Origin of the sequence: Paraburkholderia strydomiana (assembly GCF_046030495.1) — a bacterium.
Lineage (GTDB): Bacteria > Pseudomonadota > Gammaproteobacteria > Burkholderiales > Burkholderiaceae > Paraburkholderia > Paraburkholderia strydomiana_A.
The window spans coordinates 226,936-282,367 of the sequence record NZ_JAQQCJ010000003.1; the positions used below are offsets into that span (position 1 = coordinate 226,936).

55 protein-coding genes (1 of these 55 cut by a window edge) are annotated in these 55,432 nt (G+C 64.3%); 26 read left to right on the plus strand and 29 right to left on the minus strand.

Annotation, left to right across the window (positions count from 1 at the left end):
* Positions 1-145, minus strand: partial view of a VTT domain-containing protein gene (locus tag PQQ53_RS06270; RefSeq protein ID WP_408323462.1) — the start only. 884 nt of this gene lie to the left of the window's left edge; 145 of the gene's 1,029 nt are visible here — the first part of the coding sequence; the start codon lies at positions 143-145; its stop codon lies beyond the left edge, outside the window.
* A 248-nt stretch (positions 146-393) separates the two neighbouring features.
* A complete protein-coding gene (locus PQQ53_RS06275) occupies positions 394-810 on the minus strand; it encodes a cupin domain-containing protein (RefSeq protein WP_408323463.1) in 417 nt (138 codons plus the stop codon).
* Positions 811-981: 171 nt separating this feature from the next.
* Between PQQ53_RS06275 and PQQ53_RS06280 the strand changes: the two genes are divergently transcribed.
* The gene (locus tag PQQ53_RS06280; protein ID WP_408323464.1) at positions 982-1,587 is read left to right on the plus strand and encodes a peroxidase-related enzyme; all 606 of its coding nucleotides are present in this window, start codon (positions 982-984) and stop codon (positions 1,585-1,587) included.
* Positions 1,588-1,642: 55 nt separating this feature from the next.
* Here the strand turns inward: PQQ53_RS06280 and PQQ53_RS06285 are convergent, their stop codons facing one another.
* Together PQQ53_RS06285 and PQQ53_RS06290 are read right to left on the minus strand one after the other, a co-directional pair.
* A complete protein-coding gene (locus tag PQQ53_RS06285; RefSeq protein ID WP_408323465.1) occupies positions 1,643-2,893 on the minus strand; it encodes an MFS transporter in 1,251 nt (416 codons plus the stop codon).
* A 114-nt stretch (positions 2,894-3,007) separates the two neighbouring features.
* Positions 3,008-3,946, minus strand: coding sequence for a LysR substrate-binding domain-containing protein (locus PQQ53_RS06290; protein ID WP_408138787.1), 939 nt, complete (start codon positions 3,944-3,946; stop codon positions 3,008-3,010).
* Between the two features lie 267 nt (positions 3,947-4,213).
* Between PQQ53_RS06290 and PQQ53_RS06295 the strand changes: the two genes are divergently transcribed.
* The gene (locus PQQ53_RS06295) at positions 4,214-4,942 is read left to right on the plus strand and encodes a DUF899 family protein (protein ID WP_408323466.1); all 729 of its coding nucleotides are present in this window, start codon (positions 4,214-4,216) and stop codon (positions 4,940-4,942) included.
* Positions 4,943-5,029: 87 nt separating this feature from the next.
* Here the strand turns inward: PQQ53_RS06295 and PQQ53_RS06300 are convergent, their stop codons facing one another.
* Together PQQ53_RS06300 and PQQ53_RS06305 are read right to left on the minus strand one after the other, a co-directional pair.
* Positions 5,030-7,003: a putative bifunctional diguanylate cyclase/phosphodiesterase gene (locus PQQ53_RS06300; RefSeq protein WP_408323467.1), complete on the minus strand. Its 1,974-nt coding sequence runs from the start codon at positions 7,001-7,003 to the stop codon at positions 5,030-5,032.
* A gap of 185 nt (positions 7,004-7,188) precedes the next feature.
* Positions 7,189-7,572: a hypothetical protein gene (locus tag PQQ53_RS06305; RefSeq protein WP_408323468.1), complete on the minus strand. Its 384-nt coding sequence runs from the start codon at positions 7,570-7,572 to the stop codon at positions 7,189-7,191.
* A gap of 349 nt (positions 7,573-7,921) precedes the next feature.
* On the opposite strand from PQQ53_RS06305, the gene PQQ53_RS06310 reads away from it, so the two are divergent.
* Entirely contained in the window at positions 7,922-8,200 is a 279-nt protein-coding gene (locus tag PQQ53_RS06310) for an HU family DNA-binding protein (protein WP_042324988.1), read from the plus strand.
* 184 nt (positions 8,201-8,384) lie between these two features.
* Here PQQ53_RS06310 and PQQ53_RS06315 read toward each other — a convergent pair whose 3' ends face one another.
* The 3 genes from PQQ53_RS06315 to PQQ53_RS06325 form a co-directional block, all read right to left on the minus strand.
* Complete coding sequence (locus PQQ53_RS06315; RefSeq protein ID WP_408323469.1) at positions 8,385-9,506, minus strand: 3-deoxy-7-phosphoheptulonate synthase; 1,122 nt, start codon at positions 9,504-9,506, stop codon at positions 8,385-8,387.
* Positions 9,507-9,678: 172 nt separating this feature from the next.
* Positions 9,679-10,518, minus strand: a complete 840-nt coding sequence (locus PQQ53_RS06320; RefSeq protein WP_408323470.1) for a DUF72 domain-containing protein — start codon at positions 10,516-10,518, stop codon at positions 9,679-9,681.
* A gap of 111 nt (positions 10,519-10,629) precedes the next feature.
* A complete protein-coding gene (locus PQQ53_RS06325) occupies positions 10,630-11,379 on the minus strand; it encodes a TetR/AcrR family transcriptional regulator (RefSeq protein WP_408138774.1) in 750 nt (249 codons plus the stop codon).
* Between the two features lie 309 nt (positions 11,380-11,688).
* Between PQQ53_RS06325 and PQQ53_RS06330 the strand changes: the two genes are divergently transcribed.
* The 4 genes from PQQ53_RS06330 to PQQ53_RS06345 all read left to right on the plus strand — a co-directional run bounded on the left by PQQ53_RS06330 (position 11,689) and on the right by PQQ53_RS06345 (position 17,550).
* Entirely contained in the window at positions 11,689-12,870 is a 1,182-nt protein-coding gene (locus PQQ53_RS06330) for an isovaleryl-CoA dehydrogenase (protein WP_168668902.1), read from the plus strand.
* 128 nt (positions 12,871-12,998) lie between these two features.
* Positions 12,999-14,606, plus strand: a complete 1,608-nt coding sequence (locus PQQ53_RS06335; protein WP_408138770.1) for a carboxyl transferase domain-containing protein — start codon at positions 12,999-13,001, stop codon at positions 14,604-14,606.
* Between the two features lie 31 nt (positions 14,607-14,637).
* Positions 14,638-15,423: an enoyl-CoA hydratase/isomerase family protein gene (locus tag PQQ53_RS06340; RefSeq protein WP_408138768.1), complete on the plus strand. Its 786-nt coding sequence runs from the start codon at positions 14,638-14,640 to the stop codon at positions 15,421-15,423.
* A 90-nt stretch (positions 15,424-15,513) separates the two neighbouring features.
* Positions 15,514-17,550 (plus strand): acetyl/propionyl/methylcrotonyl-CoA carboxylase subunit alpha, encoded by a 2,037-nt coding sequence (locus PQQ53_RS06345; protein WP_408323471.1) that lies wholly within the window; start codon positions 15,514-15,516, stop codon positions 17,548-17,550.
* A gap of 9 nt (positions 17,551-17,559) precedes the next feature.
* Here the strand turns inward: PQQ53_RS06345 and PQQ53_RS06350 are convergent, their stop codons facing one another.
* From PQQ53_RS06350 to PQQ53_RS06380, 7 genes are all read right to left on the minus strand, one after another.
* Complete coding sequence (locus PQQ53_RS06350) at positions 17,560-18,351, minus strand: phosphate/phosphite/phosphonate ABC transporter substrate-binding protein (protein ID WP_408138764.1); 792 nt, start codon at positions 18,349-18,351, stop codon at positions 17,560-17,562.
* 18 nt (positions 18,352-18,369) lie between these two features.
* Positions 18,370-18,648: a DUF1488 family protein gene (locus PQQ53_RS06355; RefSeq protein WP_408138762.1), complete on the minus strand. Its 279-nt coding sequence runs from the start codon at positions 18,646-18,648 to the stop codon at positions 18,370-18,372.
* 522 nt (positions 18,649-19,170) lie between these two features.
* Positions 19,171-20,226, minus strand: a complete 1,056-nt coding sequence (locus PQQ53_RS06360) for a fatty acid desaturase (protein WP_408323472.1) — start codon at positions 20,224-20,226, stop codon at positions 19,171-19,173.
* 136 nt (positions 20,227-20,362) lie between these two features.
* Positions 20,363-21,175 carry a CDP-diacylglycerol diphosphatase gene (locus PQQ53_RS06365; RefSeq protein ID WP_408323473.1) on the minus strand — a complete coding sequence of 271 codons (813 nt, stop codon included), beginning with the start codon at positions 21,173-21,175 and terminating at the stop codon, positions 20,363-20,365.
* A gap of 64 nt (positions 21,176-21,239) precedes the next feature.
* Positions 21,240-22,694: an indoleacetamide hydrolase gene (gene iaaH, locus PQQ53_RS06370; protein ID WP_408323475.1), complete on the minus strand. Its 1,455-nt coding sequence runs from the start codon at positions 22,692-22,694 to the stop codon at positions 21,240-21,242.
* Between the two features lie 420 nt (positions 22,695-23,114).
* Positions 23,115-23,330, minus strand: a complete 216-nt coding sequence (locus PQQ53_RS06375; RefSeq protein WP_175159099.1) for a transcriptional regulator — start codon at positions 23,328-23,330, stop codon at positions 23,115-23,117.
* A gap of 342 nt (positions 23,331-23,672) precedes the next feature.
* Positions 23,673-24,332, minus strand: coding sequence for an NADPH-dependent FMN reductase (locus tag PQQ53_RS06380; RefSeq protein WP_408152098.1), 660 nt, complete (start codon positions 24,330-24,332; stop codon positions 23,673-23,675).
* A gap of 409 nt (positions 24,333-24,741) precedes the next feature.
* Between PQQ53_RS06380 and PQQ53_RS06385 the strand changes: the two genes are divergently transcribed.
* On the plus strand, positions 24,742-25,476 hold the full coding sequence (locus tag PQQ53_RS06385; protein WP_408323476.1) for a J domain-containing protein: 735 nt from the start codon (positions 24,742-24,744) through the stop codon (positions 25,474-25,476).
* Between the two features lie 4 nt (positions 25,477-25,480).
* On the opposite strand, the gene PQQ53_RS06390 is transcribed toward PQQ53_RS06385, so the two are convergent.
* On the minus strand, positions 25,481-26,146 hold the full coding sequence (locus PQQ53_RS06390; protein ID WP_408323477.1) for a gamma-glutamylcyclotransferase: 666 nt from the start codon (positions 26,144-26,146) through the stop codon (positions 25,481-25,483).
* A 372-nt stretch (positions 26,147-26,518) separates the two neighbouring features.
* Between PQQ53_RS06390 and PQQ53_RS06395 the strand changes: the two genes are divergently transcribed.
* The 3 genes from PQQ53_RS06395 to PQQ53_RS06405 all read left to right on the plus strand — a co-directional run bounded on the left by PQQ53_RS06395 (position 26,519) and on the right by PQQ53_RS06405 (position 28,325).
* On the plus strand, positions 26,519-26,917 hold the full coding sequence (locus PQQ53_RS06395; RefSeq protein WP_408152100.1) for a hypothetical protein: 399 nt from the start codon (positions 26,519-26,521) through the stop codon (positions 26,915-26,917).
* Between the two features lie 313 nt (positions 26,918-27,230).
* Complete coding sequence (locus PQQ53_RS06400) at positions 27,231-27,431, plus strand: hypothetical protein (protein WP_408323478.1); 201 nt, start codon at positions 27,231-27,233, stop codon at positions 27,429-27,431.
* Between the two features lie 270 nt (positions 27,432-27,701).
* The gene (locus tag PQQ53_RS06405) at positions 27,702-28,325 is read left to right on the plus strand and encodes an arsenate-mycothiol transferase ArsC (protein WP_408138745.1); all 624 of its coding nucleotides are present in this window, start codon (positions 27,702-27,704) and stop codon (positions 28,323-28,325) included.
* A gap of 62 nt (positions 28,326-28,387) precedes the next feature.
* On the opposite strand, the gene PQQ53_RS06410 is transcribed toward PQQ53_RS06405, so the two are convergent.
* Both PQQ53_RS06410 and PQQ53_RS06415 read right to left on the minus strand, forming a co-directional pair.
* Entirely contained in the window at positions 28,388-28,669 is a 282-nt protein-coding gene (locus tag PQQ53_RS06410; protein ID WP_408138743.1) for a hypothetical protein, read from the minus strand.
* Between the two features lie 287 nt (positions 28,670-28,956).
* The gene (locus tag PQQ53_RS06415) at positions 28,957-29,283 is read right to left on the minus strand and encodes an H-NS family nucleoid-associated regulatory protein (RefSeq protein ID WP_408138741.1); all 327 of its coding nucleotides are present in this window, start codon (positions 29,281-29,283) and stop codon (positions 28,957-28,959) included.
* A 749-nt stretch (positions 29,284-30,032) separates the two neighbouring features.
* Between PQQ53_RS06415 and PQQ53_RS06420 the strand changes: the two genes are divergently transcribed.
* On the plus strand, positions 30,033-30,350 hold the full coding sequence (locus tag PQQ53_RS06420) for a hypothetical protein (RefSeq protein WP_408138739.1): 318 nt from the start codon (positions 30,033-30,035) through the stop codon (positions 30,348-30,350).
* A gap of 58 nt (positions 30,351-30,408) precedes the next feature.
* On the opposite strand, the gene PQQ53_RS06425 is transcribed toward PQQ53_RS06420, so the two are convergent.
* A complete protein-coding gene (locus PQQ53_RS06425) occupies positions 30,409-30,681 on the minus strand; it encodes a hypothetical protein (protein ID WP_408323479.1) in 273 nt (90 codons plus the stop codon).
* A gap of 343 nt (positions 30,682-31,024) precedes the next feature.
* Here PQQ53_RS06425 and PQQ53_RS06430 point away from each other — a divergent pair, with 343 nt between their 5' ends.
* From PQQ53_RS06430 to PQQ53_RS06445, 4 genes are all read left to right on the plus strand, one after another.
* The gene (locus tag PQQ53_RS06430) at positions 31,025-32,272 is read left to right on the plus strand and encodes an MFS transporter (protein ID WP_408152104.1); all 1,248 of its coding nucleotides are present in this window, start codon (positions 31,025-31,027) and stop codon (positions 32,270-32,272) included.
* 123 nt (positions 32,273-32,395) lie between these two features.
* Positions 32,396-32,908: a low affinity iron permease family protein gene (locus tag PQQ53_RS06435; protein WP_408152105.1), complete on the plus strand. Its 513-nt coding sequence runs from the start codon at positions 32,396-32,398 to the stop codon at positions 32,906-32,908.
* A 535-nt stretch (positions 32,909-33,443) separates the two neighbouring features.
* On the plus strand, positions 33,444-34,049 hold the full coding sequence (locus PQQ53_RS06440) for a hypothetical protein (RefSeq protein WP_408138732.1): 606 nt from the start codon (positions 33,444-33,446) through the stop codon (positions 34,047-34,049).
* A 148-nt stretch (positions 34,050-34,197) separates the two neighbouring features.
* Positions 34,198-34,431: a hypothetical protein gene (locus tag PQQ53_RS06445; RefSeq protein ID WP_408323480.1), complete on the plus strand. Its 234-nt coding sequence runs from the start codon at positions 34,198-34,200 to the stop codon at positions 34,429-34,431.
* Between the two features lie 577 nt (positions 34,432-35,008).
* On the opposite strand, the gene PQQ53_RS06450 is transcribed toward PQQ53_RS06445, so the two are convergent.
* Both PQQ53_RS06450 and PQQ53_RS06455 read right to left on the minus strand, forming a co-directional pair.
* Positions 35,009-35,518, minus strand: coding sequence for a hypothetical protein (locus PQQ53_RS06450; RefSeq protein ID WP_408323481.1), 510 nt, complete (start codon positions 35,516-35,518; stop codon positions 35,009-35,011).
* A gap of 368 nt (positions 35,519-35,886) precedes the next feature.
* Entirely contained in the window at positions 35,887-36,804 is a 918-nt protein-coding gene (locus PQQ53_RS06455; RefSeq protein WP_408323482.1) for an AraC family transcriptional regulator, read from the minus strand.
* Between the two features lie 100 nt (positions 36,805-36,904).
* Here PQQ53_RS06455 and PQQ53_RS06460 point away from each other — a divergent pair, with 100 nt between their 5' ends.
* The gene (locus PQQ53_RS06460) at positions 36,905-37,654 is read left to right on the plus strand and encodes an SDR family oxidoreductase (RefSeq protein ID WP_408323483.1); all 750 of its coding nucleotides are present in this window, start codon (positions 36,905-36,907) and stop codon (positions 37,652-37,654) included.
* Between the two features lie 244 nt (positions 37,655-37,898).
* Here the strand turns inward: PQQ53_RS06460 and PQQ53_RS06465 are convergent, their stop codons facing one another.
* From PQQ53_RS06465 to PQQ53_RS06475, 3 genes are read right to left on the minus strand one after another with little or no spacing between them, the layout of a single operon-like run.
* Positions 37,899-38,888, minus strand: a complete 990-nt coding sequence (locus PQQ53_RS06465) for a substrate-binding domain-containing protein (RefSeq protein ID WP_408323484.1) — start codon at positions 38,886-38,888, stop codon at positions 37,899-37,901.
* A 16-nt stretch (positions 38,889-38,904) separates the two neighbouring features.
* Positions 38,905-40,296 (minus strand): MFS transporter, encoded by a 1,392-nt coding sequence (locus PQQ53_RS06470; protein WP_408323485.1) that lies wholly within the window; start codon positions 40,294-40,296, stop codon positions 38,905-38,907.
* Between the two features lie 32 nt (positions 40,297-40,328).
* Positions 40,329-41,177 (minus strand): IclR family transcriptional regulator, encoded by an 849-nt coding sequence (locus PQQ53_RS06475; protein ID WP_408323486.1) that lies wholly within the window; start codon positions 41,175-41,177, stop codon positions 40,329-40,331.
* A gap of 278 nt (positions 41,178-41,455) precedes the next feature.
* Here PQQ53_RS06475 and PQQ53_RS06480 point away from each other — a divergent pair, with 278 nt between their 5' ends.
* The 3 genes from PQQ53_RS06480 to lra1 all read left to right on the plus strand — a co-directional run bounded on the left by PQQ53_RS06480 (position 41,456) and on the right by lra1 (position 44,524).
* Positions 41,456-42,208, plus strand: coding sequence for an SDR family NAD(P)-dependent oxidoreductase (locus tag PQQ53_RS06480; RefSeq protein ID WP_408323488.1), 753 nt, complete (start codon positions 41,456-41,458; stop codon positions 42,206-42,208).
* Positions 42,209-42,462: 254 nt separating this feature from the next.
* Positions 42,463-43,641 (plus strand): L-rhamnonate dehydratase, encoded by a 1,179-nt coding sequence (gene rhmD, locus PQQ53_RS06485; protein ID WP_408323490.1) that lies wholly within the window; start codon positions 42,463-42,465, stop codon positions 43,639-43,641.
* 100 nt (positions 43,642-43,741) lie between these two features.
* Complete coding sequence (gene lra1 / locus PQQ53_RS06490; RefSeq protein ID WP_408138727.1) at positions 43,742-44,524, plus strand: L-rhamnose 1-dehydrogenase Lra1; 783 nt, start codon at positions 43,742-43,744, stop codon at positions 44,522-44,524.
* Positions 44,525-44,561: 37 nt separating this feature from the next.
* Here the strand turns inward: lra1 and PQQ53_RS06495 are convergent, their stop codons facing one another.
* Entirely contained in the window at positions 44,562-45,569 is a 1,008-nt protein-coding gene (locus PQQ53_RS06495) for a LysR family transcriptional regulator (RefSeq protein WP_408138725.1), read from the minus strand.
* 130 nt (positions 45,570-45,699) lie between these two features.
* On the opposite strand from PQQ53_RS06495, the gene rhaM reads away from it, so the two are divergent.
* From rhaM to rhaS, 6 genes are all read left to right on the plus strand, one after another.
* Positions 45,700-46,023 (plus strand): L-rhamnose mutarotase, encoded by a 324-nt coding sequence (gene rhaM / locus PQQ53_RS06500; protein WP_408323491.1) that lies wholly within the window; start codon positions 45,700-45,702, stop codon positions 46,021-46,023.
* Positions 46,024-46,086: 63 nt separating this feature from the next.
* Positions 46,087-46,980 carry an amidohydrolase family protein gene (locus PQQ53_RS06505; protein ID WP_408323492.1) on the plus strand — a complete coding sequence of 298 codons (894 nt, stop codon included), beginning with the start codon at positions 46,087-46,089 and terminating at the stop codon, positions 46,978-46,980.
* A 63-nt stretch (positions 46,981-47,043) separates the two neighbouring features.
* Positions 47,044-48,573 (plus strand): sugar ABC transporter ATP-binding protein, encoded by a 1,530-nt coding sequence (locus tag PQQ53_RS06510; protein WP_408323493.1) that lies wholly within the window; start codon positions 47,044-47,046, stop codon positions 48,571-48,573.
* Positions 48,570-49,628: an ABC transporter permease gene (locus PQQ53_RS06515; RefSeq protein WP_408323494.1), complete on the plus strand. Its 1,059-nt coding sequence runs from the start codon at positions 48,570-48,572 to the stop codon at positions 49,626-49,628. Before PQQ53_RS06510 ends, PQQ53_RS06515 begins: the two co-directional genes overlap by 4 nt.
* The gene (locus PQQ53_RS06520; RefSeq protein WP_408138714.1) at positions 49,621-50,637 is read left to right on the plus strand and encodes an ABC transporter permease; all 1,017 of its coding nucleotides are present in this window, start codon (positions 49,621-49,623) and stop codon (positions 50,635-50,637) included. The genes PQQ53_RS06515 and PQQ53_RS06520 overlap by 8 nt, the downstream gene beginning before the upstream one ends.
* 84 nt (positions 50,638-50,721) lie before the next feature.
* On the plus strand, positions 50,722-51,732 hold the full coding sequence (rhaS, locus tag PQQ53_RS06525) for a rhamnose ABC transporter substrate-binding protein (protein WP_408138712.1): 1,011 nt from the start codon (positions 50,722-50,724) through the stop codon (positions 51,730-51,732).
* Between the two features lie 115 nt (positions 51,733-51,847).
* On the opposite strand, the gene PQQ53_RS06530 is transcribed toward rhaS, so the two are convergent.
* From PQQ53_RS06530 to PQQ53_RS06540, 3 genes are all read right to left on the minus strand, one after another.
* Positions 51,848-53,032, minus strand: a complete 1,185-nt coding sequence (locus PQQ53_RS06530) for a CmpA/NrtA family ABC transporter substrate-binding protein (protein WP_408323495.1) — start codon at positions 53,030-53,032, stop codon at positions 51,848-51,850.
* A gap of 10 nt (positions 53,033-53,042) precedes the next feature.
* Positions 53,043-53,618, minus strand: a complete 576-nt coding sequence (locus PQQ53_RS06535) for an ANTAR domain-containing response regulator (protein WP_408138710.1) — start codon at positions 53,616-53,618, stop codon at positions 53,043-53,045.
* A gap of 190 nt (positions 53,619-53,808) precedes the next feature.
* Complete coding sequence (locus PQQ53_RS06540) at positions 53,809-55,053, minus strand: cyanate transporter (RefSeq protein WP_408323496.1); 1,245 nt, start codon at positions 55,051-55,053, stop codon at positions 53,809-53,811.
* Between the last annotated feature and the right edge of the window lie 379 nt (positions 55,054-55,432).

Genomic DNA, 55,432 nt, shown 5'->3' on the forward strand with positions numbered 1-55,432 from the left:
AGGTTTGCCCCATGGCGGCCATGGTGCCGCCGAAGATCAGCATCGGTGCGGCCGGAATCGGCACACCGAGCTGCGTGACGAGCACGCTCATGAAAACGGCCCATACGCCCAGCGAGGATGGGATAGCAACCGGGAAATGCCACACAACCGCGCTCCTGAGAAGGCAATGAAAGGAAATGAAATGAAGTCGGGCTCTCGTTCGCGCATGGCGAACACGCATCGGCGCGAAGAGCGGATTTAAGCACAGGTGGCGAAAGGGCGCAGGGAGGACGGCCGAACGCCGCGCGGATTCCGGCTGGATCAGTACGCAGGAGGCCACCTGCGAGCCGGCTTGCGCAGCCCGACGGGCCGGCTGCTCAGCGCGAATTGAAAGAGGCGGCGCGTCCGGTCAGATCACGCCTCGGCGCCCGGGTCGTAGGGCACGACACGTTCGTGTTCGTCGGAATGGTTGCGCGCGACGATGGCGCGCGCGGGGCGGGCGTCGTCGAGATTGAAGGGCTGATGCGGCACGCCCGGGGGAATGAACAGGAAGTCGCCCGCTTCGGTAATCACGGACTCGCGCAAACCCGGACCATAGCGGGTCTCGATTCTGCCTTCGAGCTGGAAGATCGCGGTCTCGTAGTCGGCGTGAAAGTGCGGCTCGGCATGACCGCCCGGCGGTACCACGACCATGTACATCGACAAACCCGTGGCGCCCGCGGTGCCTGCGGAGATGCCGACAAAGTAGGGCAGCCGCTGGATCGTCATCATTTCCTGCTCGGGACGCACCTTGACGACCGTGGCCCGCGCGTCGCGCATAGCGTCTGACATGCTCACTCCTGTGCTGGTCGCCGCCGCTGCTCGCGGTTCGGCTCACACTCCCTGAGACTGAAAGTCTAGACGATACGGGCGTCGAAATCGGACCTTGTCGAGCGCGCGGCTGCTGGGCTGACGGTTGCTACAATCGTCGTCGTGCACATAGAGATATAACGGAGACACCGCATGACAAAAGCTCAACCGATTAGCCGCTACCCCGTGCCGCAGCCGGGCGAATGGCCGGACGACATCCGCGCCCGCATCCTCGAAGTGCAGGAGAAAGCCGGCTTCGTGCCGAATGTATTTCTGACGCTCGCCCATCGCCCGGACGAATTCCGCGCGTTCTTCGCCTATCACGACGCGCTGATGCTGAAGGAGGGCGGCCTTACCAAGGGCGAGCGCGAGATGGTCGTGGTCGCCACGAGCGCCGTGAACGAATGCCTCTATTGCGTGGTCGCGCATGGCGCGATTTTGCGCATCTACGAAAAGGCGCCGTTGCTTGCCGATCAGGTCGCCGTCAATCATCGCAAAGCGGATCTCACCGCGCGGCAGAAGGCAATGCTCGACTTCGCGCTGAAGGTGTGCCGCGAATCCGGCACGGTCGGCGACGCCGATTTTAAAGCGCTGCGCGAGCACGGCTTTAGCGATGAAGACATCTGGGATATCGCGGCGATTACCGCGTTTTTCGGTCTGTCGAACCGGATGGCCAACGTCATATCGATGCGCCCGAACGATGAGTTCTATCTGATGGGGCGCGTGCCGAAAGAGGGTTCGCACAAGCCGAAAAAATAACCGCAATGATTTGTTTCGGTGTCCAGATTGAATACAGGCGCTGAACCAGGCCCACTCAGGCACGCACCGGTTCGCGCCGAAGCGCGGGCTTGTTCACCGTGGTGTCGTCGATCGGAAAGTGCAGCATCGCGGCGGCGAGCCCGGCGACGACCGTCGCTTCCCACAGCAGCGAATACGACCCCGTCAGATCGAACACCAGCCCGCCTAGCCACGCACCGAGAAACGAGCCGATCTGATGGCTCAGAAAGCACACGCCGAACAGGCTGCCGAGGTGGCGCGTGCCGAACACTTTCGCAACCAGCCCGCTCGTGAGCGGCACGGTGCCGAGCCAGGTCAACCCCATCACGGCCGCGAAAATCACCACGGACGCGGTGCTTTTCGGCAACACGAAGAACGCACCGATCGTCATGCTGCGAATCAGGTAGAGCCAGCCGAGCACGTGCTGCTGCCGGAACCGGCCGCCGAGCCAGCCGCACGCCCAACTGCCCGCCATGTTGAACAGGCCGATCAACGCGAGCGCGGTGGCGCCGAGCCCGAGCGGCATATGACAGAGCGACAGATACTCGGGCAGATGCGTCGCGATGAACGCAAGCTGGAACCCGCACGTAAAAAAGCCGAGGGTCAGCAGCCGGTAGCCGCGATGCCGGGTCGCCAGCGCGAGCACCTCGCGCAGCGGCGCGGCAGGCGCTTCCTGGACCGGCGTGCCGACTCGCGCGCGGCGGTCGAGCAGGATGCCGAGCGGGGCGATCGACAGCATCAGGAAGGCCAGCACGAACAGCGACGTGGCGACGCCCGAACTCAGCCGGATGCCTTGCACGAGCGGAATCATCAGCACCTGTCCCGCCGAGCCGCCCGCGCTCACCAGCCCCATGGCCATGCTGCGCTTTTCCGGCGTCGCAATGCGGCCGACCGCCGGCAACACGACGCCGAACGTGGTGCAACTCACGCCGATGCCGACCAGCAGTCCCATGCCGACGATCAACAGCGCGCTGTTCGGCGCCACGGCCGCGAGCCCGAGACCGGCCGCGAAGGTCGTGGCGCCGAACGCGACCACCGGCGCCGAGCCGTAGCGGTCGGCGGCGGCGCCCGCGAACGGTTGCGCGAAGCCCCACACGAGATTGTGCAGCGCGATGGCGAACGCGATCTGCGTGACCGGCAAGCCGCGGTCGAACGAAAACGGACCGATGAAAAGCCCGAAGGTTTGGCGGATGCCCATCGCCGCGCTCAGGATCAGCGCGCCGGCGAGGATCACGAGCGTCGTCGGGTTGAAGACGGGGGCGAAGCGTTTGCTGTTGGCGCTCGACATGGTTCTGATCTCCTTGGACACCATGGTCGCAGTGAGCGTCGGAAGCGGCAAAAGAAAAGATTTCTTCGACAGGTGAGCGTGGCTCACCTGTGGGGCGTTACGTGAGATTCGGATTCAACTCGATGCGTTTCCCGAATCCGGACCCTCGGCGTCGGCGGTCGCGCCGAACTGCCCGGCCTCGCCGATGAGCCAGCGCTTGAAGTCGTACAGTTCCGGCCGGCGGTCCGCGTTTTCCGCGCTCACGAGCCAGTACGCGCCGGCCGAATCGATCGTGTCGGAAGAAGCTTCGACGAGCGCGCCGCTCCCGAGATCGCTGTCGACCAGCGGCCTTCTGCCGAGCGCGACACCGAGGCCCATGGCGGCCGCCTCGAACGCGAGCTGGATCGTGTCGACGCGCAGGCCGCCGGTGGGGTCGATGCCGTTGGCACCGGTCGCATCGAACCACGCCTGCCAGTCTTCGCTCGCGGCGTTCACGTGAATCAGCGTCGCGTGTTCGAGCCTGATGTTGCCGCCATCGTCGCGCAGACTCTCCAGATAAACGGGGCTGCACACCGGTACGAAGCGTTCGCCGAACAGGCGCGTCCACGCGGCGCCCGCGACCGGAGACCGGCTCAGGCGAATCGCGAAATCGAAGCCGTCGACCGGAAAGCCGACCTGACGGTGCGATGTGTCGACGCTCACGTTCACCTTCGGCCAGCGCTCGCGAAAACCCGCGAGACGCGGCACCAGCCAGCGCGACGCGAAAGTCGGCGCGCAGCTCAACGCGATCGGGCGATCCGCGCGATGGTTCGGCAGACGCTGCGTGCCGATGGCGATCAGCGAAAACGCTTCGGCAACGTAGGACAGGTAATCGGCGCCGGTCGCCGTCAGCGAAATGCCGCGCGGCTCGCGCACGAACAGCTCGACGCCGAGTGCCTGCTCCAGGCCGACGATGCCGTGACTGACCGCGCTCGGCGTGACGTTCAGTTCCGCGGCGGCGAGCTTGAAACTTTGATGCCTGCCGGCCGCTTCGAAGAAACGAAGCGCGGGCAGAGGTGGCAGACGAAGCGGCATGTTGCATCCCCAAGGACGGCGCGCGGTGACGGTGGCTCTGGCTTGCGCCGCGTTTCACGCGCGCGTGCTGTTTCGCAAAAGCATACCTTGCCGCGTGGTTTCGATTACGGCCACCGTGGCGGGGTGGTCGGATGCCGTGGCCAACGTCGGACGATTTTTTCGCCATGAATGTCGATTTGCGACGACCCCGATCGTCGTGACCATATGGAGGGCGACAGGAGCGACGATAAGCGCCCTCCATCCCTTTTCCGCACAAGGAGATGGCTGATGACTGACGTAGACACATCCGCGCAAACGCTCAAGCCGGCGCGGGAACTGGCGGGGCAGCCGCCGCGTTTTCCCGGCGAGAGCGCCGACTATCGCCGCGCGCGCAACGACCTGCTGGCCGAGGAAATCGAATTGCGCCGCCATATCGAACGGGTGGCGGTGCAGCGCCGCGCGCTGCCGCCTGGCGGCGTCGTGCCCGAGGACTATCGATTCGACGGCGAAGCGGGCCCGGTGACGCTGTCGGAGATGTTCGGCGAGCACGACACGCTCATCACCTACAACTGGATGTACGGCCCGCAGCGTGCGCGGCCCTGTCCGATGTGCACGTCGCTGCTGAGCGCCTACGACGGCGAAATGCCCGACATCCTGCAACGCGTGGCGTTCGCGGTGATCGGCCGCTCGCCGATCGAAAAGCTCGTCGCGTTCAAGAAGGAGCGGGGCTGGCGGTATCTGCGGCTGTACTCGTCGGGCGGCAACACGTTCAACCGCGATTACGCGGCCGAAGATCCCGCCGGCGACGACTATCCGGCGTTGAACGTGTTCACGCGTTCAAACGGCACGGCGCGGCATTTCTGGGCCGAGGAGATGGGGCCGGCGTCGGCGGACCCGGGCCAGGACCCGCGTGGCGCACCGGATCCGATGCCGCTGTGGACCCTGCTCGACATGACGCCTGGCGGGCGCGGCACCGACTGGTATCCCCGGCTCGACTATCCGGGCGTGCCGCGTTAAGCGGGCGGCGGCCGCGTCGTCGCGCCGTGTCTTGCTGCCATTGCGCGCGATATCGCGGGATATCGCGGGGTATGGACGTGGGCCGGACTAGCGCTGCGCGTCCGGCGCGTAAGCCTGCCCCGGCGCCGCTTGCAGATACGCGGCAACGGCGCACGCGCGCATCGGCCGGCTGAACAGATAGCCTTGCACCGCGCGCGCGCCGAGCGCCTGCACGACTTCGGCCTGCGACGCCGTTTCGAGTCCTTCCACCACGCATTCGAGCCCGAGGTTGCGGCACAGGTCGAGCACCGACTTGACGATCTTCTTCGACGCGCTGTTCGAGTCCACGTCGATCACGAAGCTGCGGTCGATCTTGATCGTATCGAACGGCAGCCGATGCACGTAGCTCAGGCTCGAATAGCCGGTGCCGAAGTCGTCGAGCGATACACGGCAGCCGGCCTGTTTGATCATCGTGAGCGAGCTGCGCGCCTGCTCGAAATCGCGCGTCACGGCGGTCTCCGTGATTTCGAACGAGACCCGCTGCGGCGGCACGCCGCTCGCCGCCACGATATCGATCAGACGACGCGCGCGCGCCGACGTCGAGATGTCCACCGCGGACAGGTTGAACGAGAGAAACAGATCGCATGGCCAGCGCGAAGCTTCGTCGAGTGCTTTGTGCAGCAGCACCTCGGTAATGTGCAGAATCAGTTCCGTGCGCTCGGCAATCCGGATGAACTCTTCCGGCCTGACGGCGCCGAGCCGTGCGTTATGCCAGCGCCCGAGCGCTTCCAGACCGATCGGGCGGCGCGTGAGCAGATCGTAGATCGGCTGGAATTCCAGAAACAGCTCCGCTTCGAGATCGGCATGGCGCAGTTCCTGGGTCACGAGGCTCGAACGCCGGATGCGCGTTTCGTGCTCCGTCGAGAAAATCACCGGCTTGCCGCGGCGGCTTTCCTTGCCGAAGTACAACGCGGCGTCGGCGCGTTCGAATACCTGTGCGACGGTCTTGCCGGCTTCGGGAAACGCGGCCCAGCCGATCGTTCCCGACAGCTCGGCGATATTGCCCGCCACGCGATACGGTGTGCTGAGCGCTTCGCAGATGCGCTGGCCCAGCTCGACGAGCGCTTCGTCCGATAGCCTCTGCTGTGCGAGGACGCCGAATTCATCGCCGCCGAGGCGCGCGAAGAAGAGGCCCGGCTCCGCTTGCGCGAGCAGCCGCGAACCGACTTCCTGGAGCACGAGGTCGCCGCTCGCGTGGCCGTAGACGTCGTTGACCTGTTTGAAGCCGTCCAGATCGATCAGTCCGACATTGAAGCCGCTGCCCGTGGCGAGCGACTGTTCCGCCATCGCGCGCAACGACGCGAAGAAGCTGCGCCGGTTGGGCAGGTCGGTCAGACTGTCGATGCTCGCGAGACGGAAGTTATCGTCGCTGAGCCGCTGGGTTTTCTGCTGGCTCGCCTGCAGTTCACGCTGCGCATGCACCACGTCGCTGAAGGTCCTGTAATAGAGCTGGATGATGACCGCGAGCGCGACGCCCACCAGCGTCATGTCGATCGCCATCGCGATGAACACCGGATATCCCGTGAACACGAGGAAGGTGGAAAAGCTTAGGATGACGATGGAAAGCAGCAGTAGGGCGGCCGTGCGCAGATGCATCAGGCAAAACACGCAGCCGACCAGCGTGGTCGCCATGTAGAACGCGACCTGCGCCTGCTCGAACGCGGTGCCATACGGAAACAGCAGAAGCGACCAGGCGCTGAACGCGACGCCGAACAGGGCGGCGAGCCAGGTCAGTTGGCGCAGCTCGGCCTCTGCCGTGTCGCCGGTGAGTACGCGATGCCGGACGTGCCACCAGCGTATGCAACGGACAATGCACAACGTGCACAACACGGCGGGCAAGTAGAGGGACAACCATGCCGGCGCACTGTGCCAATGCGTAACCGCAACGGCCATCGTGTTGACGAGCAGGATGAAATAGAGGAGCGGGATTTGACGGCTGAACGCCTGAAGCTGCGAGCACGCGAGCGCTGGGTCGCTTTCCGTGACCCAGCGCGCTTCCCTCCATCTGGCTAACCGGCCCATTCCCTTCCTTTTTAACGTTTGCGTCGCGTACGCAGCTTTGTATATCGGCAATACAGGGACGAGCTTGATAGGCTATCGGAAGGAAATAAATGGGCCGTCGAGCGAGCGGTAAGTCCGACCTGGCAGGCCTTTGATGGCGAGTCATTTATGCCGCGCCGCGTGCCGCGCCTGGCGTTTTTACCTATTCACAACGTCGGGCACGATAGCACGCGTTGAGGGGGGACGTCCGTGCCGGGTTCGCCGTTCGTGGCCGGCGTGCCTTGCGGCGGGGTCGATACGAGACGCACCGCATTCACGCCCGCATTGGCCAGCACGTATTTTTCCGCGCTTTTTTCGGGTTGCCAGTAGGCGCGGAAGGCCCCGCTGTCGCCGAAGATCAGCAGCTTGCCATGGACCGTTTTCGCGCCGCTGACCAGATCGACGGGTTCGCCGTCGCGCATTTTGAAGCCTTCGGGTGTTGCCGAACCGGTTGCGCCGACGAGCGTGGCGCAGCCGTTATCGTCGGCGGCCGAGGCGGCGCACGACAGCATGGCAATCAGCACGCCTGTTGCAATATGGCGAAACATCATTTTTATTTCCTCCCGAATTTTTAAATTGCTCGGGGCATCGCGCGCCCCGCGCCGAATCTCGGCGATCCACCCTAACACGGTAAGAATGCGTGCTGGTGGCCGTTTTGGGGCCGCTAAAGTACTGAAATTGCAACGGATTGTGATGCGCCGCCGAAGCGCGCAAAGCGCTGGAAGCGCGTAAGCGCGCGATTCTTATGGCACTTTGCAACGAAAAATCGTCAAATTGGCTCTGGGCGGGTGATACAAGCCTTACACGAAGGTTTGCGCGAATGCGCGCCTATGCGTTAGTGTGTCGGTCCCGGCGCAACAGATGTGGCGCCGGTTCCATGATTACCATACGGGAAGTGCTATGAACAAACAGGAACTGATTGATGCAGTCGCCGCAGCGACGGGCGAAAGCAAAGCGGCCACCGGCCAAACCATCGACGCAATCGTCGAAGCGGTGACCAAAGCGGTTGTCAGCGGCGATACGGTGCAACTGGTCGGTTTCGGTTCTTTCTCGACCGGCGCGCGCGCAGCACGCGTGGGCCGCAATCCGTCGACGGGTGCCGAGATCCAGATCGCGGCAGCCAAGACGGTGAAGTTCACCGCCGGCAAGGCGTTCAAGGAAGCCGTCAACGCGTCGTAATGCAACGCGCTTCACGCCGGAGCATCCGCGTGCGCGCTGCCATGCATGGACGCGTGCGGCGAGCCATGTATCGGGCGTGAAGAATCACGCGCTGCCCAACGCCCGTCAAGCTGGACTGATCGGCGGCTGGTGCGGCGCGTGTGCCTGAGTCGCGGTAAATAGCGACTCGCGTTCGACTCGCGGCTTAACCCGCCGCACGACGCTTGCGGGTGGCGTCGGCGAGGGTGTCGAGCACCGGCTCGGTTTGCGCCCAGCTCACGCAGGCATCCGTAATCGATACGCCGTAACGCAGCGGCACACCGGCCTTCAGATCCTGACGGCCTTCTTCCAGATGACTCTCCAGCATGACGCCGATAATGCGGCGCTCACGCTGCGTGAGTTGCTGCGCCAGATCCTGCACCACTTCCAGTTGGCGCAAATGCGATTTGCCCGAGTTCGCGTGCGAGCAATCGATCATCACCTGCTCGCGCAAACCCGCTGACTTGAGCGCCGCGCAGGTCGCCTCCACCGACGCGCTGTCGTAGTTCGGGCCTTTCTTGCCGCCGCGCAGGATCACGTGTGCGTCGTCGTTGCCGCGCGTTTCGAAGATCGCGGCCATGCCCATTTTCGTCATGCCCATGAACGCGTGGCTCGCGCGCGCCGCGACGATCGCGTCCGCGGCGATCTGCACGCCGCCGTCGGTGCCGTTCTTGAAGCCGATCGGGCAGCTCAACCCCGACGCCAGTTGCCGATGACTCTGGCTCTCCGTCGTGCGCGCGCCGATGGCGCCCCATGCGATCAGATCGGCGATGTATTGCGGACTGAGCAGGTCGAGAAACTCGGTCGCGGTGGCGAGGCCCAGACCATTGATGTCGAGCAGCAGTTGCCGCGCGAGACGCAGGCCTTCGTTGATGCGGAAGCTGCCGTCCAGACGCGGGTCATTGATATAGCCTTTCCAGCCGACCGTGGTGCGTGGCTTCTCGAAGTACACGCGCATCACGATCAGCAGATCGTCCTTGTAGGTGTCGGCTGCGGCCTTGAGCTTGCGGGCGTATTCGATTGCCTGATCGTGGTCGTGAATCGAGCATGGGCCGACGATGAGCACGAGCCGGTCGTCGCGGCCATGCAGAATGTCGGCGATTTCCACGCGCGTTTTTTCGACGAGCGTCTGCACGGCGGGCGGCACCGGCAGTTCGTCCTGCAACAGCGCAGGGGAAATCAACGGACGTACCGCGCCGATCCGAACGTCGTCGATGCGCGTGGTGTCCTGGGTGGCGTCGGCCGAGCCGACTTCCTGATCGTGCAAAGGATTGTCGATGGCGCTCAAAATATTCTCCCGGGGCCTGGATGATGAGGCGGCGTAGCCGCCTGAATGTGCGCGTGCCTGCACGCCGGTTTCGCGTGGACTCTGCGCTGAGGTTAGGTTGTTTGTATTGCGTTTGCGTTGATCCGCTGGCGCGATTATGACACCCGCCTGCCGCAGCCGGGACTGCGGCGGATCAGAGCTTGCCGATCAGCGCCATCGCGGCGGCCGGATTGCGCTCCTTGAAGCCGCTGATCACGTACAGGTAGACATCGCGCTCGGCCGCTTTGGCCGGCGGCTCGGCGCAGGTCTCCAGGTCCGCCGGTGTGGTGCCGGCGGCAAGCTGGCGCGCGCGGTCGGCCCATGCGTCGAGCGCTTTCGCCGAATAGCCTTTGGCCTGCCTGTCGGTCGTGCCCATGATGCGGGCGTACACGAACGGCGCGGTGAGGTCGGCGATTTGCGGGTAATCGCTGTCGCCGGCGAGCACGACCGCGACCTTGTACTTCCTCGCGAGCGCGATGAATTCCGGCGATTTGAACGTGTCGTTGCGCACTTCGATCGCGTGCCTGAGTTTCTGGCCTTCGATACTGGCGGGCAATAGTTTCAGAAACGCTTCGAAGTCTTCGTGATCGAATTTCTTGGTCGGCGCGAATTGCCAGTTGATCGGACCGAGTTTCTGTTTGAGCAGCAGCACGCCGCTCGCGAAGAAGCGTTCGATCGTTTCGCCCGCGTCCGCCAGCACTTTTCTGTTGGTCGCGTAGCGCGGGGCCTTCAGCGAAAAGACGAAATCGTCCGGCGTTTCCTGATACCACTTCTCATAGCTCGCCGGCTTCTGAAGACCGTAAAACGTGCCGTTGATTTCAATCGACGTGAGATTGCGGCTCGCGTATTCGAGTTCGCGGGCTTGCGTGAGGCCGTCCGGGTAGAACGGCCCGCGCCACGGCGCATAGGTCCAGCCGCCGATGCCGATGCGAATGTTCGCGGGCTTCGTGGGTTTCGCGCGCTTTGTGCTCGCTACGCTTTTTGCTTCAGCCACCTGGATTCTCCTTCTGGGCACGGCCGGGGAAGCAGTAGATTAAGCTTCTTTTTGCCCGGCGCACAGACGTGGAGAATCCCCTTCGCGGAGAAACGGCGCATTGACCGTGCGCTATGCGTCACGCGGTGTAGTCGGCGAACGTCGTGCAAGCGCCGCTTCTTCGAAGCGCCGGTTCGCCTCCGCCACTTCCATCCTGAACTGCTGCAATGCGCTGACCGCCAGGTCCGGCGGCGTGAGCGCGCTCCACAACACGTCGATCAGTTGATCCGCGGTCGCGTCGATATCGATCTGCCGATTCGTCAGCGTGGCGTCCCACAGCACGTGCTCCATCGGCCCGAATACCATCGAGCGTAATAGACGCAGCGGCATGTCGGCGCGAATCTGCCCGCTCTCCTGGCCCTGCGCCAGCACGCGCATCAACGGCGCGGTGTAGCGGCGCTGCAGTTCGGTCAGCGCCTCGCTCAATTCGTGATGACGCGCGCGGCCCTCGGAGAGCACCAGCGCGCACAGATCGGTGCCGTTCACCAGCATCAGCCGCAAATGCGTGCGCACGATGAAAGCGAATTGCTGGCGCACGTTGCCGTCGCGCGGCAAGCCGGACTCGATCGCCTCGATGATCTCGTCGTACCAGTCGCCGATCACGCGCGCGCACAGCTCGCGCTTGCCGCGGAAATAGCTGAACACGGTCGCCTCTGAAATGCCGAGACGCTGCGCGATCTCCGCGGTCGTCGCACGTTCGTAGCCCTTTTCGGAGAACACGTCGCGCCCCGCCTGAAGAATCTCCTTCACGCGTTGTTGCGATTTGCGTCCAGCCGGCTGGCGGCGCGACACGGGTAGTTCGGCCTTCACGGCAACCGTCATATGAGTCGAGTTCAGATTTACGGCTCCGATCGAGCCGGTGGATAGGCGTTTGACGCCTGATGACGGCGATCCTATCACGGAAGATGGCGTGCGGAGCCTCCTGGAGCATTTTCTGAGTAACACTCAAAAATACCTATTGACGCTTACGTCAATCTGGCGTGAAATGCGCGTTGAAGCTAGCGCGCCTCGCGCAGCATGGCAGCGGCCCGGCAGGCCGCGAACCTCCGCCACGCTGCGCCCGACCCGCGCCCGGACCTGCCGGCGCCCCATGAGGGCGACCGGTCGCCAACGAACTCTGGAGACACAGCAATGCACAACCTGCCCGGTTTGCAATTCCCGCTCGGCGAAGAAATCGAAATGCTGCGCGACAGCATCGCGGGATTCGCCGCCAAGGAAATCGCCCCGCGCGCCGCGGAAATCGATCGCACGGACCAGTTCCCGATGGACCTGTGGCGCAAGTTCGGTGATCTCGGCGTGCTCGGCATGACGGTGTCGGAGGAATACGGCGGCGCGAACATGGGCTATACCGCGCACATGATCGCGATGGAGGAGATCTCGCGCGCGTCGGCTTCAGTCGGCCTTTCGTATGGCGCGCATTCGAATCTGTGCGTGAACCAGATTCACCGCAACGGCACCGACGCGCAAAAGCAGAAATACCTGCCCAAGCTGGTCTCCGGCGAACACGTCGGCGCACTTGCCATGAGCGAGCCGAACGCGGGCTCGGACGTGGTCAGCATGAAGCTGCGCGCCGAGAAGAAGGGTGACCGCTACGTGCTCAACGGCACGAAGATGTGGATCACCAATGGGCCGGATTGCGACACGCTGGTGGTCTATGCGAAGACCGATCCCGAAGCGAATTCGCGCGGCATTACCGCGTTTATCGTCGAGAAGGGCATGAAGGGCTTTTCGGTGGCGCAGAAGCTCGACAAGCTCGGCATGCGCGGCTCGCACACCGGTGAACTGGTGTTCGAGAACGTCGAGGTGCCGGAAGAAAATATTCTTGGCCAGCTGAACGGCGGCGTGAAGGTGCTGATGAGCGGCCTCGATTACGAACGTGCGGTGCTCGCGGGCGGCCCGACCGGCATCATGGTCGCGGTGATGGACGCGGTGGTGCCGTATATCCACGACCGCAAGCAGTTCGGCCAGTCGATCGGCGAGTTCCAGCTGATTCAGGGCAAGGTGGCCGATCTCTACACCACGCTGCAGGCGTGCCGTGCTTATCTGTACGCCGTGGGCCGTCAACTCGACACGCTCGGCAACGAGCATGTGCGCCAGGTGCGCAAGGACTGCGCAGGCGTGATTCTCTATACCGCGGAAAAAGCCACGTGGATGGCGGGCGAGGCGATCCAGATTCTCGGCGGCAATGGCTATATCAACGAGTATCCGGTCGGGCGCTTGTGGCGCGATGCGAAGCTCTATGAAATCGGCGCGGGCACGAGCGAGATCCGCCGCATGCTGATCGGCCGCGAGCTGTTTGCCGAAACGGTCTGACGTGCGGTGATGGCGTTGCGTCGTGCGAAGAATCGCGCGGCGCATGTCCATCACACGATGGCGCGCCTTGACGTGGCGCGCCGAACGCCCGGCCCCTATAAAAAGCGGCAAAAAGGAGAAGCTACTTCATGCCGATCATCGAATCCAGGCTGAATCCGCGCTCGGACGACTTTCGCGCCAACGCGGCGGCGCTCGAAGCGCTGGTCGCCGATCTGCGCGCGAAGGTCGCCAGGCTCGCGCTAGGCGGCGGCCAGGCCGCACGCGACAAACATACGGGGCGCGGCAAACTGTTGCCGCGGGACCGCATCGAGAAGCTCCTCGATCCCGGCACGCCGTTTCTCGAGTTCTCGCAACTCGCCGCGTACAACATGTATCACAACGACGCGCCCGGCGCGGGTGTGATTACGGGCATCGGCAGAATCGCGGGGCAGGAGTGCGTGATTGTCTGCAACGACGCGACGGTCAAGGGCGGCACCTACTATCCGGTCACCGTGAAGAAGCACGTACGGGCCCAGGAGATCGCCGCGGAAAATCATTTGCCCTGCGTGTATCTGGTCGACTCGGGCGGCGCGAATCTGCCGAATCAGGACGACGTATTCCCCGATCGCGATCACTTCGGCCGCATCTTCTACAACCAGGCGAATCTGTCGGCGGCGGGCATTCCGCAGATCGCCGTCGTGATGGGCTCGTGCACGGCGGGCGGCGCGTATGTGCCGGCGATGAGCGACGAGTCGATCATCGTGAAGAATCAGGGCACCATTTTTCTCGGCGGCCCGCCGCTCGTGAAAGCGGCGACGGGCGAAGTGGTGAGCGCTGAAGATCTCGGCGGCGGCGACGTGCATACCCGTTTGTCGGGCGTGGTCGATCATCTCGCGCAAAACGATGCGCACGCACTGGGGATTGCGCGCAGCATCGTCGGCAATCTGAATCGCACGAAACCCACGCCGCTCGCGTTGCAGGAACCGAAGCCGCCGCGCTACGACGTGAAGAGCATGTACGGCGTGATTCCCGTCGATACGCGTAAGCCCTTCGATATCCGCGAGGTGATCGCGCGCATCGTCGACGACTCCGCGTTCGACGAGTTCAAGGCGCGCTACGGCACCACGCTCGTCACCGGCTTCGCGCATATCTGGGGGCATCCGGTCGGCATCATCGCGAACAACGGCATTCTGTTTTCGGAGTCGGCCTTAAAGGGCGCGCACTTCATCGAACTGTGCTGCCAGCGCAAGATTCCGCTGGTGTTCCTGCAGAACATCACCGGCTTCATGGTGGGCCGCAAGTACGAAAACGAAGGCATCGCGCGTAACGGCGCGAAGATGGTGACGGCGGTCGCGACCGCCAAGGTGCCGAAGTTCACGGTGATCATCGGCGGCTCGTTCGGCGCGGGCAACTACGGCATGTGCGGGCGCGCGTATTCGCCGCGTTTCCTGTGGATGTGGCCGAACGCGCGCATCTCGGTGATGGGCGGCGAGCAGGCGGCGTCGGTGCTGGCGACGGTCAAGCGCGACGGCATCGAAGGCAAGGGCGGCGCGTGGAGTGCCGAAGAGGAGGAAGCGTTCAAGCAGCCGATTCGCGACCAGTACGAACATCAGGGCCACCCGTACTACGCGAGCGCGCGTCTATGGGACGACGGCGTGATCGACCCGGCGCAAACGCGCGACGTGCTCGGCCTTGGCCTGTCGGCCGCGATGAACGCGCCGATCGAAGACACGCGTTTCGGCGTGTTCAGAATGTGACGATGCGCGACGAAGCGCGGGAGCTGCGACGATGCAATACGAAACACTGAATGTGCAATTGGCCGGACAGGTCGCCACGGTCACGTTGAATCGCCCGGACGTGCGCAATGCGTTCAACGAGACGATGATCGCCGAAGTGACCTCGGCCTTCACGGCATTGAACACGCGCGACGACGTGCGTGCGGTCGTGCTCGCCGCGAACGGCAAGGCGTTCTGTGCGGGCGCCGATCTGAACTGGATGAAGAAGATGGCCGGTTACTCGGACGACGAGAACCGCGCCGATGCGATGCTGCTCGCGAACATGCTGCAGTCGGTGTATCGCTGCAACAAGCCGGTCATCGCGCGGGTGAACGGCGACGCGTACGCGGGCGGCATGGGCCTGATCGCGGCGTGCGACATCGTGGTGGCGGTGCAGAGCGCGCGTTTTTGCCTGTCGGAAGCGCGGCTCGGTCTGATTCCCGCGACCATCGCGCCGTACGTGATCCGCGCGTTGGGCGAGCAGGCCTCGCGCCGCTATTTCGTCACTGCCGAGGCCTTCGATTGTGCGACCGCGCTGCGCCTCGGCTTCGTCAGCGAAGCGGTCGAAGCGGGGCAGCTCGACGCCACCGTTGCCCAGATCGCCGACACGCTCTGCGCGAATGGGCCGCAAGCGGTGCGCGCCTGCAAGCAGCTCGTGCAGGACATCGCGGGCCACGAGTTGAACGATGCGATGATCGAAGACACGGCGGCGCGCATCGCGCGCACGCGTGCCGGCGCGGAAGGCCGCGAAGGCGTCGCGTCGTTCCTCGAAAAACGCACGCCGGGCTGGCGCGGCTGACGCGCGAGCAGGCCCATTGCCGGGGCGCATGAGTGCGCCTCGACCCGATCAGAACAACAGCGCCGAACGGCCCATTTCATCGAGACATTCATGTTCAACAAGATCCTGATTGCCAACCGTGGCGAGATTGCCTGCCGCGTTGCCGCGACCTGCAAGCGGCTCGGCATCGCGAGCGTGGCCGTCTATTCCGACGCGGACGCCGACGCGAAACACGTGGCCGCGTGCGACGAGGCGGTGCACATCGGCGGCTCGACGGCGGCAGAAAGTTATCTGCGGGTCGCGCGCATCATCGAAGCGGCTCAGGCAACCGGCGCGCAGGCGGTGCATCCGGGCTACGGATTTCTGTCGGAGAACGAAGATTTCGCGCACGCGTGCGAGGCGGCCGGCATCGTCTTCATCGGACCGCCGGTATCGGCCATCGCCGCAATGGGCTCGAAGGCCGCCGCGAAAGCGCTGATGCACGCGGCCTCGGTGCCGCTCGTGCCCGGCTATCACGGTGACGATCAGGACCCGCAGCTGCTGCATCGCGAAGCGGATGCGATCGGCTATCCGGTGCTGCTCAAAGCCAGTGCGGGCGGCGGCGGCAAGGGCATGCGCGTGGTCGGGCGCAGCGAGGATTTCGCGGCGGCGCTGGCCTCGTGCAAGCGCGAGGCCGCGAGCAGTTTCGGCAACGACCGTGTGCTGATCGAGAAGTATCTGACGCGGCCGCGTCACGTGGAAGTGCAGGTATTCGCGGACCGTCACGGCGGCACGGTGTATCTGTTCGATCGCGATTGCTCGGTGCAGCGGCGTCATCAGAAAGTGCTGGAGGAGGCGCCGGCGCCCGGGCTCAGCGCTGAAATCAAGCGCGCAATGGGCGAGGCTGCGGTGGCCGCCGCGCGGGCGGTGAATTACGTCGGCGCAGGCACGGTCGAGTTCATCATGACCGGAAGCGGCGACTTCTACTTCATGGAAATGAACACGCGGTTGCAGGTCGAGCATCCGGTCACGGAGATGGTGACGGGGCAGGACCTCGTGGAATGGCAACTGCGCGTCGCCGCCGACGAACCGCTGCCGCTCACGCAGCAGCAGTTGAAGCTGGACGGTCACGCGATCGAGGCGCGCATTTATGCGGAGCATCCGGCGCGCGGTTTTCTGCCGTCGACGGGCAAGCTCAAGCACCTGCGCATGCCCGAAGGCGTGGAGTTCTCGATCGATGCGGCCGGGGCAGGCGCAGCGGGCCGTAAGGCGCCGGTGCGGATCGATAGCGGCGTGCGCGAAGGCGACACCATCACGCCGTTCTACGACCCGATGATCGCCAAGCTGATCGTCCACGGCGCCACGCGCGAAGAAGCGCTCGCGCGCCTGAGCCGCGCATTGCGTGCGTGCGAGGTGGTCGGCCCGCATACCAACGTCGAGTTCCTGCAACGCATCGTCGCGAGCGAGCCGTTCTCTACCGCCGATCTCGATACGGGCTTGATCGAGCGTCACCACGACGCGCTGTTTGCTCCACACAGGAAGCCCTTCAAGGAAGCGCTCGCGCTCGCCTGCGCCGCGCTGCTCACGCGCGAGGGCGGCACGGCGCACGGCGCGTCGCCGTGGGACGCCTTATCGCACTGGCGGCTGAACGGCGGCTACACGCAGACGCTCGGCTGGCGCGAGGTCGATCATGGTGACAACGAACACGCGTTCACCGTTTCGTTCGCCCGCGACGGCGGCACGCAGACGCTCGAACACGAAGGCGTGCGCGAAGACTTCTCGTGGTCGAGCGGGGCGGGCGAGCACGAATTCCGCGCGACCCTCGGCGATGCGCGTGTGACGGGCCGCGTGTTCGTCGACGGCGATACGTTCCATGTGTTTTGTCTCGGCGAGGCGCTCGCGTTCGAGTGGCAGAACCTGCTCGCGCATGCCGCCGACGCGGAAGGCGGCGAAGGCCGCCTGACCGCGCCGATGCCGGGCAAGGTGATCGCGGTGCTGGTCGAACCGGGCGCCGTGGTCGAGAAGGGCGCGCCGCTGCTCGTGATGGAAGCGATGAAGATGGAGCACACGATCGGCGCGCCGGCGGCCGGTACGGTGACGGAAGTGCTCTACGCGGTCGGCGACCAGGTCGCCGACGGTGCGCAACTTCTGGTGCTGGACGTGCAGTAGTTTCGCGGCTCAGGCGAGGCGCGCATAGCCGGCGGCGCGCGCTTCGTTTTCAAGCTGCCCGATCCGTTCGTAGTCCGTCAGCGGTAGAACGGAAAAGCCCTGCAAACGCAGGCGTTTTGCGCGTTCGGGGCGCACTTCGAGGGTTTCGTTCAGCGCGTCGCGCAGCGCTTCGATGGTGGCCGGCGGCACCGTGCCGGACGCGATCAGCGGCAAACCCGGCGACGCCGCCGTCATGCCGATCGCGCGAACCCGCCGCGCCAACTCGGGCATCACATCGTTGACGAAGGCGAAGGTCACGCAATCGACCGCGGCGACATCCGCGCGATTGTCCGCGATGGCCCGCAGCGAACCGAGATGCGAGCCCGTGCGCAGCACCGTGCTGAAGAACATGCCGGCGCGCGCGAGCGGCGCGACCGCATGACGAAACACATTCATGCCGCTATTCGAATCGTCCTGGTTGTAGGCGGCGCGCGCGCCGCGGCAGGCCGCGAGCGTATCGAACTGGGCGTCCGCCCGCGTCACCAGCACGCTCGCGTAGTGCGCGCCCTCGCAGCCTGGCGCGTCGAAGCGCGGCGTCGCGATCAGGCGAACCTGTTCGTGCAGGCCGTGCATCAGCGGATAGCCGCAGGTTTGCGAGAGCAGCAGGTTGGGGCGCCGCCAGAAGCCGTGCAATTCCTCGTCCGGCTCGACGATGCGGCACGCCGGCTTGACCCGGCGCAGCACGTCGACGAGCCACTCGCGCCACTCGAAGTCGAGGGCGGGCGTGACGTTATACATCGGCAGGGCGGCGATCCAGGTCATGATGCGATTCTGACACGGCTAATGTCTGACCATTCGGAATTCGTCGAGTCCGAGCCGCACGGGCTCGGTCGGTCTGAAGATCCACTTTTGCGCGGCGACCGACAGGATCTCCAGTTGGGCGTCTTCGAACGCGACGAGCAGGTCCTCCTTGCGCCTGCTAGCCGCCCCGCAGAACGTGACGAGCGCTTCGGCGCTGACTTCGAAAATCTGCGCACGATCGTCGCAGCACACCCGGAACGCGACCGTCGCGCATTCCGTCACACAGGGCCTGAACCCTTCATCGACATAAACCGACATGACGATCTCCCTCCGACGCCCGAGTCAACAGGATGACGAGCCGTAAGTTTTGAGTATGTGGGAGAACCGGCATTTGCGGTGAAATGGCGGGCATTCCAAGGCCTGACTTGGGCGGAAATTGACTACCTGCCGGCAAGCTTTTGTAAGCGGCTGCCTGTTTCTGGCCGGTATTCGTCGGTTGTTCGCGCGCATGCGCTGGCTACACTCGCAGCGGCGATTTCGCCTTTGCTCGGGACAGTCGGTACGGAGGGGGACAGGATGAATGACGGTAGTCAATGCGGCACGGTGGTGATGCGCAAGCGGGTCCGGCGTTGGTTATTCGCCGCGACGCTGGTTTGCACTTGTGGTCTGCAGGGCTGCGCGACTTCGCTCGAAACGTTCGGGCTTGGCGCTGGGGTGGGCATTGTCGGGGCGCTAGGGGCGCTTGGTTGTGCGATCGGTTGCCATTGATCGCGTGAGCGGCTTCGTGTGCGAAGCAGGCCGCATGAATCGAGCGAGCAGGCGAAGCCGGGTGTGACGCATCTATCGTTGCGACTGCGCACCGGTCTGAAGATCAGCCGGTATGGTCGATGGTTGCAGCGCTCGCCAGCGCCTGACCCACGGCAACGCATCGAGCCAGGTGTCGTCGGGTAGCGGGTAGTTTGCCGGATGCACGGCATGAGCGACCGGCGTCCATGCGTAGCGCGCCAGCCATTCCCTATAACCGCTTACCAGAAAGCCGCCGTTGCGATCGAGGTAAGCGTCGCGCCGCGCTTCGTAGATCTTTTTCAGCGCGAACCACGGCACGTGTGGCAGATCGTGATGTACCGCGTGGTAGTTGTTGTTAAGAAACAGCAGCCGCCAGCACCACGCCGCTTCATTGACGACGGTGCGATGCGCATGATCGTGCGCCGTGCGATGCTCATGAAACGAGCGGACCGAACCCAGCGACAGCGCGCCATAGCCCACGCCGACGATGAAAACCCACGCCGGTATGCCACAGTTGCGCTGCAACCACACCGTGAGCGCGGCCAATGCGGCGAAGTGCGCGAGCCACGACGGCACGTCGCGCCAGTCGCCGCGCTTGATCCTGCCGAGTGCCTCGACGCCGGTGGCGGCGATAGCGAACGCGGGCCCGACCAGCAGCCGGCCGATAAACGTATTGCGGAAAGCCAGCAGCGCGCGAATCGTCCATCCCGCACGTTGCCATACGCGCTGGCTGACGAAATAGCTCTCGGGATCGATGCCGGGATGCGTCAGATGCGGATCGTCGTGATGCTGAAGATGGGAGTCGCGATAGATGCGGTAAGGAAACCACACCGCGAGCGGCGCGAAACCCAGCAACGCGTTGACGAACGGCGAGCGTGTCGGATGCCCATGCAGCAGTTCGTGCTGCAGCGACATGTACCACGCGCCGAATACCGCCAGCAGTCCGGCGGTCAACGGCAGGCCGAGTTCGCGCGCATGAGCCACGACGCCGAACCATCCGCCGTAGATCACAACGATCAGCGCCCAGGTGGGCCATTGCGTGCGCCAGGTCCAGCTTTTTGCCAGCCGGGCGATGGAATTGCGTTGTGCGTCGTCGAGATAAATCGCCATGGGCAGGATCGGTCATCGTGCAGGTTCAGACCGATCCTACGGACCCCTACGCGCTACCAGAACCAATTTATCGAGCAAAGTATCTGCTCAATCGTGCATAGGCGGCGAGGCCTTGCGGCGGCGTGTTTTCACCCGTTCACGGCGCATCCGCGACGCGGCACGCGTGATCCATCAGACCTTCGGCCGAGCCGCTGCCATTGTCGATGTCGATGCCGCTGTTCAGGATCAGCCAGCCGTCGGTGTCCGCTGTCGGCCCCGCGCCCGTCACGAGGATGGTTTGCGTCGCCATGGCTTCGGCATCCTGATTGTCCCGCGCGACGATGCGAAAAGGATTGCCGGCCTCACTCAACGAAGTCACGCGCATGATCCGGTAGCGCCTGCCGTCGATCGTATCCCAATGCCATTGGCCGGGCGCGTCTTTCGCGTGACGCCCGAGCGCGAGGCTGACGTCGCGGCGCAGGCAGTCGATATGGATATGCAGCTGGTTTTGCGAGCGGCGATCTTGGGAGTTGATTTCGAGCCCGAGCAGATTGTCCGGCAGCGTACGCTTGACCGACTGCTCGACATCATGCCGCGAGTCCCACGCGTCGACCCAGTAATCCTGCGCATGCGGCGCGAGTATCAGTGGACTTTCGATTCCCGTGATGCGATCGGTCGGAATCAGCAGATACTGCGAACGCCCGACGATATCCTTCAGGATCACGTAGCGTTTGTCGAGATCGACGCGCGTGCATTGGCCCGGCGTGCCGGTGGCCTGCTGCGACGGCACGCAGCGTATGTCGACGATTTTCCACAACGCGTTCGAATCGACGGTGGCAAGGCGCGCGCATGCGGCGACGGTGAGGGCAATCGCGAGTGCCGCGGTCAGCCGCGCGGCATGGCGTAATCGGGTTCGCTGAGGGGAGGTGGATAAGCGGGCGGGTAAGCGGGTGGGTGTCGGTGTTGGCATCGGCACTTGGGATGATGTGTTCGGAAGAGTGGGCTGTCGAACGGGCAAAGGGCAACCGGCGGCCTCAAAGCACAGGTGCCGGTACCGGACCGAGCACCTCCTCGAACGCGACGCCGATCGCAAGCAGGCGCCGGTCGGCACCGAGCGGCCCGTCCAGTTCGAGGCCGACCGGCAGGCCGCTCGCGGTCATTCCCGCGGGCAGCGACAGCCCCGGAATGCCGGACGTGCTGGCCGGATCGGTATTGCGCAGGAACGCCTCCATCGTGTCGATCGACGGCCCACCGTCGATCGACACACTCGACGAACCGCTCAGCTCGTCGATCGGCACGGCGGCGAGACGCGTGGTCGGAAACAGCAGCGCGTCGAGGCGCTCGCCGGCGAACGTCGCGGCCATGTACTGCTGCAAGCGCGGCCGCCACTGGTTCAAGGCCGCCGCGTAGTGGCCGCCTAGCGCATCGGCGAGCACGCTGTCGTAGATCGCGCGCACGTCCGGGCTCGCGATGCGCACCGCCATGTCGGCGACCGTGCTCACCGGGGCGTCGTTGGCGACGAGCCAGGCGCGCACGTCGTCGAGCGCTTCGTGGATCGCAACCGGGCCGCCGACCATCCCGTTCAGGTGCTCCAGTTCGTCCATCGCGAGCGGCACGAACACGACGCCCGCCGCTTCGAGCCGGTTCAACGCGGCGCGCGCCACGTCTTCCACCTGTCGTTCGAGCCCCTCCCAGAGCGGCACGGGCAGGCCGATGCGCAGGCCGGTCAGCGTGAGCGCCGGCAAGGCGTCCGAGCCGCTGATCACGCCGTCGAGCAGCGCGAGGTCGGCGACGGTGCGCGCCATCGGTCCGACGGTGTCGCGCGTGTGGCTGATCGGCACGACGGCGTTCGGGTCGTGATAGCGCCGCTCGGCGCCGCCGTTGCCGACCGACGGACGAAACCCGGCGGTGCCCGTCAACGCGGCGGGAATGCGGGTCGAGCCGCCGGTGTCGGTGCCCAGACCCGCGGGCGCGATGCGCGCGGCGATCGCCGCGGCGGTGCCGCCCGACGAGCCGCCCGGAATCAGCGAGGGATCGTAGGGATTGCGCACCGGGCCCGCATGCGCGGCGAAATTCGTGCTCGTGATGCCGAACGCGAGTTCGTGCATGTTGGCTTTGCCCAGTACGATCGCGCCCGCATCGACGAGCCGTTGCACGGACGGTGCATTGGCCTTCGGAATGAAGCCTGCGAGCGCGGGCGTGCCTGCCGAAGTCTGCAAGCCCGCCGTGTTGATGTTGTCCTTGACGACGATGGGCAGGCCCGCGAGCGGCAACTGCGCCCTGGCAGGGGCCGGCAAAGCGTCGATGCGCTGGGCGGCGGCGAGCGCGCCGTCGAGGTCGAGCGCGGTGAGCGCGTTGAGGCTGGAGAGCGAGGCCGCGCGCGCGAGCAGCGTGGCGACGTAGTCGGTGGCCTTGAGGCGCCCGGACTGGATCGCGGCGACCGCTTGCGTGGCGGTCAGCGCGAGTTGTTCATCGACGGTCCATGGCATGGCCGCGTCTCCTTGTCGTGTGCGTGGCGGGCGCGAAAACGCAATGCGAAGCGCGCGAGCGACCGCAAAGCCGGGTTGGCGAACAGTCTGGATTCATCGGGAAGGGAGGGCGGCGCAGCTGCCTGCGTCAGCAGCGCCGCAGAGCAAACCCGCAGGCCGCGCGCCACGCGGGCACGATGCCCGCGGGCATGGGTGTGGGTGCTCGACAACATCGGCTGATGGATCAGGCATGGCAGGCGCGCGAAAGGCGAATTCGTGGTGCCGCCTATTCTGGCACAACCGTCTGACAGACGATGCCGGGGACTGCAGCGAAGCGCGCGCCGGCCGGCTACGCCACCGACGCTCGTTGCCGTCAGGTTCGCGGCGCAATCGCTACGGCCGCGTCAATCCCGTTGAGTGCGCGGACCGGCGCGACCCTCGTCATTGATGGTTATCGATCCACATACGTCCCCATCGGAACGCGTAAGCGAGCGCATGTTCCTCGTCGAAGAAGTAATCGAGCGCATCGAACGAATACGCTTTCCCGTTGTTGGCCGAGGTTTTTTCGATGGTCAGGTTGGCGGCGAACAGCCCGTTGGGCAGAAGCTGTGCGGCCGGAGCGACCTCGTAACCCTTGTAGCGGATATGTGAATTCATGGTATCGACTTGTCAGTGTGCCCGCATGCGTTGCAAGGAAACCAGTGCGTAGGACGTAACCCGTCTCGCCACGACTCCAGTGAATGGGCGAACAGGGTCAAGCGTAGGGCGCGCTGCGCAGCGGGTGAACCAATCTTTCGTCGTTAGCAAATCAGCGGGGTTCGGGAGCGGTCTTCAGGAGCCCGGATCGGATCGTATCGCTGTGTCCGGACACACTATCAGGGTGGCGGCGAAAGCGTCTGTTATGTGCCGCACGGATCGCCGGAACGCCGATGCCGTGGGCCGCGAGCGCGGCGTCACGGGCATCGTGAGAAAGGGTGGCCGGACCGGGAATCGGAAGAATCAGACCGCGTGCAGCAGGCGCGCGGGCGGCGCTTCGTTGAGCGTGCTGGTGGACGGCAGCGGGCCCGTGGCGCGATGCGCATTGAACGCCAGCGCGAATTGCGCGGCCTGCTGGCCGACTGTGGCGAGCTGCTCGACGACCTTCGCATCGGAGCAGGTGTCGACGGAATCGAAGCGCGTTTCCAGTGTATTGATGCCCGCGCCGAACGGCGTGGGCCAGCCGCGCAGCGCATGGACGATCGAGCGCAGCGACGTCAGCACCGAGCCGGCGGCCTGCCAGCCATAAGCGGTGACGATGCAGCCGACCGCACGGCCGTCCAGATACGGGCGCTCGTCGGCGCGCAACTCTTCGAGCGTGTCGAGCGCGTTCTTCACCAGACCGGACACGCCGCCGTGATAGCCGGGCGTCGCGATGATCAGCGCGTCCGCATGGCGCACGGCTTCGATCAGTTCGAGCTGTTCGGCGGTCCGGTTAGGCTGTTCCGGCGCGTAGTGGGGCAGGCTATGCAGGAACGTGCCGCCGAACAGGCGGGTGTTCGCGCCCGCGGCTTCGGCGCCGCGCAAGGCGAAGCCGAGCGCGCGTTCAGTCGACGATGCCGCGCGCGTGGTGCCGCCAATGCCGATGACGAGCGGCCGGCGATGATGATCGAATCGGGTCAACGAAATGCTCCTTCGGTAGCGGTTCGCGACACGCCTGCGCTGGGCTGCACGCAGACGGGCCGGGGCGAACCGGACTTTGAAGTGTCATCTTAATGACCGCGGGACGCGGGGCTAAGCGACTTTTTGTTCTAACGATATAACCGCGCGGTCCGGCGGCACGCCGCAATGCACGTGAGGCCACGCCAGATAAGCATATGGCGAACCGTTGTTTGGGGGCGGGCCACGCACGGCTATGATCGAATCGTCTCCTCCATGACACTCCTTGACATGGGACTCGGCCTTGCCACCACGGTGGCGAGGCCTTTTTTTTGTGCCGTTGCAGCCGCGCCCGCACGCGCCGCGTCACGATAGCGGCGTTTTTCGCATGCTACGATGGGCCGCGATGATTCCCGGCGAGGTCGAGCAAGCAATGACAACCCTTTATGACACGCTTGGCGTGCACGCGCACGCCACCGATGACGAAATCAAGCGCGCCTATCGGAAAGCCGCGATGAAGTGGCATCCGGACCGCAATAGCGGCGCCGAGGAAGTGGCGCGCGCCGCGTTCCAGGAGATCAAGGACGCCTACGCAATTCTCTCCGACGCCGCGCAGCGCAAGGTGTACGACGCGGTCTATGCAGAGCAGATGCGCGGCTGGGAAGCACAGCGCACGCGCCAGCAGCAGGCGCAGGCAAAGCGCGAGGCGGCGGCGCGTGCGGCCGACGAAGCGGCGTACGCGGAGATGGTCTCGGTCGCGATCCGTTTCGCCGACGAAGGCCACAATCGCGACGTGCTGTTCGGTGTGTTGCTCGGGCGGCAATGCGAAGCGAGGCGAGCCGCGCAGATCGCGGACAGCGTGGCGGCGTTGCAGGCGTCGCGCCGTGAGGCCGCGAGGACCGACGCGGCCGCTGCAGCAAGCGAGGCAAGCGAGGCAAGCCATTCGAGCGATACGGATGAAGCGGCTGAAGCGACCGCATCGGGTCATGCCGACGCCGCTGCGGCGAAGGACGCCGCCGCTCGCGACGTACCCGGCAAACGCGCCGGCCAAACCAGCCAGCCCAACCACGCGAGCCACGCGAAGCGCGAAGACCCCACCACCGACGCGCATCCGGCCGGCGCCCTCGGCGGTCTGTGGTTTCAGTTTCTGAACGGCTTGCGCTTCTGACGGCTCACGCGGGCCCGCTGCCGAGGCCCATCAGTTCGGCCGCGAGTTCGTCGATATAAGGGTCGTTCAGACCGCAATCCGCCAACGCGCTTTGCAGCTTGAACACATACTCGGCGTTGGTGCCGAACAGACCCGTGGCCACGGCCATCGACGGCGCGATGGCCGACGCTCGCGCATCGCTTTCGTATTGCGACCCACCGGGCTCCGCCACGAAGGCGATCGCCGATAGTTGGGTGCCGTCGTCGAGCGTGAGCGCGGCCCACGTCGGACGATAAGCGCCCGTCACCATCTCGCGAATCCAGAGTATCCGCAGCTCTTCTTCGAGCGTCGCGCCGGGGAGGCGCAGTGCAACGCCTTGCGTGCTGCCGCCCGCTTCGAGCGAGAGCATGCGTCCCGGCTGCTCCGGCGTGCCGCGCCCGGCGATCATCCGGATGCAGAAGCTGCGATGCCAGCCATGCAGCGTCGCGATACGGCGGCTGTCGAAGTCGGAGATCGGATTCCACATCAGCGAGCCGTACGCGAAAACCCACACGTCGTCTGCATGCGGACGCTGCCGCAAGGTTTGCGCGAGCGAAGCGTCGATTCGCGCCTGGGTCCAGAGCAGCTCGCTCGGCAGTGAATCAAAACTTTCGAGGTATGCGCCGGAGCGAATGGCGTGTCGGTTCAGCATCCGTGGGTTCCGTGATGGTGGGGCGCGCGGGTATCGGGGTATCGGTCGGCCTCGCGCGCCGCTGCAGAAGTCAACCTGAAGTATGACCGCGGGGCGGGGCGGAATAAATTCGTCCGCGGGAAATACTGCGTCGCGCGAACGAGGCTAATCGGTACGCGCGCCGCCACGCTGTCTTGCCCGCCGATGCGGTCGTCACGCCGCGATTGCCGCGTCCCAGGCCGCTCAGTCACGACACGCACGCTCTTTATCCGAGCCGACTCGGCCACGAGAATAGCCCCCTTGAGTGCCGCACCACGCGCGCGAGGCAAGTACGCGCTTCGCTGCGCGATTGACGGGCATTGGCTGGATTCACACGCAAGGAAAGGGCTAGTAATGAAAACTGCAAGCCCACCTGTCGGGCAGCGCGGCAAGCCGGCGATTCTCGCCGGCCTCGCGCAGACGAGCCTCGCGCATAGCGTTGCGCATAGTATTGCGCAGACCCCGCGGGCCGGGCTGACGGTGGTGACGGTGACAGCTGAGCAGATCGCCGAAGCGGTGCAGCGTCTGACGACCGGCGATCTTGCGCAAGCGGCCGCGAGCCTGCCGCAAATCAGCCGGCATGATCTGGCGCAGAGCTACACGCAGGCGTTCACGCGTTTGGTGCATGTGCTGATCGTGATCACGCTGCTGTCGGCGTGCGCGTCGTTTGCGTTTCTGAGCCGCCGCACCGCGTCGAGCGGCGATCAGCCCGGCGAGCCGCAGCGCAAGGTCGCCGAAACCGCCGCTGTGTGATGAATGACGCCTGACGCATTGGCCGCCAGATCATAGACGTAGACCGAATTGATATAGGGAGCGGGCTTTAGCGTTCGAACTGGCGCTTCTAGAATCAATGACACGTTCGTGACGCGCCAAGGTGTGAAGTGCCGCGTGGCCTCGCTGCCGGACGCGCGGTCGCTGATGCATCGGCACGCCGTTCGCCTATGCGCGTGCGATATGTCCGTCCGCGCGCCGCGCCGCATGACGGGCGATCGCTCTTTCTCATCCTTTCCCGCGAACACCCCGCTTCGCTCGACTCCCGCAGTCCATCCCCGGAGGTACGACGGCCATGTTTACTTTCATCGTGGTAGTGGCGATCGCGGCGTTTATCCCCTACGTCGCGGCGCCAGCCATTGCTAATGGAGTGAAGGCGGTCAGCACGCCATCGCCGGAGGTGTCGCTCGACGAGGCTCCTCAAGCGCCGGCCGCCGGCAGCGATGCGGCGGATCGGCCCATGCCGCGGCAGCGCGACGGCGAGAGTGCCGGTTGAAGGCGGCACGTCCTGGCCTCGAAGCCGGCCTGCAGCAGTGCGTCGCCGTACCCGCCGCGCATGCGACCGACAGCCGGATGTAAGCCGAACCATTCACGCTGGTACACTTCGCGGCGAACACGATAGAGCGTTCAGTGCCCGTGAGTTGAGACCCCTGGTAGAAATTCCCGTGGCGCAAGTATTTAAGACATCGTAGTGTCACGGGGGCGCAAGACTGGGCCGGCACAATGGCGCCCAGAAGCAAAAATAAAACATGGGTACGGGGTGAGCGTGACCAGAAAATACAAAGTGCTGTTTCTCTGCCGCGATAATTCAATACGCAGCATCATTGCCGAAGCTTTGCTGCGCGAACTGGCCGGACACAGGTTCGACGCATTCAGCGCTGGGCCGGAGCCTGCCGCGCGGGTTCATCCGCTGGCGCTCGCGCAACTTCGGCCAGGCATTTCGGGGCGCGACGTGCTTAGCCCGAAAAGCTGGCTGGAATTCACCGGCGAATGGGCGCCGCGCATGGACCTCGTCATTGCGCTCGACGAATCCGTCGACGAACATCACGCGCCTGCGTTTCCTGGTGCGCCTTCGTTGCTCGCGTGGACCTTCGCCGATCCGCTCGCCGACGGTGTGCCGGATGACGAGCGCGTGCGGCTGTTCGACAAGATGTTCTGGCAGATCGTGAAGCAGGTCAGCGCGTTTATCGAATGGCCGCAATATGCGGCAGCGCCGGCACGCGCTGCTGAGGCCCATATTGACGCCGCCGCGATCACGAGCGCCGGGCAGACCTTGAACGCGAGCGGCGCGCCCTACGCGGACCGCCACGTCGCGCCCGTTTCGGCCGGCGATGCATTGAACGCCGGAACGGTCCTGTCAACGGATCGAACCACCACGTGCAACGCCTGAGCGACGCATGAACGACGCCTGAACGGATACCTCGGGCCATCCATTGCCCGGCGTCGGCTGCCTCATTGCCCGGTCTTCGTGGCCTTCACCGGGCCTTTCGGCGACGTAGGCTGCATACCGCCATCCATCGCATCCAGTTTTTTCACGGCGCCGCCCGGCATCGCGTCGAGCGGACTCGGCGCGGGGTCGCCCCAATGCGTCATGCCCGCCGTCGCGGCGCTATGCGCATTGCCGCCGCCGCTGCCTCCCTGACCGTTGCCGCCGCCTTGCGCGAACGCCGGGCCGCTCGCCATTGTCAGAGCCGCCAGGCAGCCCAGCGTGATTTCAAGCATCGATAGTCGCATCACATTTCTCCTTGCGAGCTCATCAGGCGTCAGGGGGCGCTGCGAGCTGGACATGTCCCGCTCATGACGTGCATGACCGGTCCCGGGCGGCAACGCGCGATTGCGCTGCTCTCACCGGATATACGGCGGGCACGGGCGTCTGGATGCAAATCGGCAGGGCGCAAGGGGGCTTTGCACGCGCGTCGGCGGGCACGCCTGTATGCCAGAACCAGTGATGACCCACGGGAGAAAGTGGGGTGTGCGTTTTACGTGAGCGGCTCGACAGTATTTTACGGCTTGACTGTGACTTAGCGGCTATTGGAACGCGCAAGCGGACTTCCGGCGAACGGATCGTTCTTCCAGTCCACGTGTTTTTTCGGCTGCGGGGCCGGGGCCGGTTTGGCCGTCAATTCGAAGTGGTCGATTGATTGACCTGCGCTGATTGCCTGTTTCAGCCATTGGGGCATTTCACCCTGGCCATCCCAGCTGTCGCCGGTCGCGCTGCGGTAGCGTTCGGCTTTTTGCGCCATCGGCTCGGACGCCAGCACGGCAGCAAGGTCTTCTGGTTTGATGCCAAACTCTTCCATGCGATGGCGGAGATACGCAATCATGCTATCTCGCTTTCTTTCGTCCATAAGATATTCGTCCTTCTAAAACGTCCAGCGTTCTGTCAGTTACAGATTGCAAGGGAAAGTCGCGATGCGTCGATCCCTTTTAAAGGGGCCGGCCCGCGTTGGGGTGATCGATCGAAGGAATTCCATGAGCTGCGTTAAAAACGTTGCTCCATAAATCGCAATACAGCTTATGTCCGTTGCGGGCACCTATAAACCGCCGTGCCGACCAGTGAATATTCCAGCGCTTCGCCGTGCGGCGGACAAGGCTCGATAAGCCTCGCGGCCGCAAATGGAAAAAACTGTGATGACAATGCACTGATTGCGAATGGCTGACTTCAGGTCCACGCTCCGTCTCTCGGCGGTGCTGCGTGCGCGCCGCTTTTTTACGTTATGGCAGCATCATAACGCACTGAGCGGCCAAAGCACGCGCCGCACTGGGTGATTTTATCGGTGAATGCGGTTTATCGAACGGTATCGGCCTCATCCGGCACCCGTTCCCCCGGTTTGAATTCCCGGATGGGCGAGCTATAACCAAATAGCGCAACAGCTATTCGCGCTGCCAGCTTGTGGCGACCGGTTCCGGCGATTTGCCAGAACGCATCTGGTATCGGTCGCGAGGATGGCAATTATTTACCCGTTTAGTTCGATGGCCCGGCACGGCAGTCGCGCATCGGCATCGATCTGTTCCTCAGCCCGATTGGGCAAGTTGGTTTTCGCGGATCACTCTTCAGGAGGACGAGCACTGCCGCGCCGGATTCGAGGAGTTGGCCATGAAATTACGTTTATTGGTGGTAGCCGCAAGCGCCGTTCTGCTTCTCGCGCCCAGAACGGCCAACGCGATGGGGCCGCAGGGCCAGCCGGACAGCGCAATCTCCGGCAGCGCGCAGATGCAACGGAACGCGAATGAATCGGCGCAGGCGACGACCGATATGTCGCTCGGCGAAACCTGGCACGGTACGGAGACGGGCGCGCAAGGAGCGCAGAACGTGTCGTACGGCGGCGTGGCCGCGGGGCAGGCGCAAACAGGCGGGCGGCACGGCCAGGCCTGCGGCTCCGGACCTCAGTGCAAGATCTATTTCGGTCAATGACCGCTCAACGAGGGGCATGCGGCGTCCGGAGGAAGACGCCGCGTCCCGCGTGTCGTTTTCACGCCAGCGCCAGAATTTGCAGCGACTGGCTTGTCTGCCCGCCAATGCGGTCCATCATCTCGGCGACACCACGTCCTTGCAGTTCGCTGCGCTCGTTGTAGCTGCGGAATTCATCCAGCAGCGCGCGCCACGACGCGTGCCAGCGCATCTCCCTCACACAGAAACCCGACGGATCCGCAATGCGCAGCACGCCATTGTCCGGATAGAAGGTCAACGTGACGGGCATGCCGTCGAGTACGCAGGTGGCGGTGCAGGGGCGGGTGGTCAGCATGGGCGAGTTCCTTCTTCTGGTTGGCCGATGAGTTTGCGTTGAATGCCGACGGGCTTCAGCAAACGCTATACCCGCATTGCGCGCGCAGCCGCCTCAGACAAATTCACTGCGATCCGCTGAATACCCCCACGACCGACTGCAATTTTCCGGTGTGGTCAGCGAGCGATTAAAGACGATGTTAAGGTGTCGTCCATTCGGGTTTCACCCACTGTCTTTCCCCGACGGCAATCGCAAGCAGGCTACCAGGCCTGCTTTTTCAATTGTGATTCGCCGTGCGCGAGTCGATTAGTGCGGTGCGGCCGCTCCAATCTCACCCGTTGTTGAATAACCCGCGAACAATACTATGTTGATTGAAGATAATCTGCCGGCGCAAAGCGCCGCGACGGACGACGGCGTCTCGTCGTCGCTGCGTTCGTGGCTGGCGGTCGGCGCCGTCGCGATTGGTGCATTCGCATTCGTGACGACGGAGTTTCTGCCCGTCGGCGTGCTGCCGCGTGTCGCGGTGGATCTGGGCGTGTCGCCCGGCACGGCAGGCCTGATGGTGACCGTGCCCGGCGTGATCGCCGCGATATCGGCGCCGGGCTTGATGCTGGTGGCGGGCCGCATGGATCGGCGGCGCGTTTTTCTTTTGCTCACCGCGTTGCTGCTGGCATCGAACCTGATTTCGGCTTTTGCGCCCAGTTTTCTGTTCATGCTGCTCGGACGCGCGCTGCTCGGTGCGTCGTTGGGCGGTTTCTGGACGCTGGCCACGGCGGCCTCGGGGCGTCTCGTGCAGCCTAAAGATGCGCCGCGAGCCATGGCGACGATCCTGACCGGTGTCACCTGTGCGACCGTGATCGGCGTGCCGCTCGGCACCTTCATCGCAAGCTTTGCCTCATGGCGCACGTCGTTTCTTGCCACCGGCGTGCTGGTTGCGTTCGCGCTCGTCGCGCAGTTCTTTTTCGTGCCGTCGCTGCCGTCGTCCACCGCACTGCGTCTGCGCGATCTGGTCGATGTACTGCGCCGGCCGCATCCGCGCCGCAGCATGCTGATGGTGGCGCTCGTATTCGGTGCGCATTTCTCGTCGTACACGTACGTCACGCCGTTCCTGCTGCGCAACGCGAATCTGTCGATGTCGACCATCACGTGGCTGCTACTCGGCTTCGGCATCATCGGCTTCTTCTCGAACTTCGCCGTTTCGTCGACGGTGACGCGCAACCTCAAAACGTCGGTCGGCGCGATGATCTCGCTGTTGATGTTCGCGTTGGTCTCGCTGCCGCTCCTGCAGCATTCGTCGCTTGGCGTGATGGCGTTCGTGCTCGCGTGGGGGGTGTCGTTCGGTGCGTTGCCGTTGTGCTTCAGCATCTGGGTTCAGCGCGCGACGCCGGACTCGCCGGAAGCGGGGTCGGCGCTGTTCGTGAGCATCATCCAGGTCGCGATTGCCCTGGGGTCGCTGGTGGGCGGCGTGGTGGTCGACCATGTCGGCATCCCGGCCGACTTTCTGTTCGGCGCCGGCCTCGCGCTGCTGGGACTCGCCGCGCTGGCGAGCTTCGCCAGCATCGAGCAGCGCGTGGCGGCCAAGGCGATCGCCTGTCCGGCGTGCATGGACTAGCGGTTCTGCGGGACGGGCGCGATACGTGGCGCCGGTGAGCCAGGCGCAATAGGCATGCAATGTGCTGTGAACGTGCTATCAGCGGTAATTGGATAACACGATTCGCAGCCAACGGAGGCAGCCATGCGAGAAGCCGCACCTAGCTCATCTGCGGACAGTCCTGGCACCGCACCGGACGCATCCCGTACGGTTCCCGCACCCACCCATCCGGTCACGCGAGCATTCGACGCCTTTGCCAGTTCGGTGATGCGGCTGGCGGGTTCGCCGGTTGCCTTCGGCGTCGCGGCGATTACGGTGCTCGTTTGGGCCGTCACCGGACCGCTGTTTCACTACTCCGATGGCTGGCAACTGGTCATCAATACCGGCACGACCATCATCACCTTTCTGATGGTCTTTCTGATCCAGCAAGGGCAGAACAAGGACAGCGTGGCCGTGCATCTCAAGCTGAACGAACTGCTCGCCTCGCATCGCGCCGCGAACAATCAACTGATCGGCATCGAGGCCGCCTCCGAGGACGAGCTTCGACGCCTTGCCGCAGCGTATTTGCAGCTGGCGAGCAAGGCCGTCGGCACGCGCGCGGAAAGCGTCGATGTGGATGCCTGTGTGGAAAAGAAGCCGGCGCAGGCGAGTGAATAAAAAAAGCTCGATGCGATTACTTGCCTGCTGAGCTTACCGCGGCATGCGGGGCGTCGATGTTCCGCCAGGTCGGTCGCGAACTGTGACATGTGCGCACGCGGTGAATAGCTCACGCCGATGCGCGTTCTGATCAGCACGAGTAAACGTCCCACCGCTCATCGGCGCGGAGCGGCCGACCGATTGGCCGCCCGGCAGCACTTGTTCAACCTTCGCGCGAAGTTGTGGCGCAATACCACGGGATGCGAATTCATCCCCTGCGTATCTGATTTGCGCCAGCCGGAATAGGGTAGCGTATCCGCACGGCTGCCGGACCAATGCATTTGCAATGCGCCATGGATCGACCACGGCGCCGATCCGTGCCGCCATCCCACAATCGCACCCCACACCACAGAAACAGCAACGGCTGATCATGGCGGCCGGGCAGGCTCGCGTGTACGATCATCCTGCGCGGCCTGTCGAAGACAGCGCACGGGCGATCAATGGAATGGCTTGTGGGATTGACTTGTACCAACGACACAATCAAAAGGAGTAATCCATGGCTTGCAAGACACCGAAGTCGAAGTTGAGTCGCATGAAGGCTATTCCGGCCGTGCTGGCGCTATTGCTCGCAACGGCTTACCCGGCTGTGGCTCAGGAGGCGGCTTCAGTGCCGCAGGCGGTCGGCGCGGCGGCGCTGGTTCGCGTGCAGGCGCGTGTCGTCGAAATCGATGCGGAGTCGAACAGCGTCGCGTTGCGTGGTCCGCGTGGCAACGTCGAGGTCGTCGACGTGAATCCCGAGTTGGCGGACGTGAAAAAGCTGCACGTGGGCGACATCGTCAACATTGCATACCAGAAGGCCGTTCTGATCGGCGTCGACAAGGTCGCGACGAGCGGAATCCGTCAGCGTATCGATACCCAGCTTGCACAGCCCGCATCGGGTGGCGTCGTGGCGTCGGCGCGCCGTGTCGAGGTCGTGGCGACCGTGCAGAAAATCGACCGCAAGCGTCACTCGGTCACGCTGCGCGGGCCGACGCGCACCGAAACGCTCGACGTCGCGCCGGACGTTTCATTGGCCGGCCTCAAAGTGGGTGATTCGGTGCGGGCGGTCTTCGTCGCCGCTATCGCGGCCTCCGTGTCGCGCGACGGCGCCGAGCTCAAATGACGAACGCATGGTGCGAATGACGCGCCACATCGCGTACGACGTCGGCGGCAGCGCGATTGCGGTTCGAAATCGCGCTGCGCCCGAAGTTCGACGCCGTGCCCGGCAACGATCGTCGACGCGGTCATGGCGTCGCGTGAAGGAGCATGGAATGGAACAGAAACCAGTGAAGTCCACCGACGCATCGGCTCGCAGAAAACTCCTGCGCAGCAAGGTGCATCTCGGGCTCGCCGCGTTCGGCACGTTGGCGGCGGTCGTGGGAATCGGCGTGGTGATCAAGGGCGGCCTTTATTTCGACCGGACGAAAGTGCTGGTCGGCGTGGGCATCATCATCGTGTCGACCGTGCTGTATGTTTCGATGCTTTTCATCGAATCGGACGAGTAGGCGTGGCTTGCGCGGTGTGTGGACGCGGCGCCGCCCGGTTTCCGCGCGAGAAGTGAAAGCTCGCGCGGAAACCGCCTTCGTAGAAGCAGGCGGAGTTCGTTCCTATGTGTCGACATATCCCTGCACGGGCAGTGCTCATTCATTGGCAAAAACACACATGGACCTGTGGATTCAACCTTGCAGACCGTGCTCTGATCTTTACGGCGAACCGGCTGCGAGTCCCCCGCACGAGAATCTCAGGTTCGATAGCGTCGGCGCGGTAGCGGATACGCGAAAGGAAGAGCACTACACCTGCATGCGATGCCGCGCGGTGTTTGCGCGAATACTCGCCGGCCCGCCAGCGCAGCAGATCTGGATGCTGTTGAACGCCGGACAGCATTGAGGCTGCGCCGGCTGCACCGCGGACCACGTAAGGCGCCGCAGGTAACCGGATAACCGGTGATTTCGAGTGCGCTCGCTACTCTTCCCACGTCGGCTTCATGGCGCCTGGTCGGGCTGCCTGTGCACGTGCCCCTGGCGATATATATCAACATTCTTTGTCAGTCGCGCCCTATGCCAAATGTCATCGGCGCCGCCGCTAGGGTAGACGATAGTTGCCAGTCTTTTTGCCAATGTAATGGAACGAGCCTTTTTCGGCCGGCAACGCCTGCACTACCTGCCAGTCGAATTGCCCCTGGATGCCCTTGTATTTTCCAGTGCCCGAAACGAGGGTTCCTTTTCCCGATGTTGCGGCATGTGGATGGTTAAAAGCCTCGACGAATTTGTCTCCGTCTTTGTCCGAATACACGCAGTAGCCGTTTCCGGCTCCGGCAGTAAAGCCGGCTTCAACGCAGTGCGCCGTGATGTTTTGCAACAAGGGCGACTTGCTGTTGTTTGCCATCAGGAGAGTTGATTCGTACAGGTACACGACGTCGTCGGCACTGGTTCCGATCTCTCGTACGTCGGTGCCCGCAGCGGAGTAGGTGGCGTCGATGGTTCCTTGCTTCGGTATTGTTTGAGCCGATCCGGTGCATGGCGCCAGTGTCGTAAAAGCGGTCAATGCAGATAAATAAAAAATCTTTTCAGCGATATTGCGAGCGAATTTCATTGTGACGCCCTCATAATGACCTCTGTTGAGAATCGCACTATCCATCGAAACAGGCGGACTGAACAGGATGGCTCTTGGGGCGCACAGTTCGAAATTCCTGGCCCATCGCTGCTGGAAATGCGAAGTATCCAGGAATACTAATGGAACATGAAGTAAATTCTTCTAATTCAGATCGTATGACACGCGATTGATTTATAGAGCTTTAAAACTGAAGTGCCAATATTTATTTATTGTTTCTGTTCTATATCTGTTCCAGGAGAGTAGAAGCTAGAGGCTGACCTCGCTTGTCAGTCGACCTGCCGTTCGCGTGGAATCTGATTGAGCCAGGGACGCGCGCCCAGATCCAGGCGCCCGTTGTTTGCGCCGTGTTACGCCTCGTTCGCGGCCGCCTGCTCCTCGCGCGCGTACCGCGTCGGTGGCCGGCCAACATGTCGGGTGAAGGCGACGCTGAAGGTGCTGGCGGAGCTATAGCCGACGCGCTCCGCGATCTCCGCGACCCGCCCTTCGTTACGGCGCAGCAGATCCTTCGCGAGTGCCATGCGCCACGTGAGCAGATATTCCATCGGCGCGACGCCGACCGCGCGGCTGAAGCGCTCGAAGAAGGTCGAGCGCGACAGCGCGGCTTCCTTCGCGAGCTCGGCGACCGTCCATGCATACGCCGGGCGGGCGTGCATCCCGCGGATCGCGGCCGCGAGGCGGGCATCGGCGAGCCCGCTGACGAGACCGGGTGACGCGTTCGTTCCTCCTGCCGTGGAACGCAGCGCCTCGATGAGCAGCACTTCCAGCAACCGCGAGAGCACGACTTCGCGCGCGGGCCGCTGCTCGTGTGACTCCTCGCGCACGAGTTGCACGAGCGTGGCCAGCCGCTGTTCGCCGCGCACATGCACGAGTTGCGGCAGCAGCGAGACCAGCAGGGGCGCATCCGGCGAACCGAAGCTGCAATGCCCCGCCATCATTCGCACGTCGACCGGATTGCCCAAGGGGCCGATTCTGAACTCACCGCTGCCCAACGCGACGGGCGCGGGCGCGTCCAGCCCCGGTGGCGGCTCGAGGCTGGACACTGAGACGCCATAGGCCGCGGGAATCAGAACGAAGTCACCCGACTGGAGTTCGATGGGATCGTGTCCGTCGATTGCGATGCGGCACCCGCCTTCGAGGAGCACGCAATAGAACGGCTGGCCGGTATTCGAGCGGCCGGTGCGCCAGGGGCTCGCGCCGTGGATGAGTTTCGAGAACCGGGCACTCGGCTCAAGCAGGGTCACCACTTCGGCCAATGGATCGATCATCGCCGGACTCCCGCAAATGAAATTCGGATTTTTGATTGTAGCAAGTACGGACGCAGAGACCTATCGTAGGAGCTCACACAAACACCTCACAGGAATGCCCATGCAAACTGTCCTGATCACCGGCTGCTCGTCGGGTTTCGGCCTCGAGATCGCCCGCTACTTTCTGGCCCGCGACTGGCAGGTCGTCGCCACGATGCGCACGCCTCGCGCCAACGTACTGCCACCGGCACAACGCCTGCGCGTACTGGCGCTCGACGTCACGAATCCGGAGAGCATTCGCGAGGCGGTCGAGGCCGCCGGTCCGATCGACGTACTCGTGAACAACGCAGGCTTCGGCGCGGCTTCCCCGGCCGAACTCGTCCCACTCGCGACAGTGCGCGAGCTCTTCGAGACCAACTGTTTCGGCACGATCGCATTGACGCAAGCGGTGCTGCCGCAGTTCCGGCAGCGCAAGGCCGGCGTCGTCGTGAACGTCACGTCGAGCGTGACGTTGAAGGCGCTGCCGCTACTCGCCGCGTACCGTGCGAGCAAGATGGCGGTGAATGCGTTCACCGAGTCGATGGCGCTGGAACTCGAGCAGTTCGGCGTGCGGTCACACCTGGTGCTGCCGGGCCGCGCGCCCGACACCCGCTTCGGCGAGAACGCACGCGCCCACATATACGGCTTTGAGCACGAGGCCTATGCCGATCTCGCCAGGACGATCGTCGAACAGCTGCGGGATACGTCATCTCCGATCACCCATGCGCAGGACGTCGCCGAAGCCGTGTGGCGCGCGGCGACCGACCCGTCATCGCCGCTGCGTATTCCGGCCGGCGCCGACGCCGAAGCATGGGCGGCCGAAGTTCGCTGATCGGCTTTCAGGGCCACGCTACGACGCAATACAACAGCGATACAGCGATGCAGGACAATCTCATCGCGCTCGTGACCGGGGCGACTCAGGGAGTCGGTTTCCCGAGCGCACTGACCGGCAGCCGATACGTCTCAGGAGTGCTGGTTTCAAACTGTCCGGTTTCGATCGTGTTACGGTCGAAGCCCGTGTACCAGCCTCCACCTTTCTACATCGTCTTCTCCATTTATTCGGGATTGCGAGCAGGTCAAATCACGAACTGTTCAAGCGTGGACGGTGCGAACAATTCGTCGATCTTCATGAGGCGCGAAGACAATCCCTGAGCGTGGTGGTAGCGTAGAAACGCGTTGATCGTCGCTTCATTGCCGGCAATGCCATAACGCCAGTAGTCCTTGCCGAGCAACGCGACAGTTTCTTCGTATTCTGCGGCAAGCCAGGGCAGGGTCGCCTTCAGCGCGGCCAATTCAGCGAGATTCGCGAGCGCGAGATTCTTGGCTTCGGTGAATGCCTTGAGCACGCTTGCCGGCAACCACGGATGCTGCTCCACCAACTCGCGGCGAATACCGATGACATGCATGATCGGAAAGATGCCAGTCTTCGCGTAATACGCCTTTTCGGTGGTGCGGAAATCCGGAAACAGGCGTGTAAGCTCAGGGTGCCCCGCGAGGAAGGCGCTCGGGGCGCGCGGCGCGACGATACCGTCGATGCGGCCGTCGATCAGCCATTGATTGAGCGTGGCGTCGGATGGAATCGGCTCGATCTCGATCCCGGATTCGTTCCTGTAGGCCACCTTCTCATGACGGCCAGGCTGCTCGACGCCGCCCGTGCGCCACCGGATGTCGCTGGACTTCACGCCGTATTCGTCTTCGAGCATGCCGCGGGCCCAGACGGGTGCGGTCAGCTGGAATTCCGGCACGCCCAGCGTCTTGCCCGCCAGATCACGCGGCGTGACGATGCCCCGGTCGCGACGAATGTAGATCGAAGAATGCCGGAACATCCGCGAGATAAAAACCGGAATCGCGACATATGGCGACTCGCCGCGCGAGCGCAGCATCGTGTAGCTGCTGAATGAAAGCTCCGCGATGTCGAACTCGGCCGATCGCAGTGCGCGGAAGAACGTTTCCTCGACCGGCAACGAAAGATAGTTGGCATCGCAGCCTTCGATCTGCACGCGTGCGTCGAACAGTGCGCGGGTTCGGTCGTAATCCCAGCAGGCGACCGTAAGGGGCAACTTCATATAAACACTCCTGAATTCAAGCGGTAGTTTGGGTGGAAAGATCGACTGGTGTAGCGATGGCAGCCGTGGGATGGCGGCGCCGGTAGAAGGCGAGGGCTGACACGCTGAGCGCGGCGACGATCACGGGCGCGGCTACGGCCGCGAACATGAATGTCGAGCTCCAGTGCGCGGCCAGCATCGCGGCGCCGATCATCGAACCGACAATCGACCCCACTCTTCCCATGCCGAGCGTCCAGGCGACGCCGGTCGCACGCGTGACGGTCGGATAGAAACTGGCTGAGAGAATGTTCGTGCCGGTCATCGTGCCGCCCGTGCCGATGCCGGTCACGAACAGTGCGGTCAGGGCAAGTGCCGGTGTCTCGATCAGATGACCCAGCGAAGTCAGGCTGGCGGCGGCGCACAAAAACGCAACAGCAAGCACGTATTGCGGATTGAAACGGTCCATCAGGAAGCCGAGCAGGATCGCGCCCATGCCGTTTCCTGCCAGATAGAGCGCCGTCATCAACGAGGCCTGGCGGAATGGAACGCCGCTCGACTGAATGAGGATCGGCAGCCAGTTGCCGAGGAAATAGATGACGAGCAGCGCCATGAATGCCGTGATCCAGAGCAGCAAGGTGCCGCCGCGCAGGCCGGGGCGCAGCAGATGTTGGAGCGAGGAACCGATGGGCATCGGTTCGGCGAGTGTCACGTGGACCCCGCTCAGATCGGTAGCCGGCGCGATTCGCTGCAAGATGTGGCGCGCGCTGTTCTGCCTGCCGTGTGCCACCAGGTATCGCACCGATTCGGGCAATCCCAGGTACAGCATCACGGTTAGCGCGAGCGGCAGGGCGCCGCCGAGCAGGAGCATCGACTGCCATCCATAGGCGCCGATCAGATGCGGAGCGACGAGGCCGCCAAGCGCGCCGCCTGCGGCGATACCGCAGCCAATTGGCGCGACGAGCGTCGCGCGAAGGCGATCGGGGCAGTATTCCGCCGCCAGCGTATAGGCGTTGGGCATGGCGCCACCGAGCCCCAGCCCGGTGAGGAAACGCAACACGATGAGCGTCTCGATGGACCCCGCCCACGCCGACGCGATGCTGAAAAGCCCGAATAAGGCCACCGAACAGATCAGCGTCGGTTTGCGGCCAAAGCGGTCGGCGACCGGCCCGAACAGAAAGGAGCCGATCGTCAAACCGAAGAGGCCGGCGCCGAACATCGGCGCAAGCTGCGCATGGCCCGCGCCAAAATGAGTTTTCAACGCGGGCGCGATATAACCGACGACAACAGTGTCGTAGCCGTCGAATATGAGAATCAGGAAACAGAGGAAAAACGTCCGGATCTGAAACGAGGACATTTTTTGAAGATTGATAAAATTGTGGACTACTATATTTTCTTTTTGTGTCATGGCACCTGTCTCCTTTGTTGGCATTGTTGCCTTGTTCTAGTCGTTGGCGGGCAACCCTATCCCGCGGCGATGCGTTTGATCCCCTCCGTCATGCGCTGGCCGAGTGCGGCGACGATCTCGCCTTCTGCCGGGATACGCGCGGCGTCGTATTCGGACGCGTGGCGCACGACGCTGATACTGCCGGTTACCCGGCCCTCGGCATTGAAGATCGGCGCGGCGAGTGCGAAGACATCCGGGTCCACTTCGGCCTGCGCGACGGCATAGCCTCGCTGGCGGATCGCGCCGAGCGCTTTCCTGCATTCGCGCCAGCTCGAGCCGAGCGTCGCGGTGTTGATGTGTTCCTGGTTTTCCAGGTAGATACGCATGAGTTGCCGTTCCGGCAACCAGGCCAGCACGGCCGTGGAGGTCGCGCCACGCAACAGCGGCATCGGACAGCCACGCCGATAACTGAGGTCGGCGTCCAGATGGCCGTACTCGCCGATTGCGATGACCTGATCCCGGAACAGGCGGCACAGGTGCCACTTCTGTTTGGCCGCGAGTTGGGGCAGGTGGGCCTCGATATCCTTCATCGTCACCAGCATCGGGTCGCTCTCGGCCAGTTGCCGGCCGAGTTGGATGATCCGTGGGCCGAGGCTATAGCGTCCGGTCTCGACTGGCGCGATCAGCCCCGAATCGGCGAGTTCGCGAAGATAACGATAGGTGGCCGAACGGGTGAATCCCCGCTCGGCCGCGAGGCCGTCCGCGGACCATAGAGGCTTCTGCTCGGTGAAGAGATCCAGCAACGACAACATGCGCTCAAGGCTGGAACCCCTGGCTTCTTCCTGGTTTTCCCTGTTGCTGACGGGCTCCACGTACAGCGCGTCGTCCTGGTTTTTTATCATGGCAGCACGTTGGAAGCCGTCCATTCGAGACGGCTTCGTTATTCCTGAAATATCGAATTTCAGCAAAATTACCGCAATATAGGAAAAATGTAAACGGCGGCCGCGGGGCTGACTTGCGCGAAAGAAGATGCGCGCCTGCCCCCAAGGCGCGAATGCCCCCGATTCACTTTTGTTATCGCCCCCTCCAATACTCGAATTGTTGACGCATCGCACCGCTCGTATATTGCTGAACTATCAGCACGGACAGCAGCGATACAACAACTTACAGGCACGCCCCTCGGGCGGCCCACAGGAGCACAGCGATGAATCAGATCGATCTGGAGGGGCGCGTCGTCGCCATAACCGGCGGTGCGCGCGGCATCGGCTACGCGGTCGCGCAGCGGGCGCTGAACTCGGGCGCGTCGGTCGCGTTGTGGGACGTCGACGCCGAGCGCCTCGCGCGCAGCCAACGCGAACTGAGCGAGCTGGGCAAAGTCAGCGCGATCACGGTCGAGCTGACCCAGGAAGCCGCCGTCGCGCAGGCGGTCGAGCAAACCGTCGCCGGGCACGGCGCGATCGACGTGCTGATCAATTGCGCCGGCATCACTGGCGGCAACGGTGCGACGTGGGAACTGGAGCCCGATGTCTGGCGCCGCGTGATCGACGTGAACCTGATCGGCCCTTATCTGACCTGCCGCGCGGTGGTGCCGCAAATGCTCAAGCAAGGCTACGGGCGCATCGTCAATATCGCGTCGGTGGCGGGCAAGGAGGGCAATCCGAACGCTTCGCACTACAGCGCGTCGAAAGCCGGACTGATCGGTTTGACCAAGTCGCTCGGCAAAGAGCTGGCGACCAGGAATATTCTCGTCAACGCGGTCACGCCGGCCGCGGCCAAAACCGAAATCTTCGACTCGATGTCGCAACAGCATATCGACTACATGCTCTCGAAGATTCCGATGAACCGCTTCCTGTTGCCGGAAGAGGCGGCGTCGCTGATTCTGTGGCTGTCCTCGGAGGACTGCGCGTTCAGCACGGGCTCGGTGTTCGACCTGTCCGGCGGACGAGCCACTTACTGAGCGCTCACAGCGCGCGACCCGAACGTCCGCGCCGCAGCGGTATTCAGAACGAGACAGACGCGCCGAGCCGCCGCGCGCTTCGCGTAGGAGACGACATGCACCCGCACGCGCCTGGTTCACGTCACGCGAGCGATGGCGGCGCAATGCGCCGCAGTCACGCTCACCCCGACACGCCTTCCCGCAACTTACTGCATCGCGCCTGCTAGGCGCATTGTCGACAATACGTTCGACGCATCCATAACGGAGCTCCTTTCATGGCCATGCCTACTATCCGGCACGTGCGTGCCTTCATCGTTCGCGGCGGCGGTGCGGACTATCACGATCAGCCCGGCGGACACTGGATCGACGATCACATCGCCACGCCGATGGCGCGCTATCCCGAGTATCGCCAGAGCCGCCAGTCGTTCGGCATCAACGTGCTCGGCACGCTGGTGGTGGAGATCGAGGCGAGCGACGGCACGGTCGGCTTCGCGGTGACGACCGGCGGCGAGATCGGCGCGTTCATCGTGGAGAAGCATCTCGCGCGTTTTCTCGAAGGGCAGCTTGTCACCGACATCGAGAAGATGTGGGATCAGATGTATTTCTCGACGCTGTACTACGGCCGTAAAGGCGTGGTGCTGAATACGATCTCGGGCGTCGATCTCGCGTTGTGGGATCTGCTCGCGAAAGTGCGCAAGGAACCGGTGTATCAGTTACTGGGCGGGCCGGTGCGCGACGAACTGGTGTTTTACGCGACCGGCGCGCGGCCCGATCTCGCGAAGGAGATGGGTTTCATCGGCGGCAAGCTGCCGTTGCAGCACGGTCCAGCCGAAGGCGAAGCGGGCCTCAAACAGAATCTGGAGAAGCTCGCCGACATGCGCAGCCGCGTCGGCGACGATTTCTGGCTGATGTACGACTGCTGGATGAGTCTCGACGTGCGCTATGCGACACGGCTTGCGCAAGGCGCGCACGAATACGGCCTGAAATGGGTCGAGGAGTGTCTGCCGCCCGACGACTACTGGGGTTACGCCGAACTGCGCCGCAACGTGCCACGCGGCATGATGGTGTCCACCGGCGAGCACGAGGCGACGCGCTGGGGTTTCCGTATGCTGCTCGAGATGGAGTGCTGCGATCTGATCCAGCCGGATGTGGGCTGGTGCGGCGGTATCACCGAGTTGATCAAGATTTCCGCGTTGGCCGATGCGCACAATGTGATGGTGGTGCCGCACGGTTCGTCGGTGTACAGCTATCACTTCGTCGTCACACGGCACAACTCGCCGTTCGCCGAGTTTCTGATGATGGCGCCGAAGGCCGACGAAGTCGTGCCGATGTTCACGCCGCTTCTGCTCGATGAGCCGGTGCCCGTGAATGGCCGGATGAAGGTGCCGGACACGCCGGGCTTCGGCGTGAGGTTGAATCCCGAATGCGCGTTGGTGCGGCCCTATCCACGTTGAGGCACGTTGAGGCGCGTTGAGTCGTGTTGAACGCGCATTGAGTTAGCGTCGGCCTCGCACCGACGCTCGCCGTTTCGATGACCAGGCAAAGGAGAATGACGTGCTGCTCAAGGATAAGGTCGTGATCGTCACTGGCGGCTCGCGTGGCATAGGCCGCGCAATCGCCGTCGCGTGCGCCGCCGAAGGCGCGGACGTGGCGATCAACTACTGGGGCGATAACGACGCATCCTATGGACGCCGCTCCGCCGTGGCGGAAGTCGTCGAAGACATTGAGGCGCTTGGGCGGCGCGTGATAGCGGTGGAGGGCAACGTCGCCGCGCGCGACACGGGCCAGCAACTCGTGCGCCAGACCGTCGAAGCATTCGGCAAGGTCGACGTGCTCGCGAGCAATGCGGGCATCTGTCCGTTCCATGCATTTCTCGACATGCCGCCGGACGTGCTGGAATCGACGGTGGCGGTCAATCTGAACGGCGCGTTTTACGTCACCCAAGCCGCCGCGCAACAGATGAAAAAGCAGGGCACGGGCGGCGCGATCGTCGCGACGAGTTCGATCAGCGCGTTAGTGGGCGGCGGCATGCAGACGCATTACACGCCGACCAAAGCGGGCGTGCATTCGCTGATGCAATCGTGCGCGGTCGCGTTGGGGCCGTACGGTATCCGCTGCAATTCGGTGATGCCGGGCACCATCGCGACCGACCTCAATGCGGAAGACCTCGCCGACGAAGCGAAGAAAGCGTACTTCGAAAAGCGCATTCCGCTTGGCCGGCTGGGACGCCCGGACGATGTCGCCGAGTGCGTGGTGTTCCTCGCCTCGGACCGTGCGCGTTATGTGACGGGCGCCGCGTTGCTGGTCGACGGCGGCCTGTTCGTCAACCTGCAGTAACGCGCGGAACGTGCCAATACCGCGCGCGATGCCGATCTCAATGCACTGGGTCGGGCGCGATCAGCGAGTCCGGCGCGCACAGCGTGGCGAGGTCGTCGCCGTCGCGAGCGAGCGTGCGCGAGAAACCGCGCAACAGGTCGATGAAACGCAGCGCCGGTTCGGCGAGCGCTTCTCCCTTGCGCGTGAGAATGCCGAATCCGGCAAGACTCTTGCCGATTTCGAGCGGCAGGGCGACCAGCAGCTTGCCGCGCAAATGATCACGCACGACCGACTCCGGCAGCATCGCGACCGCGTCGTAATTCTCGAGCAGTTGCAACGTGGCGAAGATCGACGCGCATTCGGTCAGGTTGACCGGCGTGGCGAGTCCCGCACGCGCGAGCTCTTCCTCGAACAGCACGCGCGCCGGGCTGGTGACGGGTTGGGCGACCCACGGCCAGTCCACCAGTTCGGACAACGTGATGCGGGTGCGCTGCGCGAGCGGATGCACCGAACGCACGACCAGCAGCAAAGTCTCGCGCGCGAGCGGTTCGAAACTGAAGTCGTTGTGCTGCAGCGGACTGGTCAGGCGGCCGAGCGCGAGATCCACTTCGCGGCGATGCAGCAATTGCACGACCTGGTCGCTGGTTTCGCCGAGAATGCGCACGTTGAGCAAGGGGCTTTCGGTTTTCAGCGCGGCCACCGACATCGCCAGCAGATCGGGCGCGGCGCCCATGATCGCGCCGACGGTCAATTGCCCGTGGCCGCCGCGGCGTTTGACGTCGAGGTCTTCGGCGAAGCGCGTCAGCTCGGCCAGCGCGCGGCGCGCGTACGCGAGCGTGACGACGCCGAGCGGCGTGGGCGTCATGCCGCGCGCGTTGCGCTCGAACAGCAGGAAGCCGAACGCTTCTTCGATGTCGCCGAGCATGCGGCTCGCGCTCGGCTGCGCAACGTTCACGGCCTCGGCGGCCTGATGGAGATTGCGCGTGTCGTCGAGTGCGACGAGCAGCGCGAGGTGCTTGAACTTGAGCCGGTTGACGAGTGCGACGGCAGCTGAATATTGGCTCATGGTCCGGGTGCGATTCGGTTTGTGGATCGCCCAATCCCAACTACGGATTGAGTTGCTATCGACGCAGGAATTATAGTCGCATCAGACGCTTCTCCGGAAAGCGCCCCAATACGACGGGAGACAGGCCGCAATGGAAACAATCGCTTTCCGCATGGTGCTCAACCCCGGCATGCGCGAGGAATACGAACGACGTCACGCGCAGATCTGGCCCGAACTGGTTGATGCGTTGCACAAGGCCGGGGTGCGCGACTACCGGATTTTCTTCGACCCGGATTCGAACCACCTTTTCGCCATGCTGACGCGGACCTCCAATCACACGATGGACGACCTGCCGCAACTCGACGTGATGCGCAAATGGTGGGATTACATGGCCGACATCATGCAGACCGCGCCGGATCACACGCCGCTTCAACAATCGCTCGAACCGGTGTTTCATTTGAATTCGCTGAGTTGACGGTTCACCGCACGACCACGTTAATTGACTTCGAAGTGACCTTCACCGGACGGAGAGTGCTGCATGCAGGTTGTCGATTCGCATATCCATTTGTGGGATCTGAAGACGCATTGCTATCCGTGGCTGGAAAACCCCGGCGTGTCGTTCGTGGGCGACGCGCGCGAGCTCAAGCATGATTACCTGCTCGACGATCTGCTCGGCGAAGCCGGCGATATCGACGTGCTGAAACTGGTCCACGTCGAGGCGAATCACGATCCCGCCGATCCGGTCGAAGAGACGCGCTGGCTGCAGTCCATCGCGGATCGCAAGGACTCGCGCGGCATGCCGAACGCGATCGTCGCCGCGGTCGATCTGTCCGCGCCGAATGCGCCCGCGTTGCTCGAAGCGCACGCCTCGTTCGCCAATACGCGCGGCATCCGGCAGATCCTGAACGTCCACGAGAACAAGCTGTTCGATTACGTCGGCCGTCATTTCATGCGCGAGCCGCGGTGGCGCGAACATTTCGCGCTGCTGCGCCGGTATGACATGTCGTTCGATCTGCAGCTGTATCCGTCGCAAATGGAAGAGGCCGCAGCGCTCGCGCGTGCGCACGGCGACACGCTCTTCATCGTCAACCACGCCGGTATGTTCGTGGATCGCAGCAGCGTCGCCGGGTATCGCGCGTGGCGCGACGGCATGCGCCTGCTCGCGGGTTGCCGCAACGTCGCGGTGAAGATCAGCGGACTCGCGATGTTCGATCACCGCTGGACCGTCGAAAGCCTGCGGCCTTACGTGCTCGAAACGATCGATACGTTCGGCGTGGAGCGGGCGATGTTCGCGTCGAACTTCCCGGTCGACCGCCTGTTCGGCTCTTATGCGGACTTGTGGCGCGCGTATGCGGCGATCGTCGATGGGGCGAGCGTCGCGGAAAAAGAGGCGATGTTTCGCCGCAATGCGGAGCGGTGCTATCGCATCTGATGCGGGCGGCAGACGCATCACGGCTGCACCCCGAACGCGAATAAAGAAAGAAGGAGACAGGCAGTGCAGCAACCCACATCCGCTGTGCCGAGGCTCGAACTGCGGCACGCGAGTAAATCATTCGGCCGCGTGCGGGCGCTATCCGACGGCGACCTCGCGCTCTGGCCGGGCGAAGTGCATGCGCTGCTCGGCGAGAACGGCGCGGGCAAGTCGACGCTCGTGAAGATTCTCGCCGGCGTGCATCAGCCGGATACCGGCGAGCTGCTGGTGGACGGTGCGGCCCGCCGGTTCGCGACGCCCGCCGAAGCGCGCGACGCCGGACTCGCAGTGATCTATCAGGAACCGACGCTGTTCTTCGATCTGTCGATTGCGGAAAACATCTTCATGGGACGGCAGCCGGTCGACCGCCTCGGGCGCATTCAATACGACGCGATGCGCCGCGAGGTGGACGGCCTGCTCGCCTCGCTCGGCGTCGATCTGCGTGCGGATCAGCTGGTGCGCGGGCTGTCGATTGCCGATCAGCAGGTGATCGAGATCGCCAAGGCCCTGTCGCTGAACGCCAACGTGCTGATCATGGACGAACCCACCGCCGCGCTGTCGCTGCCCGAAGTGGAGCGCCTCTTCGCGATCGTGCGCAAGCTGCGCGAGCGCGAGGTCGCGATCCTGTTCATCACGCACCGGCTCGACGAAGTATTCGCGCTGACGCAACGCGTGACGATCATGCGCGACGGCGCGAAAGTGTTCGACGGACTGACCGCCGATCTCACCACCGAGTCGATCGTCGCGAAGATGGTCGGCCGCGATCTGGAGACGTTCTATCCGAAGGCCGACTGCGCGCCCGGCGAGGTACGGCTGTCGGTGCGCGGCCTCACGCGCGTGGGCGTCTTCAAGGACATTTCCTTCGACGTGCGCGCAGGCGAGATCGTCGCGCTCGCCGGCCTCGTGGGCGCGGGACGCAGCGAAGTCGCGCGGGCGATCTTCGGCATCGATCCGATCGATTCCGGCGAAGTCTGGCTCGGCGGCGAGCGCCTGAGTACGGGCCGGCCCGCCGCAGCGGTGCGCGCCGGCCTCGCGCTGGTGCCGGAGGACCGTCGCCAGCAGGGGCTCGCGCTGGAACTGAGCATCGCGCGCAATGCGTCGATGACGGTGCTCGGGCGGCTCGTCAAACACGGCCTCATCTCGACGCGCAGCGAGACGGACCTCGCCAACCGGTGGGGCACGCGGCTGCGCCTGAAAGCGGGTGATCCCAATGCGCCGGTCGGCACGTTGTCGGGGGGCAACCAGCAGAAGGTCGTGCTCGGCAAGTGGCTCGCCACCGGCCCGAAAGTGCTGATCATCGACGAACCCACGCGCGGCATCGACGTCGGCGCGAAAGCCGAGGTGTATGGCGCGCTGGCCGAACTGGTGCGCGAGGGCATGGCCGTGCTGATGATTTCGAGCGAGTTGCCCGAAGTGCTCGGCATGGCCGATCGCGTGCTGGTGATGCACGAGGGGCGTATCAGCGCGGATATAGCGCGCGCCGATGCCGACGAGCAGCGCATCATGGGCGCCGCGCTCGGTCAACCGCTTCCTCCGTTGGGAGCCGCCGCATGATGCGCCATTCCCCGACTCATCCCGCGCCGGTTCAGCCGCCGCTGCCCAAGCGCTCCGCCGGCACGCCGGGCGGCTTCGTCGCGAGCCTGGCGAAGAGCCGCGAGACCACGCTGTTCGTCGTGCTGATTCTGCTGATCGCGGGGACGGGACTTGCGAAGCCGCAGTTCCTGAATCTGCAGAATCTGCGCGACGTGCTGCTGAACGTGTCGATCATCAGTTTGCTGACGGCCGGCATGACCGTGGTGATTTTGATGCGCCATATCGATCTGTCGGTCGGCTCGACGGTCGGCATCAGCGCGTACGCGGTCGGCAGCCTGTACGTCGCGTTTCCGCATATGCCGGTGCTGGCCGCGCTGGCGGCGGGGCTGGCGATCGGGCTCGTCGCGGGCGGCATCAATGCGCTGCTGGTCGCGGTGGGGCGCGTGCCTTCGCTGGTCGCCACGCTCTCGACGCTGTACATCTTTCGCGGCGCGGATTACGCATGGGTGCACGGCGGCCAGATCAACGCCACCAGTTTGCCCGACGCGTATTCGCGTCTCGCGACCGGCACGCTGCTCGGCATTCCGAACCTCGCGCTGATCGCGCTCGTCGTGCTGGTCGGCCTCGCCGTGTACCTCAAGCAGTTTCGCGGGGGCCGCGAGCACTACGCGATCGGCTCGAATCCCGAGGCGGCGCGTCTGGCCGGTGTGAACGTCGAGCGCCGCGTGATGTCGGGCTTTCTGTTGTCCGGCGCGATTGCGGGTTTCGCGGGCGCGTTGTGGCTGGCCCGTTTCGGCACCGTCGACGCCAGCACCGCGAAGGGCATCGAATTGCAGGTGGTCGCGGCGGCGGTGGTCGGCAGTGTCGCGATCACGGGCGGCGTCGGCACGATACTCGGCGCCACGCTCGGCGCGCTCGTGCTCGGGGTGATCAGCATCGCGCTGGTGGTGCTGCACGTGTCGCCGTTCTGGGAGCAGGCGATCGAAGGCGCGCTCATCGTCGCCGCGATCACCGCCGATACCTTGCTGGCGCGCTCAGTCGCCAAACGCATGATGAGGAAACGCGATCATGGCTAAACCCGATTCCGCGCTGCTCACGCGCAAACGCGAAACACCGCTGCAATGGGAAGTCTTGCTGGTGATCGTGCTGATTCTGTCGCTCGGGCTCGGGCGCTGGCTGTCGCCGGTATTCCTCACCGGCGCGAATCTGAGCAACGTATTGGCCGATCTGACCGAGATCGCGTTGATGGCGCTGCCGATGACGCTCATCATCGTCGCCGCCGAAATCGATCTGTCGGTCGCCTCGGTGCTGGGTGCGTCGAGCGCATTGATGGGCGTGCTGTGGCACCTGGGCCTGCCGATGCCGGTCGTGATCGGACTCGTGCTGATCGCCGGCGCATTGGCCGGCCTGTTGAACGGGCTCGTGATCGTCAAGCTCAACCTCCCTTCGCTCGCGGTGACCATCGGTACGCTCGCGCTGTTTCGCGGCCTCGCGTACGTGCTGCTCGGCGATCAGGCGGTGGCGGATTTTCCGCCGGCTTACACGGCGTTCGGCATGGACACGGTGGGGGCGAGTTTCATTCCGTTGCCGTTCGTCATCGTGATCGTCGGCGCGGTGCTGTTCACCGTGCTGCTGCAGTCCACCGCGTTCGGCCGCAGCCTCTATGCGATCGGCGCGAATCCGACCGCCGCCGCGTTCTCCGGCATCGAGGTCGCGAAGATCCGTTTGCGTCTGTTCGTGCTGTCCGGCGTGGTGAGCGCGCTGGCGGGCGTGGTCTATACGCTGCGCTTCACCAGCGCGCGCGGCGATAACGGCGAAGGCTTCGAACTGTCGGTGATTGCGGCAGTGCTGTTCGGCGGCGTGAGCATCTTCGGCGGACGCGGCTCGATGATCGGCGTGCTGCTGTCGCTGCTGATCATCGGCGTGCTGAAAAACGCGCTGACGCTCGACGACGTATCCAGCGAAACGCTGACTGTCGTCACCGGCGTGCTGCTGCTCGCTTCGGTGCTGATCCCGAATCTGGTTGCACGCTGGCGTGCCGCGCGCGACCGGCGTTTCATCGCGAAGTCGGCCGCTTCTTCATAACGTTTTAAAGGCGCAGGCAAAAGCAGGTTCAACAACTGATAACCCGGACACCACCACGTCCAACAACAAGGCAGGAGACACTTCATGTTCAAACCTCTTCTACGTCACACCGGCACGGCCGCACTCTGCGCCGCGTTGCTCGCGGCCAGTTGCATGGCGTCCGCCGCGGAGCTGAAAAGCGGCCTGAAAATCGCCTTCGTGCCGAAGCAGATCAACAACCCGTACGAAGTGATCGCCGACGACGGCGGCATGGCCGCGATCAAGGAGTTCAAAGGCGTGGGCAAGGTGGTGGGGCCGTCGGATGCGGGCGCGTCGTCGCAGGTGCAGTACATCAATACGCTGATCACGCAGCGCCAGGACGCGATCGTGATCGCGGCCAACGACGCGAATGCGGTGGTGCCGTATCTGAAGAAAGCGATGGGTCAAGGCATCAAGGTCGTGACCTTCGACTCGGACACCGCACCCGAAGGCCGCCAGCTGTTCGTCAATCAGGCGAACGCGGAAGGCATCGGCCGTGGCCAGGTGCAACTGGTGGCGAAGCTGATGGGCGGCGAGGGCGAGTTCGCGGTGCTATCGGCCACGCCGAACGCGACCAACCAGAACACGTGGATCAAGTGGATGCAGGAGGAATTGAAGAAGCCCGAGTACTCGAAGATCAAGCTCGTGAAAATCGCCTACGGTAACGACGACGATCAGAAGTCGTTCGTCGAAACACAGGGTCTGTTGCAGGCGTATCCGAACCTGAAGGCGATTGTCGCGCCAACGACGGTCGGCATTGCCGCAGCCGCGCGTTATATCTCGACGTCGTCGAGCAAGGGCAAGGTCGCGGTCACCGGTCTCGGCACGCCGAACCAGATGCGCGCGTTCGTGAAGAACGGCACCGTGAAAGCGTTCCAGCTGTGGGATCCGAACCAGCTCGGCTACCTCGCGGCTTACGCCGCGGCGGCGTTGTCGTCGGGCGCGATCAGCGGCAAGGAGGGCGAGTCGTTCGACGCCGGCAAGCTCGGCAAGCGCACGATCGGGCCGCAAGGCGAAATCATTCTCGGACCGCCGACCACGTTCGACGCGAGCAATATCGACAACTTCAATTTCTAGTTCGGACTGCGTGATATCCGCGCGATTCGCGGGGGCATCACGCGTGTAACGAATCGATGCACGAGGCGCGTTGGGCGGCGGGAGCCGCTCACGCACCTTATCTGCGCGCCATCCGCTAGCGGCGAATCGGAAAGCGCTGCGCGTAAGCGGCCGACGACGCGCCGCTGCCCCACACCTCACCGTCGATCAACACCCGCGTCATCTCCTCATCGGCTACCGCCACGTTCACGCGCGCGGCCGCCTCGCGATACAACTGCGTCTGATTGATCCGCGCCGCGATCTGCGCGTAATCCGTACGCGCGTCGATCATGCCCCAGCGTTCGAACTGCGTGAGAAACCACGCGCCTTCGAAGGGATGCGGATAGTTGACCGTGCCGTCGTCGAAGAATCGCACCGGCGGATTGCGCGGCGAGACGGCGGCGTTGTCGTGGCCGGCGCCTGCCTGCGCATGTGCGCCGAGCCGCGCCGCGATCTGTGTTTCATCGATGCCGATGTACTCGGGCCGCGCAAGCCAGCGCGCGATGTCCTCGCGATGCCCTGCGCCGTCGAGCCAGCGGCACGCTTCGAGCATCGTCTGCACGAGCGCGCGGGTTGCGTTCGGATGCATATCGACGAAATCGCGCCGGCACGCGAGCACCTTCTCGGGATGATCGGGCCACACCTCGCTCGTGTACGCCACCGTTCTGCCGACCTGCTGCGCTTCGGCGAGCGCATTCCACGGCTCGCCGACACACAGGCCGTCGAGCTTGTCGTCGGCGAGCGCCGCGACCATTTGCGGCGGCGGAATCACGACGCTTTCGATATCGCGCAGCGGATCGACGCCTTGCGATGCGAGCCAGTAATACAGCCACATCGCATGCGTGCCGGTCGGGAAGGTCTGCGCGAACACCGGCTTGCGGCCGAGCGCCGCAAGCGCCCGAGGCAGCGTGCCGTGTTCGGCGAGCGCATCGGCGAGACGGTTCGACAGCGTGATGGCCTGGCCGTTGCGGTTGAGCACCATCAGCACCGCCATTTCCGTGCGCGGCGCGCCGAGGCCGAGCTCCACGCCGTAGACGAGCCCATACAGCGCATGCGCCGCGTCGAGATCGCCCGACAGCAGTTTGTCGCGCACGGCGGCCCATGACGGCTGACGCAGGAGTTCGAGCGTCAGACCGTGCGCGTGGCCGAACTCGAGCAGCTTCGCGGCGATAAGCGGCGCGGCGTCGGACAGCGCCACGAAGCCGAGCCGCAAATGGGTCTTTTCGAGCCGCCCCGCGAGAGACGATGCGGGCGGCGCGGCGTGGGGAGCGGGAGTAGTCATGAGCGGCGCTTCATTTGAGCGAGTCGGCCGACGCGACGACCGCGCGCGCGACTTCGGCGAGTTTGACGCCCTCGTTCATCGCGCGTTTGCGCAGGCAGGCGTAGGCGGCGGGTTCGGTGATCTTCTGCTGATCCATCAGCAGGCGTTTGGCGCGGTCGATCAGCTTGCGTTCGGCCAGTTCGTTCTCGACCTGTGCGAGCCGTTCGCGCAACTGCGATTCCTGCGCGAAGCGCGCGAGCGCGACTTCGAGAATCGGCGCGAGCCGCTCCGTCGCGAGGCCTTCGACGAGATAGGCGGTGACGCCCGCATTGACCGCGTCGCGGATCAACTGCTGGTTGGCGTCGTGGCTGAACATCAGCACCGGGCGCGGCGCGGTGGCGTTCATCACCGCGAGCTGTTCGAGCGTGTCGCGCGACGGCGACTCCGTGTCGATGATGATGACGTCGGGCCGCTCATTCTGCACCGCGCGATGCAGCGCCTGGGGTGTCGCCGTGCCGGCCAGCATCTCACAGCCGAGCCGGGCGAGGGCATCGCGCAGATCGCCGATCGGTTTGTCGGTATCGGTGACGAGGAGAACACGCAGCATGGGGTAGGGTTTATCGACGGCTGACTACTGTCAAAGCAACAGATATGCCAAGCGGCGCCCTTGGGTGTGACTGTAAGGCAATCATGGGGTTGGCGGCGGCGTCCGCATGGACCGGCGCGCGCCGCTGCACCCGCACGGGGCACGTCCGTTCGATGCACCGAAGCGGCGCATCGGCGCGCCGCCCATGCCGTCAGCGCCACCGTCTGTAGCTGCGCGGCGAAAACAGCAGCGTCAGCGCCATCATCGCGGCGACGCAGACGGCCAGCATGACCCAGGCGGCGCCGAAACCGCCGCTCCAGCCGCGCACGAAGCCGGCCACGACCGGCGCGATGGCCGCCACGATAAAGCCGACGCCTTGCGTGAACGCGACCAGCTTGCCGGCCACGCGATGATCGGTCGAGTGATCCATCGCGGTGACGAGCGTCAGCGAAAAAGTCCCGCCGAGCCCCGCGCCCGCGACGCCGACCCACAGCAGCGGCGCGGCGTCGGGCCAGGCGATCAGGCCCAGCAGTCCGAACAGTTGCGCGGACAATCCCAGCATCAGCCACGGCCGCCGATCACGGAACGACGCTGCGGCGAGCGGCAGCAGCAACGCCGCCGCGGCCTGGAAGACGGTCATGCTCGCCAGCAGCGAGCCGCTCGCCGCGACGCTCGCGCCGCGTTGCTGATAGAACGCCGGCAACCAGGCGACGAGGCTCGTATAGCCGCCGTTGACGATGCCGAAGTACAGGCCGAGCGTCCACGCGCGCCGTTTGTTCCAGAGTGAAAGCGTGATGGCCTGCGCAGCGCCGGCCTGGTGTGCGGTTCGGCGTGAAGCGCGGCGATTCAAGGCCCACCAGCCGGGCAATGCGACGCACGCCGGCACTGCCCATACCGCGAGCCCCGCGTGCCATGACCGCGCCGCGTGGCTCACCCACGGGCTCAGGCTCGCGCCGAGCCCGCCGCCGCCCATGATCGACGCTGAGAACACGCCCATCGCCAAGGGCACGCGCGCGTGAAAACGCTGCTTCATGACGGCAGGCAGCAGCGCCTGGATCGCCGCGACGCCCGCGCCCGCGAGTATCGCCGTCGCGAGCAGTGCGGCGCCGCTCGACGCCGTCCATCTTGCCGCGCAGGCCAGCGCGATCGCCAGCAGGCCGAGCGCGACGCCGCGCGTTTCGCCGACCCCGCGAGTCAGCGCGCCCGCGCCGAACGCGCCGAGCCCCATCGCGACGACTGGCAGGCTGGTCAGCAGCGACGCGCCGTAGAAGCTGAGGCCTGTGGCGTCGCGGATCGTCGTCATCAGTGGGCTGATCGAAGTCAGCAGCGGGCGCAGATTGATGCCGATCACGACGATCGCGCCGAGCCATACGATGTCGTGCCGCGTCAGCAGTGTGGAGGGGGAGGCATGGTCGGATGGAGGATGAGCGGGGCTTGCGCTGGAGTGCGTATTCACGATGGACCTGAATGCGGAAGGTGGGCGGCGGACTGAGCGACGCGCGGCAGTCACGCTGCAACGGCACGGCCGGTGAATGGACTGGGCGAGCGCCGCCATGCGCGGTTACCGGAATCGAAAAGAAACGTCTCGAGTTCGTTTTGGTCAACCATAATATCATTGGATGGTTGACCATTTTTGTGATGCCGGGTATAGCTCGCGTCATAGGTGGAGCGTTGCCTATGACGTCCAGGCATGCCGCAATGTTCGGTGAATGACGAGACAGCAAGCCGAAATCAGCACGAACGAATGGCTACCGAGCGGTCTTTGTGGCGCACGAGCGCAATGCAGTCGGCATCGGTCGGTTGCGGTGCCAGTCAAGTCGGTCAGGGTGATGGCG

What these genes read in the sequence shown, in the direction of transcription:
- PQQ53_RS06400 (WP_408323478.1), top strand. Translation starts at nt 27,231, where the DNA reads ATGTTTACTTTCATCGTGGTAGTGGCGATCGCGGCGTTTATCCCCTAC.
- PQQ53_RS06355 (WP_408138762.1), bottom strand. Translation starts at nt 18,648, where the DNA reads ATGTCGGTTTATGTCGATGAAGGGTTCAGGCCCTGTGTGACGGAATGC.
- PQQ53_RS06300 (WP_408323467.1), bottom strand. Translation starts at nt 7,003, where the DNA reads ATGGGCCGGTTAGCCAGATGGAGGGAAGCGCGCTGGGTCACGGAAAGC.
- PQQ53_RS06325 (WP_408138774.1), bottom strand. Translation starts at nt 11,379, where the DNA reads ATGACGGTTGCCGTGAAGGCCGAACTACCCGTGTCGCGCCGCCAGCCG.
- PQQ53_RS06285 (WP_408323465.1), bottom strand. Translation starts at nt 2,893, where the DNA reads ATGTCGAGCGCCAACAGCAAACGCTTCGCCCCCGTCTTCAACCCGACG.
- PQQ53_RS06305 (WP_408323468.1), bottom strand. Translation starts at nt 7,572, where the DNA reads ATGATGTTTCGCCATATTGCAACAGGCGTGCTGATTGCCATGCTGTCG.
- PQQ53_RS06310 (WP_042324988.1), top strand. Translation starts at nt 7,922, where the DNA reads ATGAACAAACAGGAACTGATTGATGCAGTCGCCGCAGCGACGGGCGAA.
- PQQ53_RS06505 (WP_408323492.1), top strand. Translation starts at nt 46,087, where the DNA reads ATGCAGGTTGTCGATTCGCATATCCATTTGTGGGATCTGAAGACGCAT.
- PQQ53_RS06365 (WP_408323473.1), bottom strand. Translation starts at nt 21,175, where the DNA reads ATGCCAACACCGACACCCACCCGCTTACCCGCCCGCTTATCCACCTCC.
- PQQ53_RS06360 (WP_408323472.1), bottom strand. Translation starts at nt 20,226, where the DNA reads ATGGCGATTTATCTCGACGACGCACAACGCAATTCCATCGCCCGGCTG.
- rhaS (WP_408138712.1), top strand. Translation starts at nt 50,722, where the DNA reads ATGTTCAAACCTCTTCTACGTCACACCGGCACGGCCGCACTCTGCGCC.
- PQQ53_RS06280 (WP_408323464.1), top strand. Translation starts at nt 982, where the DNA reads ATGACAAAAGCTCAACCGATTAGCCGCTACCCCGTGCCGCAGCCGGGC.
- PQQ53_RS06445 (WP_408323480.1), top strand. Translation starts at nt 34,198, where the DNA reads ATGGAACAGAAACCAGTGAAGTCCACCGACGCATCGGCTCGCAGAAAA.
- PQQ53_RS06450 (WP_408323481.1), bottom strand. Translation starts at nt 35,518, where the DNA reads ATGAAATTCGCTCGCAATATCGCTGAAAAGATTTTTTATTTATCTGCA.
- PQQ53_RS06335 (WP_408138770.1), top strand. Translation starts at nt 12,999, where the DNA reads ATGCCGATCATCGAATCCAGGCTGAATCCGCGCTCGGACGACTTTCGC.
- PQQ53_RS06465 (WP_408323484.1), bottom strand. Translation starts at nt 38,888, where the DNA reads ATGAAGTTGCCCCTTACGGTCGCCTGCTGGGATTACGACCGAACCCGC.
- iaaH (WP_408323475.1), bottom strand. Translation starts at nt 22,694, where the DNA reads ATGCCATGGACCGTCGATGAACAACTCGCGCTGACCGCCACGCAAGCG.
- PQQ53_RS06425 (WP_408323479.1), bottom strand. Translation starts at nt 30,681, where the DNA reads ATGCTGACCACCCGCCCCTGCACCGCCACCTGCGTACTCGACGGCATG.
- PQQ53_RS06375 (WP_175159099.1), bottom strand. Translation starts at nt 23,330, where the DNA reads ATGAATTCACATATCCGCTACAAGGGTTACGAGGTCGCTCCGGCCGCA.
- PQQ53_RS06470 (WP_408323485.1), bottom strand. Translation starts at nt 40,296, where the DNA reads ATGCCAACAAAGGAGACAGGTGCCATGACACAAAAAGAAAATATAGTA.
- PQQ53_RS06390 (WP_408323477.1), bottom strand. Translation starts at nt 26,146, where the DNA reads ATGCTGAACCGACACGCCATTCGCTCCGGCGCATACCTCGAAAGTTTT.
- PQQ53_RS06515 (WP_408323494.1), top strand. Translation starts at nt 48,570, where the DNA reads ATGATGCGCCATTCCCCGACTCATCCCGCGCCGGTTCAGCCGCCGCTG.
- PQQ53_RS06350 (WP_408138764.1), bottom strand. Translation starts at nt 18,351, where the DNA reads ATGACCTGGATCGCCGCCCTGCCGATGTATAACGTCACGCCCGCCCTC.
- PQQ53_RS06345 (WP_408323471.1), top strand. Translation starts at nt 15,514, where the DNA reads ATGTTCAACAAGATCCTGATTGCCAACCGTGGCGAGATTGCCTGCCGC.
- PQQ53_RS06495 (WP_408138725.1), bottom strand. Translation starts at nt 45,569, where the DNA reads ATGAGCCAATATTCAGCTGCCGTCGCACTCGTCAACCGGCTCAAGTTC.
- PQQ53_RS06410 (WP_408138743.1), bottom strand. Translation starts at nt 28,669, where the DNA reads ATGCGACTATCGATGCTTGAAATCACGCTGGGCTGCCTGGCGGCTCTG.
- rhmD (WP_408323490.1), top strand. Translation starts at nt 42,463, where the DNA reads ATGGCCATGCCTACTATCCGGCACGTGCGTGCCTTCATCGTTCGCGGC.
- PQQ53_RS06520 (WP_408138714.1), top strand. Translation starts at nt 49,621, where the DNA reads ATGGCTAAACCCGATTCCGCGCTGCTCACGCGCAAACGCGAAACACCG.
- PQQ53_RS06275 (WP_408323463.1), bottom strand. Translation starts at nt 810, where the DNA reads ATGTCAGACGCTATGCGCGACGCGCGGGCCACGGTCGTCAAGGTGCGT.
- rhaM (WP_408323491.1), top strand. Translation starts at nt 45,700, where the DNA reads ATGGAAACAATCGCTTTCCGCATGGTGCTCAACCCCGGCATGCGCGAG.
- PQQ53_RS06475 (WP_408323486.1), bottom strand. Translation starts at nt 41,177, where the DNA reads ATGGACGGCTTCCAACGTGCTGCCATGATAAAAAACCAGGACGACGCG.
- PQQ53_RS06435 (WP_408152105.1), top strand. Translation starts at nt 32,396, where the DNA reads ATGCGAGAAGCCGCACCTAGCTCATCTGCGGACAGTCCTGGCACCGCA.
- PQQ53_RS06340 (WP_408138768.1), top strand. Translation starts at nt 14,638, where the DNA reads ATGCAATACGAAACACTGAATGTGCAATTGGCCGGACAGGTCGCCACG.
- PQQ53_RS06530 (WP_408323495.1), bottom strand. Translation starts at nt 53,032, where the DNA reads ATGACTACTCCCGCTCCCCACGCCGCGCCGCCCGCATCGTCTCTCGCG.
- PQQ53_RS06420 (WP_408138739.1), top strand. Translation starts at nt 30,033, where the DNA reads ATGAAATTACGTTTATTGGTGGTAGCCGCAAGCGCCGTTCTGCTTCTC.
- PQQ53_RS06295 (WP_408323466.1), top strand. Translation starts at nt 4,214, where the DNA reads ATGACTGACGTAGACACATCCGCGCAAACGCTCAAGCCGGCGCGGGAA.
- PQQ53_RS06330 (WP_168668902.1), top strand. Translation starts at nt 11,689, where the DNA reads ATGCACAACCTGCCCGGTTTGCAATTCCCGCTCGGCGAAGAAATCGAA.
- PQQ53_RS06415 (WP_408138741.1), bottom strand. Translation starts at nt 29,283, where the DNA reads ATGGACGAAAGAAAGCGAGATAGCATGATTGCGTATCTCCGCCATCGC.
- PQQ53_RS06460 (WP_408323483.1), top strand. Translation starts at nt 36,905, where the DNA reads ATGCAAACTGTCCTGATCACCGGCTGCTCGTCGGGTTTCGGCCTCGAG.
- PQQ53_RS06440 (WP_408138732.1), top strand. Translation starts at nt 33,444, where the DNA reads ATGGCTTGCAAGACACCGAAGTCGAAGTTGAGTCGCATGAAGGCTATT.
- PQQ53_RS06290 (WP_408138787.1), bottom strand. Translation starts at nt 3,946, where the DNA reads ATGCCGCTTCGTCTGCCACCTCTGCCCGCGCTTCGTTTCTTCGAAGCG.
- PQQ53_RS06385 (WP_408323476.1), top strand. Translation starts at nt 24,742, where the DNA reads ATGACAACCCTTTATGACACGCTTGGCGTGCACGCGCACGCCACCGAT.
- PQQ53_RS06430 (WP_408152104.1), top strand. Translation starts at nt 31,025, where the DNA reads ATGTTGATTGAAGATAATCTGCCGGCGCAAAGCGCCGCGACGGACGAC.
- PQQ53_RS06395 (WP_408152100.1), top strand. Translation starts at nt 26,519, where the DNA reads ATGAAAACTGCAAGCCCACCTGTCGGGCAGCGCGGCAAGCCGGCGATT.
- PQQ53_RS06480 (WP_408323488.1), top strand. Translation starts at nt 41,456, where the DNA reads ATGAATCAGATCGATCTGGAGGGGCGCGTCGTCGCCATAACCGGCGGT.
- PQQ53_RS06535 (WP_408138710.1), bottom strand. Translation starts at nt 53,618, where the DNA reads ATGCTGCGTGTTCTCCTCGTCACCGATACCGACAAACCGATCGGCGAT.
- PQQ53_RS06455 (WP_408323482.1), bottom strand. Translation starts at nt 36,804, where the DNA reads ATGATCGATCCATTGGCCGAAGTGGTGACCCTGCTTGAGCCGAGTGCC.